This is a genomic window from Rhizobium sp. SU303 (genome assembly GCF_021052345.1).
Lineage (GTDB): Bacteria > Pseudomonadota > Alphaproteobacteria > Rhizobiales > Rhizobiaceae > Rhizobium > Rhizobium laguerreae.
This window is the reverse complement of sequence record NZ_CP088095.1, coordinates 3,750,001-3,807,671: the sequence shown is the minus strand read 5'-3', so window position 1 is coordinate 3,807,671 and position 57,671 is coordinate 3,750,001. Positions and strand designations below refer to the sequence as shown.

Annotated in this window: 49 protein-coding genes and 1 tRNA gene (1 of these 50 running past the window's edge); 17 read left to right on the top strand and 33 right to left on the bottom strand. The window is 61.9% G+C overall.

What is annotated here, in order from left to right:
- The 3 genes from RlegSU303_RS18885 to serA form a co-directional block, all read left to right on the top strand.
- Positions 1-31 carry the final stretch of an outer membrane protein gene (locus tag RlegSU303_RS18885; RefSeq protein ID WP_131621832.1) on the top strand. Its footprint begins 806 nt before the window's first position, so 31 of the gene's 837 nt are visible here — the last part of the coding sequence; its start codon lies off the left edge, out of view; it ends in the stop codon at positions 29-31.
- Between the two features lie 188 nt (positions 32-219).
- Positions 220-1,398: a phosphoserine transaminase gene (locus RlegSU303_RS18880; protein WP_077979585.1), complete on the top strand. Its 1,179-nt coding sequence runs from the start codon at positions 220-222 to the stop codon at positions 1,396-1,398.
- Between the two features lie 80 nt (positions 1,399-1,478).
- On the top strand, positions 1,479-3,074 hold the full coding sequence (gene serA, locus RlegSU303_RS18875; protein ID WP_026158859.1) for a phosphoglycerate dehydrogenase: 1,596 nt from the start codon (positions 1,479-1,481) through the stop codon (positions 3,072-3,074).
- Positions 3,075-3,147: 73 nt separating this feature from the next.
- Here serA and RlegSU303_RS18870 read toward each other — a convergent pair whose 3' ends face one another.
- Positions 3,148-3,414, bottom strand: a complete 267-nt coding sequence (locus RlegSU303_RS18870) for a hypothetical protein (RefSeq protein ID WP_017961973.1) — start codon at positions 3,412-3,414, stop codon at positions 3,148-3,150.
- Between the two features lie 164 nt (positions 3,415-3,578).
- Here RlegSU303_RS18870 and RlegSU303_RS18865 point away from each other — a divergent pair, with 164 nt between their 5' ends.
- The 4 genes from RlegSU303_RS18865 to RlegSU303_RS18850 all read left to right on the top strand — a co-directional run bounded on the left by RlegSU303_RS18865 (position 3,579) and on the right by RlegSU303_RS18850 (position 8,771).
- Complete coding sequence (locus RlegSU303_RS18865) at positions 3,579-5,732, top strand: putative bifunctional diguanylate cyclase/phosphodiesterase (RefSeq protein WP_168275860.1); 2,154 nt, start codon at positions 3,579-3,581, stop codon at positions 5,730-5,732.
- 310 nt (positions 5,733-6,042) lie between these two features.
- On the top strand, positions 6,043-7,143 hold the full coding sequence (locus RlegSU303_RS18860; RefSeq protein ID WP_032991925.1) for a mechanosensitive ion channel family protein: 1,101 nt from the start codon (positions 6,043-6,045) through the stop codon (positions 7,141-7,143).
- Positions 7,144-7,359: 216 nt separating this feature from the next.
- Positions 7,360-8,559 carry a tRNA 2-thiouridine(34) synthase MnmA gene (mnmA, locus tag RlegSU303_RS18855; RefSeq protein WP_168275858.1) on the top strand — a complete coding sequence of 400 codons (1,200 nt, stop codon included), beginning with the start codon at positions 7,360-7,362 and terminating at the stop codon, positions 8,557-8,559.
- A 135-nt stretch (positions 8,560-8,694) separates the two neighbouring features.
- A tRNA-Met gene (locus RlegSU303_RS18850) sits at positions 8,695-8,771 on the top strand.
- 448 nt (positions 8,772-9,219) lie between these two features.
- Here the strand turns inward: RlegSU303_RS18850 and RlegSU303_RS18845 are convergent.
- The 7 genes from RlegSU303_RS18845 to pobA form a co-directional block, all read right to left on the bottom strand.
- Positions 9,220-10,053 (bottom strand): VCBS domain-containing protein, encoded by an 834-nt coding sequence (locus tag RlegSU303_RS18845; protein WP_151519214.1) that lies wholly within the window; start codon positions 10,051-10,053, stop codon positions 9,220-9,222.
- Between the two features lie 407 nt (positions 10,054-10,460).
- Entirely contained in the window at positions 10,461-11,177 is a 717-nt protein-coding gene (locus tag RlegSU303_RS18840; protein WP_062945206.1) for an ABC transporter ATP-binding protein, read from the bottom strand.
- Complete coding sequence (locus tag RlegSU303_RS18835; RefSeq protein ID WP_231283261.1) at positions 11,158-11,922, bottom strand: ABC transporter ATP-binding protein; 765 nt, start codon at positions 11,920-11,922, stop codon at positions 11,158-11,160. Before RlegSU303_RS18835 ends, RlegSU303_RS18840 begins: the two co-directional genes overlap by 20 nt.
- Positions 11,919-12,923 carry a branched-chain amino acid ABC transporter permease gene (locus RlegSU303_RS18830; RefSeq protein WP_151519216.1) on the bottom strand — a complete coding sequence of 335 codons (1,005 nt, stop codon included), beginning with the start codon at positions 12,921-12,923 and terminating at the stop codon, positions 11,919-11,921. Before RlegSU303_RS18830 ends, RlegSU303_RS18835 begins: the two co-directional genes overlap by 4 nt.
- Before the next feature lies 1 nt (position 12,924).
- Positions 12,925-13,788: a branched-chain amino acid ABC transporter permease gene (locus tag RlegSU303_RS18825; RefSeq protein ID WP_094087476.1), complete on the bottom strand. Its 864-nt coding sequence runs from the start codon at positions 13,786-13,788 to the stop codon at positions 12,925-12,927.
- 75 nt (positions 13,789-13,863) lie between these two features.
- Positions 13,864-15,036, bottom strand: a complete 1,173-nt coding sequence (locus RlegSU303_RS18820) for an ABC transporter substrate-binding protein (protein ID WP_094087477.1) — start codon at positions 15,034-15,036, stop codon at positions 13,864-13,866.
- A gap of 61 nt (positions 15,037-15,097) precedes the next feature.
- A complete protein-coding gene (gene pobA / locus RlegSU303_RS18815; RefSeq protein WP_094087478.1) occupies positions 15,098-16,270 on the bottom strand; it encodes a 4-hydroxybenzoate 3-monooxygenase in 1,173 nt (390 codons plus the stop codon).
- Between the two features lie 117 nt (positions 16,271-16,387).
- Here pobA and RlegSU303_RS18810 point away from each other — a divergent pair, with 117 nt between their 5' ends.
- On the top strand, positions 16,388-17,278 hold the full coding sequence (locus RlegSU303_RS18810) for a helix-turn-helix domain-containing protein (RefSeq protein WP_231283259.1): 891 nt from the start codon (positions 16,388-16,390) through the stop codon (positions 17,276-17,278).
- A gap of 32 nt (positions 17,279-17,310) precedes the next feature.
- On the opposite strand, the gene RlegSU303_RS18805 is transcribed toward RlegSU303_RS18810, so the two are convergent.
- The 5 genes from RlegSU303_RS18805 to RlegSU303_RS18785 all read right to left on the bottom strand — a co-directional run bounded on the left by RlegSU303_RS18805 (position 17,311) and on the right by RlegSU303_RS18785 (position 24,175).
- Positions 17,311-17,589: a hypothetical protein gene (locus RlegSU303_RS18805; RefSeq protein ID WP_331275226.1), complete on the bottom strand. Its 279-nt coding sequence runs from the start codon at positions 17,587-17,589 to the stop codon at positions 17,311-17,313.
- Positions 17,590-17,668: 79 nt separating this feature from the next.
- On the bottom strand, positions 17,669-20,053 hold the full coding sequence (locus RlegSU303_RS18800; RefSeq protein ID WP_017961959.1) for a phosphoketolase family protein: 2,385 nt from the start codon (positions 20,051-20,053) through the stop codon (positions 17,669-17,671).
- A 71-nt stretch (positions 20,054-20,124) separates the two neighbouring features.
- Positions 20,125-21,303: an acetate/propionate family kinase gene (locus RlegSU303_RS18795; RefSeq protein ID WP_017961958.1), complete on the bottom strand. Its 1,179-nt coding sequence runs from the start codon at positions 21,301-21,303 to the stop codon at positions 20,125-20,127.
- A gap of 295 nt (positions 21,304-21,598) precedes the next feature.
- A complete protein-coding gene (locus RlegSU303_RS18790; protein WP_017961956.1) occupies positions 21,599-23,170 on the bottom strand; it encodes a putative bifunctional diguanylate cyclase/phosphodiesterase in 1,572 nt (523 codons plus the stop codon).
- A gap of 453 nt (positions 23,171-23,623) precedes the next feature.
- On the bottom strand, positions 23,624-24,175 hold the full coding sequence (locus tag RlegSU303_RS18785; protein WP_017961955.1) for a histidine phosphatase family protein: 552 nt from the start codon (positions 24,173-24,175) through the stop codon (positions 23,624-23,626).
- A gap of 234 nt (positions 24,176-24,409) precedes the next feature.
- On the opposite strand from RlegSU303_RS18785, the gene RlegSU303_RS18780 reads away from it, so the two are divergent.
- The 3 genes from RlegSU303_RS18780 to RlegSU303_RS18770 are packed head-to-tail and all read left to right on the top strand — an operon-like array spanning position 24,410 to position 26,063.
- Positions 24,410-24,619 (top strand): CbtB domain-containing protein, encoded by a 210-nt coding sequence (locus RlegSU303_RS18780; protein WP_017961954.1) that lies wholly within the window; start codon positions 24,410-24,412, stop codon positions 24,617-24,619.
- Between the two features lie 26 nt (positions 24,620-24,645).
- Positions 24,646-25,380: a CbtA family protein gene (locus RlegSU303_RS18775; RefSeq protein ID WP_231283256.1), complete on the top strand. Its 735-nt coding sequence runs from the start codon at positions 24,646-24,648 to the stop codon at positions 25,378-25,380.
- Between the two features lie 50 nt (positions 25,381-25,430).
- The gene (locus tag RlegSU303_RS18770) at positions 25,431-26,063 is read left to right on the top strand and encodes a hypothetical protein (RefSeq protein WP_231283254.1); all 633 of its coding nucleotides are present in this window, start codon (positions 25,431-25,433) and stop codon (positions 26,061-26,063) included.
- Here RlegSU303_RS18770 and RlegSU303_RS18765 read toward each other — a convergent pair.
- Positions 26,048-26,710, bottom strand: coding sequence for a sulfite oxidase-like oxidoreductase (locus tag RlegSU303_RS18765; protein ID WP_168280343.1), 663 nt, complete (start codon positions 26,708-26,710; stop codon positions 26,048-26,050). The two genes, RlegSU303_RS18770 and RlegSU303_RS18765, sit on opposite strands and share 16 nt — an antisense overlap.
- A 201-nt stretch (positions 26,711-26,911) precedes the next feature.
- Between RlegSU303_RS18765 and RlegSU303_RS18760 the strand changes: the two genes are divergently transcribed.
- The 6 genes from RlegSU303_RS18760 to RlegSU303_RS18735 all read left to right on the top strand — a co-directional run bounded on the left by RlegSU303_RS18760 (position 26,912) and on the right by RlegSU303_RS18735 (position 34,768).
- Complete coding sequence (locus tag RlegSU303_RS18760) at positions 26,912-28,699, top strand: sensor histidine kinase (protein WP_269207223.1); 1,788 nt, start codon at positions 26,912-26,914, stop codon at positions 28,697-28,699.
- Positions 28,696-30,030, top strand: a complete 1,335-nt coding sequence (locus RlegSU303_RS18755; RefSeq protein ID WP_017961950.1) for a sigma-54-dependent transcriptional regulator — start codon at positions 28,696-28,698, stop codon at positions 30,028-30,030. Before RlegSU303_RS18760 ends, RlegSU303_RS18755 begins: the two co-directional genes overlap by 4 nt.
- A gap of 227 nt (positions 30,031-30,257) precedes the next feature.
- The gene (locus RlegSU303_RS18750) at positions 30,258-31,241 is read left to right on the top strand and encodes a tripartite tricarboxylate transporter substrate-binding protein (RefSeq protein WP_129419490.1); all 984 of its coding nucleotides are present in this window, start codon (positions 30,258-30,260) and stop codon (positions 31,239-31,241) included.
- A gap of 213 nt (positions 31,242-31,454) precedes the next feature.
- Complete coding sequence (locus RlegSU303_RS18745; RefSeq protein ID WP_131621862.1) at positions 31,455-31,916, top strand: tripartite tricarboxylate transporter TctB family protein; 462 nt, start codon at positions 31,455-31,457, stop codon at positions 31,914-31,916.
- Positions 31,917-31,925: 9 nt separating this feature from the next.
- Positions 31,926-33,431 (top strand): tripartite tricarboxylate transporter permease, encoded by a 1,506-nt coding sequence (locus RlegSU303_RS18740; RefSeq protein ID WP_017961947.1) that lies wholly within the window; start codon positions 31,926-31,928, stop codon positions 33,429-33,431.
- Between the two features lie 167 nt (positions 33,432-33,598).
- A complete protein-coding gene (locus RlegSU303_RS18735) occupies positions 33,599-34,768 on the top strand; it encodes a M20 aminoacylase family protein (RefSeq protein WP_131621866.1) in 1,170 nt (389 codons plus the stop codon).
- Between the two features lie 31 nt (positions 34,769-34,799).
- Here RlegSU303_RS18735 and RlegSU303_RS18730 read toward each other — a convergent pair whose 3' ends face one another.
- From RlegSU303_RS18730 to RlegSU303_RS18640, 19 genes are all read right to left on the bottom strand, one after another.
- Complete coding sequence (locus RlegSU303_RS18730; RefSeq protein WP_017961945.1) at positions 34,800-35,645, bottom strand: metal ABC transporter permease; 846 nt, start codon at positions 35,643-35,645, stop codon at positions 34,800-34,802.
- Positions 35,642-36,502 carry a metal ABC transporter permease gene (locus tag RlegSU303_RS18725; RefSeq protein ID WP_168280345.1) on the bottom strand — a complete coding sequence of 287 codons (861 nt, stop codon included), beginning with the start codon at positions 36,500-36,502 and terminating at the stop codon, positions 35,642-35,644. Before RlegSU303_RS18725 ends, RlegSU303_RS18730 begins: the two co-directional genes overlap by 4 nt.
- Positions 36,499-37,404: a manganese/iron ABC transporter ATP-binding protein gene (locus tag RlegSU303_RS18720; protein ID WP_017961943.1), complete on the bottom strand. Its 906-nt coding sequence runs from the start codon at positions 37,402-37,404 to the stop codon at positions 36,499-36,501. Before RlegSU303_RS18720 ends, RlegSU303_RS18725 begins: the two co-directional genes overlap by 4 nt.
- Positions 37,401-38,333 (bottom strand): metal ABC transporter substrate-binding protein, encoded by a 933-nt coding sequence (locus RlegSU303_RS18715; RefSeq protein ID WP_094087491.1) that lies wholly within the window; start codon positions 38,331-38,333, stop codon positions 37,401-37,403. The genes RlegSU303_RS18720 and RlegSU303_RS18715 overlap by 4 nt, the downstream gene beginning before the upstream one ends.
- A gap of 246 nt (positions 38,334-38,579) precedes the next feature.
- Positions 38,580-40,367, bottom strand: a complete 1,788-nt coding sequence (locus RlegSU303_RS18710) for an adenine deaminase (RefSeq protein WP_131718866.1) — start codon at positions 40,365-40,367, stop codon at positions 38,580-38,582.
- On the bottom strand, positions 40,364-41,284 hold the full coding sequence (locus RlegSU303_RS18705) for a nucleoside hydrolase (RefSeq protein ID WP_131718867.1): 921 nt from the start codon (positions 41,282-41,284) through the stop codon (positions 40,364-40,366). The genes RlegSU303_RS18710 and RlegSU303_RS18705 overlap by 4 nt, the downstream gene beginning before the upstream one ends.
- Positions 41,285-41,288: 4 nt before the next feature.
- Positions 41,289-42,314 (bottom strand): ABC transporter ATP-binding protein, encoded by a 1,026-nt coding sequence (locus tag RlegSU303_RS18700; protein ID WP_017961939.1) that lies wholly within the window; start codon positions 42,312-42,314, stop codon positions 41,289-41,291.
- On the bottom strand, positions 42,307-43,086 hold the full coding sequence (locus tag RlegSU303_RS18695) for an ABC transporter permease (RefSeq protein WP_131630514.1): 780 nt from the start codon (positions 43,084-43,086) through the stop codon (positions 42,307-42,309). The genes RlegSU303_RS18700 and RlegSU303_RS18695 overlap by 8 nt, the downstream gene beginning before the upstream one ends.
- A complete protein-coding gene (locus RlegSU303_RS18690; protein WP_017961937.1) occupies positions 43,083-43,910 on the bottom strand; it encodes an ABC transporter permease in 828 nt (275 codons plus the stop codon). Before RlegSU303_RS18690 ends, RlegSU303_RS18695 begins: the two co-directional genes overlap by 4 nt.
- A 69-nt stretch (positions 43,911-43,979) precedes the next feature.
- Positions 43,980-45,002 (bottom strand): ABC transporter substrate-binding protein, encoded by a 1,023-nt coding sequence (locus RlegSU303_RS18685; protein WP_017961936.1) that lies wholly within the window; start codon positions 45,000-45,002, stop codon positions 43,980-43,982.
- Position 45,003: 1 nt separating this feature from the next.
- On the bottom strand, positions 45,004-46,047 hold the full coding sequence (locus tag RlegSU303_RS18680) for a LacI family DNA-binding transcriptional regulator (RefSeq protein ID WP_017961935.1): 1,044 nt from the start codon (positions 46,045-46,047) through the stop codon (positions 45,004-45,006).
- Positions 46,048-46,221: 174 nt separating this feature from the next.
- Entirely contained in the window at positions 46,222-47,655 is a 1,434-nt protein-coding gene (locus tag RlegSU303_RS18675) for an efflux transporter outer membrane subunit (protein WP_017961934.1), read from the bottom strand.
- A 148-nt stretch (positions 47,656-47,803) separates the two neighbouring features.
- The gene (locus tag RlegSU303_RS18670) at positions 47,804-50,914 is read right to left on the bottom strand and encodes an efflux RND transporter permease subunit (RefSeq protein ID WP_094087495.1); all 3,111 of its coding nucleotides are present in this window, start codon (positions 50,912-50,914) and stop codon (positions 47,804-47,806) included.
- 48 nt (positions 50,915-50,962) lie between these two features.
- Positions 50,963-52,174: an efflux RND transporter periplasmic adaptor subunit gene (locus RlegSU303_RS18665; RefSeq protein WP_168280347.1), complete on the bottom strand. Its 1,212-nt coding sequence runs from the start codon at positions 52,172-52,174 to the stop codon at positions 50,963-50,965.
- Between the two features lie 169 nt (positions 52,175-52,343).
- Entirely contained in the window at positions 52,344-52,946 is a 603-nt protein-coding gene (locus RlegSU303_RS18660; protein WP_012758802.1) for a TetR family transcriptional regulator, read from the bottom strand.
- A gap of 199 nt (positions 52,947-53,145) precedes the next feature.
- Positions 53,146-54,090 (bottom strand): phosphoribosylaminoimidazolesuccinocarboxamide synthase, encoded by a 945-nt coding sequence (locus tag RlegSU303_RS18655; RefSeq protein WP_168280348.1) that lies wholly within the window; start codon positions 54,088-54,090, stop codon positions 53,146-53,148.
- A gap of 84 nt (positions 54,091-54,174) precedes the next feature.
- Positions 54,175-55,917: an SLC13 family permease gene (locus RlegSU303_RS18650; protein ID WP_231283252.1), complete on the bottom strand. Its 1,743-nt coding sequence runs from the start codon at positions 55,915-55,917 to the stop codon at positions 54,175-54,177.
- Between the two features lie 91 nt (positions 55,918-56,008).
- Positions 56,009-56,707 carry a phosphoribosyltransferase gene (locus RlegSU303_RS18645; RefSeq protein ID WP_131630531.1) on the bottom strand — a complete coding sequence of 233 codons (699 nt, stop codon included), beginning with the start codon at positions 56,705-56,707 and terminating at the stop codon, positions 56,009-56,011.
- Positions 56,708-56,721: 14 nt separating this feature from the next.
- Positions 56,722-57,528 (bottom strand): pseudouridine synthase, encoded by an 807-nt coding sequence (locus RlegSU303_RS18640; RefSeq protein WP_017989313.1) that lies wholly within the window; start codon positions 57,526-57,528, stop codon positions 56,722-56,724.
- Between the last annotated feature and the right edge of the window lie 143 nt (positions 57,529-57,671).

Here is a 57,671-nt window from a genome sequence, read left to right as displayed (position 1 = left end):
AATCCCGCTGCAGCAGCCGATCTACAAGTAAGTCCAATCCCCCTGACACTAGAAGCCGCCCCCAACCGGGCGGCTTTTCGTATTGCGGCCCTACCGCTCTGCGTCAAAATATGTTCCCCCCGCGACACTTCGATCTTGACTATGACGCGCCGGATCCATACACACGGCGGCGGGACACCCTTCCCCAACGAAGGGCTTTCTATCTGAGAGGATAGCATCATGGCGAAGACCGCAAAGCCGGACATCCGTCCGCACAATACCCATTTTTCTTCTGGCCCCTGCTCGAAGCGCCCCGGTTGGTCGCTCGAAGCCCTTTCCGACGCGGCCCTTGGCCGTTCGCACCGCGCGAAGGTCGGCAAGGCCAAGCTCAAGCAGGCCATCGACCTTACCCGTGAAATTCTCGAAGTGCCGGCGGATTACCGCATCGGCATCGTTCCGGCGTCCGATACCGGTGCCGTCGAAATGGCGCTTTGGTCGCTGCTCGGCGAACGCGGCGTCGATATGCTCGCCTGGGAAAGCTTCGGCGCCGGCTGGGTCACCGATGTCGTCAAGCAGCTGAAGCTCAAGGATGTGCGCAAGCTCGAAGCCGGTTACGGCGAGCTTCCCGATCTCTCCGCCGTCGATTTCGACCGCGACGTCGTCTTCACCTGGAACGGCACCACCTCCGGCGTGCGCGTGCCGAACGCCGATTTCATCCCAGCCGACCGCAAGGGCCTGACGATCTGCGATGCCACCTCGGCCGCTTTCGCGCAGGCACTCGATTTCGCCAAGCTCGACGTCGTCACCTTCTCCTGGCAGAAGGTTCTGGGCGGCGAGGGCGCCCATGGCGTCATCATTCTTTCGCCGCGTGCCGTCGAGCGTCTGGTCACCTACACGCCGGCCTGGCCGCTGCCGAAGATCTTCCGCATGACCTCGGGCGGCAAGCTGACGGAGGGCATCTTCCAGGGCGAGACGATCAACACCCCGTCGATGCTCTGCGTCGAGGACTATATCGATGCGCTTGTCTGGGCGAAGGGCCTCGGCGGCCTCAAGGGGCTGATCGCGCGTGCCGATGCCAATGCCAAGGTCATCCACGATTTCGTCGCGGCAAACGATTGGATCGCCAATCTCGCCGTCAAGGCGGAAACGGCCTCCAACACTTCCGTCTGCCTGAAGATCGTCGACAAGGACATCGCAGCGCTTGATGACGACGGCCAGGCGAATTTCGCCAAGGGCTTGGTCGGCCTCCTGGAAAAGGAAGGTGTTGCCTATGACGTCGGCCACTACCGCGACGCGCCGTCGGGCCTGCGCATCTGGGCTGGCGCCACGATCGAGGCATCCGACATGCAGAAGCTGATGCCGTGGCTTTCCTGGGCCTTCGAAACACAGAAGGCGCAGCTCGCTCAGGCCGCCGCCTGAGGTGATCGCATCCGGCTCCGCCATAGGGCGGAGCCTATTCCTGATTCATTCATCGCTGAACACTTTTGAAGGAGGCCCTCATGGCACCTCGCGTTCTCGTATCCGACGAATTGTCGGAAACCGCGGTCCAGATTTTTCGCGACCGCGGCGTCGAAGTCGATTTCGAACCGCAGCTCGGAAAGGACAAAGACCGTCTGCTCGAAGTCATCGGCAAGTATGATGGCCTGGCCATCCGCTCCGCCACCAAGGTGACGGAAAAGATCATCGAGAGGGCGACGAACCTCAAGGTCGTCGGCCGTGCCGGTATCGGCGTCGACAATGTCGATATCCCGGCTGCATCGCGCCGCGGCATCATCGTGATGAACACGCCCTTTGGCAACTCGATCACCACGGCCGAACACGCCATCGCGCTGATGTTCGCCGTCGCCCGCCAACTTCCGGCCGCCGATACCTCGACGCAGGCCGGCAAGTGGGAGAAGTCGAAGTTCATGGGCGTCGAGATTACCGGCAAGACGCTCGGCGTCATCGGTGCCGGCAATATCGGCTCGATCGTCTGCGCCCGGGCCATCGGCCTCAAAATGCACGTCGTCGCCTACGACCCGTTCCTTTCCAAGGAGCGTGCCGAAGAGATGGGCGTCACCAAGGTCGAACTGGAAGAGCTCTTCGCCCGCGCCGACTTCATTACGCTGCATGTGCCGATGACCGACAAGACACGCGGCATCCTCAACAAGGAAGCGCTGGCGAAGACCAAGCCCGGCGTGCGCATCATCAACTGCGCCCGCGGCGGCCTGGTTGATGAGGCCGCGCTTGCCGAGGCGATCAAGTCGGGCCATGTCGCCGGTGCCGCCTTCGACGTGTTCGAGGTCGAGCCCGCCAAGGAAAGCCCGCTCTTCGGCCTGCCGAACGTCGTCTGCACGCCGCATCTCGGTGCCTCGACGACCGAGGCGCAGGAAAACGTCGCTTTGCAGGTGGCCGAACAGATGGCGGATTACCTCGTCAACGGTGCCGTCTCCAACGCCATCAACATGCCGTCGATCACGGCTGAAGAAGCGCCGATCCTGAAGCCCTTCATCCGTCTCGCCGATGTTCTCGGCGCCTTCGTCGGCCAGGTCACCGAAGAGCCGATCAAGGAAATCGAAATCCTCTATGACGGCATCACCGCCAACATGAACACACGGGCACTGACGAGTGCTGTGCTCGCCGGCCTCATCCGCCCGCAGGTCGCCGACGTCAACATGGTTTCGGCGCCGATCATGATCAAGGAAAAGGGCATCGTGCTCTCCGAGGTCAAGCGCGACAAGACAGGTGTCTTCGACGGCTATATCAAGCTGACGGTGACGACGGAAAGCATGACTCGCTCGGTCGCCGGCACGGTGTTTTCGGACGGCAAGCCGCGCTTCATCCAGATCAAGGGCATCAACCTCGATGCCGATGTCGGCTCGCACATGATCTATATCACCAATACCGACGTTCCCGGCATGATCGGCTTCATCGGCACGACGCTTGGTGCTGCCGGCGTCAACATCGCCAACTTCCAGCTCGGCCGTGACAAGCAGGGCGGCGACGCCATCGCACTGCTCTATGTCGACGGCAAGGTGGATGACGCCGTGCTTGCTGAGTTGACCGCCCACCAGGCGGTACGCCAGGCAAAACCGCTGACCTTCAATATCGACTGAGTTTTTCCTCCCAAGGAAATGAAAAACCCGGCGCTGGAAACGGCGCCGGGTTTTTTGCTGTTTCAGAAACAAATTAATGGTGCCGGCGTTTCCGGCGGACGAGCCTGCCGAAACGGGCGACATCGTCTTCAGCCTTGGTGCGGTGAAGGAAGGCGAGCCTGCTGCCGTCGAGGCCTTGGAAGAATTCGTCCCAGGAAATTTCTTCCTGTGTTTCCGAGGAAAAATCGACGCGGACGGTTTCGCTATCGCTCGCGTCCTTGATGCGGGCGGGATGGCCACCACGTTCTTCGATCCAGTGTCTGATCCTGCTGTAATCCGTCGTCGTGCCGAACCTGCCCATAAAACCCTCCTCAGCAACTGGCTTGCGACTTCGATGCCCAGGAATGCACGATCGAGAGAATTGTTCCATGGTGCCTCAATTATTATATCGAGGCCCGAGATCGCGATGGCAAATCGCCGCTTTTGCACATTCTGAAGGCGGAAGCCTAAAGTTTAGCCCTGATTATGATTCTGATTTTATTTAACTTTTCCCGGTATAGAGCTGAGATCGGCATCAACCGCACGCGAATTTCCATGGCCCTCTTGCAGAAGACCGAGCAGATCGAAGCATTAAACGACGACTTCCGGTCGTTGTTTGCAACGCATCCGTCACCGATGTGGGTCTATGATCCTGTGTCGCTGCATTTTCTCATCGTCAACGAGGCGGCGGCGGCACTTTACGGCTATGGGGCGGACGAGTACCGGCGCATGACGGTTCTGGATATCCGCCCCGAGCATGAACGGGAGCGGATGATCGACGCCGTCAGCGGCCGTACCGACATGGAAAAGGCAGAGCGCTGGGTTCACCTCAAGGCGAACGGCGAGACCTTCGACGTGCTGACTTATGGTCGCGAAGTGCGTTTCGAGGGGCAGCCTGCGATCCTGGCGATCGTGCAGGATCGCAGCGAGATCAATGCCGCCAGACGCCAGGTCGGCGATACGCGCTCGCTTCTCGACAGCATCGTCGATAACCTACCCGTCGGCGTCTTCGTCAAGGACATGGAAGCGGACGGGCTTTACGTTCTCTTCAACGAGGCCTGCGGCGATATCGTCGGCATGAAGGCGCAGGATGTGGTCGGCCGAACCGACCGGGCGCTGTTTCCCGCCGGCCAGACGGACGCCTTCCGCGAGCAGGATCGCCGCGCTTTCGAAGCCAATGCGACGATCAGCTTCGAGGAGACGATGCTGCGCGCCGATGGCGTGCCGCGCATCCTGCGCACCATCAAGCGCGCCCTGCCGACGCCGGAGGGCCATGCGCCGCGCTATCTGCTCGGCATCTCGCAGGACGTGACGGAAGAGCGCTCCGTCGAGGCGAAGCTTGCCCATCTCGCCATGCATGATTCGCTCACCGACCTGCCGAACCGGGCGGCATTTTCCAAGCATATTCGCCGGCGGGCCGCCGAAGCGAGCGCCGACAGCCCGATCGCGCTGCTCTATATCGACGTCGATCATTTCAAGCATATCAACGACAGCAAGGGACATGCCGCCGGCGACGCGCTGCTTTGCCAAGTGTCGGAGCGGCTGCTGCAGCTGGCGGAGGGGGGCGATCTCGTTGCCCGTCTCGGCGGCGACGAATTCGCCGTCGTGCTGGAACTCGACGAACCGGAGCGGGCCGGGCGTTTTGCGCAGCGGCTGCTCAAGGCGCTGAGCCGCGCCTTCGATCTCGACGGCGCCCGGGAGCATGTCACCTGCAGCATCGGCATCGCCTTGGCGCCCGATCATGCCGGCGACGCGGATGTGCTGATGCGGCATGCGGATCTGGCGCTCTATGCCGCCAAGGAGAGCGGGCGCTCGACCTATCGTTTCTACGAGACGGAGATGCGGCTTGCCGCCGAGCGCCGGCACGTGATGACCGCCGAGCTGTGGGAAGCGCTGGAGAAGCTCCAGTTCGAGCTGCATTACCAGCCGATCGTGCAGCTCGACAATGACGGCATCGGCGGCTTCGAGGCGCTGATCCGCTGGCGCCATCCCAAGCGCGGTCTGGTGGCGCCGATGGAATTCATTCCGCTCGCCGAGGAAACCGGCCTTATCTTGCCGATCGGCGACTGGGTGATCCGGGAAGCCTGCCGCGCGGCCGCCGGCTGGCCCGCCCATCTGAGGATCGCCGTCAATCTCTCCGTCAGCCAGTTTCGGCATGCGAGCCTGCTTTCGACGGTGGTCGCGGCGCTCGACGAGACCGGCCTCAATGCCGACCGGCTTGAAATCGAAATCACCGAATCCGTATTCCTGACCGATGCCGACCAAAGCCTGCCGCGGCTGCGCGCATTGAAGGAACTCGGCCTCCGCATCGCCATCGACGATTTCGGCACCGGTTATTCGTCGCTGAGTTATCTCCGATCCTTCCCCTTCGACAAGATCAAGCTCGACCGCAGCTTCGTTTCCGGCATCGAGACGGATGCCGGCAATCTCGCCATCGTGCGCGCCGTCGTCGGCATCGGCTCCGGCTTTAACGCGACGACGCTGGCCGAAGGGATCGAGACGGAAGAGCAGTTGCAGAAGCTGCGCGCAGAGGGCTTCAGCGAGGTGCAGGGTTATCTGCTCGGCCGGCCGATGCCGCAGCATGAGGCGGAAGCGCTGATTTATGGCAGCGCCCCGAAGGCCGCCTCGTCGCGTATGTGATAAGCAGGCATGCCGCCCGATGCCATCAAGCATTCGTCATTTTGAAAATGGCGGTCGAACCGGCATACTTCCCTTGGGCTGGAGAAGGAGAATGCATATGAAACGCTATTCATTGTCGATGATCGGACTGGCGATCGTGACTGTCATCATTGCCAATCCGGGCATCGCATTCGCCTGTAACAAGCTGATCGGCACCTGAGCCGCACCCCTGCTTTTCATGAGGCGCAGCTTCGGCTGCGCCTTTCTTGTGTGAAGCCATTTTTTCGACTCGTCACTTTCCGATGCTGCATTGCACTCTAACTGCACCTGCATGACGGAATTTCTGAACGACATTCGCGCCGCAGGCATCTGGCTCCCCGACTGGCTTGCAAGCGCCGTCATCTTCGCGGCGGTCATCTCAGTGGGGCTCTTTGCGCATCGCATTCTCTTTCGCTTGCTGACGCGCTTCGTCGAGAGCAAGGATCTCTTCTGGCGCTCCCTCGTCTCCCGGTTAAAACGGGTGGTGAGACTTGCGATGCTGGCAGCCGCCCTTTCCATCGGTGCGACGGTCTCGCCGCTGACGGAATATCAATCGGCGACCGTGCGCCACTTCCTGCTGATCTTCTTCATCATCCTGGTCGCCTGGATGGCAAAGACCGCCAAGCATATCTGGATGACGGTCTATCTGCGCCAGTTCAAGCTCGACGCCGAGGACAATCTTCTGGCGCGCAAGCATGTCACGCAGACACGCATCATGGAGCGTGTCATCAACCTGCTGATCGTCGTCATCGCGATTTCAGCCTGCATGATGACCTTCGATGCGGTCCGGCAATATGGCGTCAGCCTGCTCGCCTCTGCAGGCGTTGCCGGTATCGTCGTCGGCCTTGCGCTTCAGCCGGTGCTGAAGAACCTGTTTGCCGGCATCCAGCTTGCCATCACCCAGCCGATCCGGATCGACGATGCGTTGCTGGTGGAAGGCGAGTGGGGGCGAGTGGAGGAGATCACTTCGACCTATGTCGTCCTGCAATTGTGGGACTGGCGGCGCCTTATCCTGCCGCTGAGCTATTTCATCGAGAACCCGTTTCAAAACTGGACGCGCGAAAGTTCAGCGCTGATCGGCACGGTGATGATCTATCTGGACTACAGCGTGCCTGTCGATGCGGTGCGTGGAAAGATCGAGGAGATCGCGAAGGCTTCGACGCTGTGGGACCGCCGCGTCGTGAACGTCGCTGTCACGGATTTTCGTGAGACGGTCATGGAGATCCGCGTCCTCGTATCGGCATCGAATTCCAACCGCACCTTTGACCTTCGCTGCGAGGTACGGGAGAAACTGATCGATTTCATCCGCCGCGAATATCCCGATGCACTTCCGCGCATGCGGGCAGTGATGAGCGAGCCGCCGGCGCAAGATCGCCGTCAAGCGGCAGAATAGGGTCCATCTCGCAGGCACCTCCGCATCACCTTCCATCGGCGTGGCATACGCCGCCGCCAAGTTCGGCCGAAAGCCGGCACTTGCGCGCGGGCGCAATAGTTTCTATATCCGTCGCCCATGAAAGCTGGCGGCCGATCCCGCCGGAAATGTAGGAAATCCGCCACATTCCGAAGTCAGAACGGCGGATCGAAACAACACAGAATTTGGCAGCACCCGTTGAACACACTGGATTTTGACAAGAAGCCGGAAGAGACCCGAGTCGTCGTTGCCATGTCGGGCGGCGTCGATTCATCCGTCGTCGCCGGCCTTCTCAAACAGCAGGGTTACGACGTGCTCGGCATCACGCTGCAGCTTTACGATCACGGCGCAGCCGTTCACCGCGCCGGCTCCTGCTGCGCCGGCCAGGATATCGACGATGCGCGCCGCGTCTGCGAAACGCTCGGCATCCCGCATTACGTGCTCGACTACGAAAAGCGCTTCCGCGAGACGGTGATCAATCCCTTCGCCGAGAGCTATGTGGCGGGCGAAACGCCGATACCTTGCGTTTCCTGCAACCAGACCGTCAAATTCGCCGATCTGCTGGCGACCGCCAAGGAACTTGGCGCCGATGCGCTGGCGACCGGCCACTATATCCGCTCGGGACGGAATCCTTCGCCGGATAATCCCGGCCGCCGCGCGCTTTTCCGCCCGGCCGACGCCGACCGTGACCAGAGCTATTTCCTTTTTGCCACGACGCAGGAACAGATCGATTACCTCCGCTTTCCCCTGGGCGGCCTGCCGAAGGCCGAGACCCGCAGGCTCGCCGAAGAGATGGGCCTCGTCGTCGCCAAGAAGGCCGACAGCCAGGACATCTGCTTTGTGCCGCAGGGCAAATATTCCGACGTCATCAACAAGCTGAAGCCGAATGCGGCGCTCGCCGGCGAGATCGTCCATCTCGACGGCCGCGTGCTCGGAACCCATGAGGGCATCCTGCACTTCACGATTGGCCAGCGCCGCGGCATCGGCATCGCCACCGGCGAGCCGCTCTACGTCGTCTTTCTCGACGCCCGTTCGCGCCGCGTCATCGTCGGACCGAAGGAGGCGCTGGAGACGCACCGCGTCTACCTGCGTGACGTCAACTGGCTGGGCGACGAAACACTTCAGGGAGCCGCCTCCGGCAAGGGTTTTTCCTGCTATGCAAAGGTCCGCTCGACGCGCGCGCCGGCGCCTGCCGTGCTGCATGTCAATGCAACCGGCACCTACGTCGACCTGACGGTCGGCGAGGCGGGCATCGCGCCCGGCCAGGCCTGCGCGCTTTATTCCGCGCCCGGCGACAACGCCCGCGTCTTCGGTGGCGGCTTCATCGAACGCTCCGAGCGCGAACCTTCGGCCGAAGCCTGCCTGAAGGCCCTTCTGGCCAGCCCCGTCGCTGCCTGAAACCCATAGGTAACGACGGCCGGCAACGCCCACCGTTTTTCTCGATCATGCGCTTGACACAAAGCCGAAGCGCACCTTATAAGCCGCTCATCCCACGAACCGGCATCGCTTCGCGAGCGGGTATCGTTGACCAGTGGCGGAGTAGCTCAGTAGGTCAGAGCAGAGGAATCATAATCCTTGTGTCGGGGGTTCAAATCCCTCCTCCGCTACCATCTGTTTTCATTACATAAAATGCGATTTTTAAGGCTCCGAGAAGAGCCCTTTTTTATGGGCGTGGTAGCACACTGGTAGCAGCGGCAAACGTGGTAGCGAGGGCCTGAAAACAGTCCGCCTTGATCTGCAGGATTTCCGCCAACGGCGAGGACAGGCCTATCTGTAGAGCGTCAGAAGCAACAGAGGCATCTTCGTCGCCCAAAGGTGGGATGCGACAGCGATAATAATAGCCCATACGGCGAGCGAGAACATGACCGCCGCTAACCTGATCCCGACTGGCTGCATCATTTCCTCCATCCCAGCATAACCGTGCCTCCTCGCACGATCCTATGCTAGCAAGATGCAGGCCCGTCAGCTATCGCAAGAAATTGGTACCCAGATAGGCGCCGCAGAGCGCAGTCGGTTCAGTGCACAGATTTCGGTGATGCGGCGCCCTTTCCCTATCAATCAAACGATGAAATGAAAGTTGTCGTATTGCGCGCCGTAATAATCCGGGCCGCTCGTTTCGTTGATGACGGGTTCGGTGTCGAGCACGAGTTGGTCGATTTCGCCGTAGGCGCTGAGATCGATCACTTGCGGGTCATGAATGCTGTCGGCGGTGACGTTGACCGTGACCAAGAATACGGTATCGCCGTCCAGCTTACCTTCGATCGTCAGAACGTTGTCATAGTCCGATGTGCCGTTTGCGACACTGAATTGCTCGATCTGAAAGTTGCCGCCATCGGCGGCTTGGATGGGTGTCCAGAACACGCCTCCTCCCAGATAGTGGTTGCCATCCGATTCCTCCCGCACAGTCGCGTCGTCACCATCGTACCAAGCGCCCCAATCGAAGCCTTTGTAGCCCGTCGGGAAGTCGTGGTTGCCGACATCCTCGAAATTGACGAAGACGTCGCCGCGTTCCGGCAGGTCGACCGCGATGTTGAGCAAGCCGAAGTCGGTGGCGCCTTTGCCATCCGAGATCTTGAAATTGAACTGGTCGACGAGTTGGTCTCCCGAGCCGAGCGCTGCTACCACCGGGTTGGTGTGATCAAGCTCATAGGTGTAGTTACCGTTGGAATAGACGGTCAGAGTGCCGTATTTTCCCTCGACTGTGGTGGTCGTGGCAGGCCCGTTCGGATCGGCCGGTTGCGGAATTCGCTGTCCATTGACGAAGTTGAGACGCACCTGATCTCCGTCGACATCCGTGGAACTGGTATTGTCCAGGATGTTGCCGTCGATCGGGTTGTCGATGTTGAAAATAGGCTGGTATACGTCACCTGCGACCGGCTTGTGGTTTGCCATTTCTATCCCCCCGTTTGATGTTCTGTTCGACTATGCAACCCTATAGGGTATCTGGCAACCGAAATTGAGGAAGCGTCAGAGCAATTCCGCCCGTCAACGTCACATATTCCGGTCGATTTACAGCTCAACTATTCAAGTAAAGGGAGCGGCATAAACGTCGATCCAGTTTGTGAACCGGGATTTACGCCTGGTCTTAGGTTGCTGCCGCTTCATCGATCATGGTGTTTATCGCCTTTTCAGGCGATCCATCAATTCGGCCAGCGGAAAACTTCAGTCATGATAATAATGACTGGTCAATCATGACGTCGTCATGACGATATACTGCATGAATTGCTCGGCGCGCCGAGAGCAATCTCGAAGGCGAATGGGAGGAATCAGCAGAGCCTGAGCTTCTGCCGACCACCCTATCAATGCAGGCCGCCGACCCCGAGCAGGCTCTCGACAGCCTCGTGATCCCTGGTGAGATTTTCCGGCGTTCCGGTCCAGGCCAGTCTGCCGCGTTCGAGAATGACGACCTGGTCGGCGAAATCGAGCGCGCTCTGGATGCGCTGCTCGACCAGCAGGATGGTCATGTCTCCCGTCTTGGCGAGGTCGGTAAAGGCCGCCATCAGTTCCTCGCAGATAACGGGCGCCAGGCCCTCCAGCGGTTCGTCGAGCAGCAGAACGGAGGGGCGGCCGAGAATGGTGCGGGCCGTGGAGAGCATCTGCTGCTCGCCGCCGGAAAGCTGGCTGCCGAGATTGCGGCGGCGCTCCTTCAGGCGCGGGAACATCGCATAGGCTTCCTCCAGCGCCGTTTTCGGTCGCGCCTTCAAGCCGACGAAGAGGTTTTCTTCAACCGTCAGCGTCGGGAAGACGCAGCGTGCCTGCGGCACATATCCGAGGCCTTTATGCGCTCGTGCAGCACTCGGTGCCGTCGTGACATCCGAACCGCCAAGACGGATGCTGCCCTCGTATCGCCTGGTCTGCCCGGCAAGCGTTGCCAGCAGCGTGGTCTTGCCCATGCCGTTGCGGCCGAGCACGGCAAGCCGGGCACCTGCCGGCACGGAGAAGGAAATGCCTTCGAGCACTCTCGTCGGCCCATATCCGGCCGACAGGTTCTCGACCTCAAGCGATATGGCTGGCATTGGCATAGCTCCCGAGATAGGCCTCGCGCACACGCGCATCCTTGGTGACATCTTCCGGCAGGCCATCGAAGATGATCGCGCCTGATGCAAGCACGATGACGCGTTTCGCAAAACGGAAGACGAGGTCCATGTCGTGTTCGATCATCAGCACGGCGAGATCGGCGGGCAGATCGGCCAGCGCCTGCTCGATGCGGCCGGTATCGCTCTGCGGCACGCCGGCTGCCGGCTCGTCGAGCAGCAGGACTTTCGGCTTCAATGCCAGCGCCACGGCGATCTCGAGAAGCCGCTGCTGGCCATAGGCGATTTCGCTGACCTTGCGATGCATCAGGAAAGCCAGCCCGAGTTTGCCTAGGAGATCATCGACCTCCGCCATGACATCGGGCATACGCAGGAAATTGCCGAACATGTGCCCGGTCTTTCCGTCGCGCTGAAGGACGGCAAGTCCCACATGTTCGGCCGACGTCATGTCCTGGAAGAGCCGTGTCACCTGAAAGGAGCGGACAAGGCCGCGTCTGACCCTGCCGATCGCATCGACCTTCGTCACCACCTCGCCGCCGAGGCGAACCTCACCGGAATCGGGCGATAGATTGCCGGTCACAAGGTTGACGAAGGTGGTCTTGCCGGCGCCGTTCGGGCCGATCAGCGCGATGCGATCGCCAGGCGACATCGTGAGCGAGACATTATTGGTGACGGCAAGGCCGCCGAAGGCTTTCTTGAGATTGGCGACTTCGAAGACCGGGCTCATGAGCGCTGCTCCCTGCGGCGGCTAACGAAGGCTGCGGCCGTGCCATAGAGACCTTTCGGCGCAAAGAGCACGACGGCGATCAGCAGTGCACCGACCATGGTCAGCCAATGGAAGGGATTGGCGGCGGAGACATAGTCCTCGAAGAGCATGAAGATGACAGTGCCGGAAAGTGCCCCGAAGAGAGAACCGGTGCCGCCGAGGACGAGCATAACAAGCGCTTCCGCCGACTGCGTGAAAGACAGGCTGTCGAGGCCGACGACCTGTGTCGAGATCGCATTCAAGGCGCCGCCGACACCGGCAACGGCGCCCGATATTGCGTACATCCTGATGAGAGCTGCCTTCGGCGAGGCGCCCATGGCGCGGATGCGCAGCGGGTCCTGCTTGATGGCGCGGCAGAGCATGCCGAAGGGCGAGCGGACCAGAAACCGCAGCAGCACGAAGACGATCAGCAGCAGCGCCATTCCGAAGAAGAAGGCGGTGTGACCGTAGAGATCGAATTCGAAGAGGCCGAAGACCGGGTCCGGAGCAATGCCGGAAAGTCCGTCGCTGCCGCCTGTCCAGGACGAGGCCTTGTTGGCGAATTCATGGAAGAGGTTGATCAGCGCAATCGACAGCACCAGCTGCGGCAGTCCATGCGCACGCAGGATGATGGCGCCGCAGAGCAACCCGGCAACCGTGCCGCCGACGATGCCGGCCAGCATCATCAGCAACGGGTCATTGATGCCGTAATGCGCCGACAGGATCCCGGCGGCATAGGCGCCGGAGCCGAAAAGTGCTGCATGGCCGAGCGTTGCGACGCCGCAATAACCAGTCACGAGATCGAGCGACAGGACGAGCAGCGCGATCGTGATCATCCGGGTCAAAAGGGCGAGATTATCGGGGAAGGCGAAATAGCCGATCGCGGCAATGGCTATGATGACCGCTAGTCCGATGAGGTCGCGGCCGATAAACCCGCGACGATGCTGTAGACCTTCGTTTTCGTTGTTCATGACAAGCGCCATCTTATTTCGCCCTTCCGGCAAGGCCGCGCGGGAAGACGCAGATGATTGCGATCACGGCGAGATAGAAGAAGAATTCGCCGAATTCCGGCATCAGATACCGTCCTGTCGTATCGATCGCGCCCAGCAGCAGGCAGGCGATCAGTGCACCTGGAATGGAGCCCGCGCCGCCGACGGAGACGACGACCAGGAAGGTCACCATGTAGCGCAGCGCGTAATAGGGTTCGACGGGCAGGAGTTCGGCCCCGACCACGCCACCGAAGGCGGCAAGCCCGACGGCAACGGCAAAGCTCACCGCATAGATGATCTCGGTGCGCACACCGAGTGCCGCCGCCATCGCCGCATCATCGACGGAGGCACGCAGCTTGACGCCGAAGCTCGTCCTGTCGATCGTAAACCACAGGGCGAGCGCCACGGCGAGGCCGCAGAGGATGACGAAAAGCCGGTGAACGGGAATGGTGCGGAAGCCGAGATCGGCTGACCCCTGTAGAGCACCGGCAAGCGGTATGGTCTTCAGCGTCGGCCCCATGACATAATTGGCGATGCCGATGACGCAGAAGGTGATGCCGATGGTCATCAGCACCTGGGTCAGTTCCGGCGCACCATAGATCCGGCGGTAGAGAAAACGCTCGATCGGAATGGCGACGATGATGGTGATGACAACGGCGGCGATGACCGCCGCGGCATAACCGAGGCTAAGATCGCGTGCGACATAGGAGGCGATATAGCCGCCGATCATCGCGAAGGCGCCATGGGCGAGGTTGACGACACGCATCAGCCCCATGGTCACCGAAAGCCCGATCGAGATCACGAAGAGCACCATGCCATAGGCAAGGGCGTCGACGGCTATGCTGAAGACTGTCTGCATGGAAATACCTTGCTTCCAAGCGACGGGCTCGGCCTGATCGCAGGCCAAGCCCGCCACCTGTCGTGACGCTCGATGTTACTTGACGGCCGCCAGGCCCGGATCGCCCTGCTTCTCGAAGGTCTGGACTTCCTTGTTGATGTAGGTCCCGTCATCAGCTTTCGTCACTTCGCGCAGATAAATGTTCTGCGTGATGTGACGGCTTTCCGGATCGATCGAAACTGGGCCGCGCGGGCTTGTCCAGGCAAGGCCCTTGACCGCATCGACGGCCTTCTCAGCATCCTGTTTGCCACCCGTCGCCTCGATCATCTTGTAGATGACATACATGCCGTCATAGGCGCTGACTGAGGGGAAGGAGAGTTCGGCCTTGTTGCCGATTGCTTTGGTCGCCGCCTCGACGAAAGCCTTGTTCTCGGGAGAATCGTGCGACACTGCGTAGTGGAAGGTCGTCTGGATGCCGAGTGCGGCATCGCCGAGCGCCGGCAGATCGGATTCCTGCGTGAGGTCACCCGGCGCGAAGAACTTGATGCCGGCAGCCTTCAGGCCATTGTCGTTGTAAGCCTTGACGAAGCCGAGCGTCGTCGGACCTGACGGCAGGAAGGCGAACACGCCGTCAGCGCCGGAATCCTTGATGCGCTGCATGATCGGGCTGAAGTCGTTGGTCGCAAGCGGCATGCGGATCGCCTCGACCACCTGGCCGCCGGCCTTTTCGAAGCCGGCCTTGAAGGCGTTCTCGGCATCGATGCCGGGGCCGTAATCGCTGACGACGGAAATCACCTTCTTGACGCCGGCGTCGAAGGCGACCTTGGCGATCGGCGTCGAGGTCTGCCAGGTGGTAAACGAGGTGCGGACGACGAGCGGGCTCTTGGTCACGATCGCCGAGGTGGCGGCGTTCATGATGACCATCGGCACATTGCCCTGCTTCAGGATCGGCGTCACCGCCATGGCATCGGGCGTAAAGTAGAAGCCGGCAAGATACTGGACCTTTTCCTTGACGATCAGTTCCTGCGCCAGCGCCTTGGATTGGGCGGGATCGGCCTGCGGCACGTCGCGATAGACGATTTCCACCGTATCGCTGCCGACCGTGTTGCCGTTGACCGCCATATAGGCGTCGATACCGGCCTTGAAATTCTTGCCTTGCAGCGCGAACGGACCGGAGAACGGGCCGATGACGCCGACCTTGATGGTGTCGGCATAGGCCGTGCTGCTGAGCAGCACCGCCGCAACGGCGGCGAATACAAGCTTTTTCATGTTAGTTTCCTCCACTTTAAAATGCGGCCTTCATGGCTCGCCTCAGTCTCAGATCTTCATATCAGAACGGCAATCCGACGTAGTTTTCTGCAAGCGCCGTCGAGGCGGCGCGTGAATGCGTCAGATAGTCGAGTTCCGCCTCCTGGATTTTCTGATCGAAATCGCCGGTGTCCGGAAATCGATGCATCATCGTCGTCATCCACCAGGAAAACCGCACGGCTTTCCACACGCGGGCGAGCGCCTTCTGCGAATAGGCGTCGATGCCGCCATCCGATCCCTCGCGGTAATGTTCGATCAGCCCGGAGAAAAGATAATGAACGTCGCTGGCGGCAAGGTTCAGTCCCTTGGCGCCAGTCGGCGGGACGATATGGGCGGCGTCGCCGACCAGGAAAAGCCGGCCGAAACGCATCGGCTCAGTGACGAAGGAGCGCAGCGGCGCGATCGATTTCTCGAAGGACGGCGCGGTCGCCAAAGCCTCGGCGTGATGCCCCGGCAGACGCCGTCTCAACTCGTCCCAGAAGCGATCGTCGCTCCAGTCCTCGATCTTCTCGTCGAGCGCGCATTGGATGTAGTAACGGCTGCGGGTCGCCGAGCGCATCGAACAGAGCGCAAAGCCCCTTGGATGGTTGGCGTAGATCAGTTCATGGCTGACGGGCGCCACATCGGCAAGCACCCCCAGCCAGCCGAAGGGATAGACCTTCTCGAAACTCCTGATCGCCCGTTCCGGGACGGCCTTGCGGCTGGCGCCGTGAAACCCGTCGCAGCCGGCGATGAAGTCGCAATCGATGTGCTTGGCAACACCGTCGTTCACATAGGTGACGAAGGGAGAATGGCCGTCGAAATCATGCGGCGCGACATCGACGGCATCGTAGATCGACAGGGAGCCGCTCGCTTCACGTCGCTCCATGAGATCGCGCGTCACTTCGGTCTGTCCATAAACCGTCACGCGTCTGCCGCCGGTCAATTCGTGGAGGTCGATGCGATGGTCGCGTCCGTCGAAGGCCAATGAGAAACCGTCGTGCGGCAGGCCTTCGGCGTGCAGCCGTGTCCCGGCTTTTGCCTGATCCAGCAGCCCGACGGTGCCTTCCTCCAGAACGCCGGCACGAACCCGGCCGAGGATGTAATCCTTGTTCACACGATCGAGAATGACATTGTCGATGCCGGCTTCGGTCAGGAGCTGGCCGAGCAGCAGGCCGGATGGTCCCGAACCAATGATGGCGACCTGCGTTCGCAACTGCTTCCTCCCTGCATTTTTGCGTTTTGCCAGATTCTGCCGTGTCGTCCCTGCCGCAGCAATGGACATTCCGGCCAAAAAATTGCACTAATCGAACATTGGTGCGGGAGCAGCCCTATGAGCAGACATATCCCTACCTACGAACTCTACGGTGAGAATACCGGGCGAAAGCCCGATTTTTGGTTGCATTGCGAAACAATTCGCTCCCGCAGCAGCTTGCATCAATGGGAGATTCGCCCGCACCGTCACGAGAGTTTCTTTCAGATATTGTACATCGAAGGCGGTTCGGGCGATGCGATCTTCGGCGAAAGTAGCCATGCCATCTGTCCGCCGGCAATCATCACTGTGCCGCCTGGTCTCAATCACGGTTTTCGCTTTTCACGCGATATCGACGGCTTGGTGATCACCCTGTTGAGATCCCATCTCAGCCATCCGCCCGGCGACCGAAGCCACCTCGGCGAATGGTTTGCGACGCCGCATCTGACGCCACTCGATCCCGATAATGCCGAGGCCGCCTATGTCATGCAGACGTTGAGACGGCTGGGCGACGAATTCGAAAACCGCCGCAGCGGCCGCAACGAGGCCTTGGCCGCCTATATCGCCTTGGCGCTGCGGCTGACGGCGAGGATTTGCCATGAGGGGAATGCGCACGAGCTTCCGGCAAACGAGAACGAGCGGCGGATGGAAATGCTGAGCGAGCTCATCCAGCAACATTTCCGATCACACAAGCCCGCGTCCTTCTACGCCAGGGAGCTTGGGCTTTCGCCGACACATCTTACCCGTATCGTCCGGTCGATGACCGGCAATACTCCTCATGAATTGATCGCCGGCAAACTCGTCGAAGAGGCGAAACGCCAGCTGGTTTTTACGCTGGGCAGCGTTCAGGAGATCGGATTTCGGCTCGGCTTTGCCGACCCCGCCTATTTCTCGCGATTCTTCGTGAAATACACCGGAGAAACGCCGCGGGTCTGGCGCATGAAGGAGGAGGTTCGGCTTGAACGTGTATAGGTCACCCGCAAGGGTTGCGGAGTGCAACTGCCCTACCAGGCTTCGACGCCCTCTTCCGTGTCGCGGGCGCGTTCGCCGGCGCGGGTCTCGTATGCGTCTCGTTGCTCAGCTGACTTGACGGCATCGTCTGAGCCATCGCGCTGGGCTTCGGGCGTCATGTAGAAGGCGAGCGCCTTTTCCAGCCGGGCGGCGGTAAGCGTGGCAGCGAAACTTTTCATGTCGTTTCCTCGGTCGACGGCCTTGAAGCTTGCTCGAGACACATAGCCTACGATGCGGTCTTCCAGGAACAGTGCACCGAGGGTTGTCACCAACTTTAGACTTTGCTTGACGATTGTTTCCGCCGGATGATCTCCGCCGACCAGTTCCACGCAATTCCGGCTGGTTTTCGCTTCACGCCGTCGGCCATGTCCAGTTTCGCACCTCTGGCATGTCCTCGCCATATTCACGGACATAGTCGTGATGCTCGGCAAGCTTGCGGCGGAAGGCGGCGAGCGCTTCGCCTGCTTTCTCCTTCAGGCCGGGTACACGCTCGATCGCTTCGATGGCGAGGTGGAAACGGTCGAGTTCGTTGAGGACGGTCATGTCGAAGGGCGTCGTCGTCGTGCCTTCCTCAATGAAGCCGCGGACGTGGATGTTGCGGTGGTTGGTGCGTTTATAGGTCAGGCGGTGAATGAGATAGGGATAGCCGTGATAGGCGAAAATGACAGGCTTGTCGGCGGTGAAGATCGCGTCGAAGGCCTCGTCGGTCAGGCCGTGCGGATGCTGATCCCTGGATTGCAGTGCCAGGAGATCGACGACGTTGACGGTGCGGATTTTCAGTTCCGGAATGGCCTTTCGCAGCAGGTCGACGGCGGCAAGCGTCTCCATGGTCGGCACGTCGCCGGCGCAGGCCATGACGAGGTCGGGCAGAATGGTATCTTCCTCGTTGCTCGCCCAGTGCCAGATGCCGATGCCGGCTTCGCAATGTCTCACCGCCTCGTCCATCGACAGCCATTGCGGCTCCGGCTGCTTGCCGGCGACGATGACGTTGATGCGGTCATAGGTGCTCAGGCAATGGTCGCCGACCCAGAGCAGGGTGTTGGCATCCGGCGGCAGATAGATGCGGACGATATCGGCCTTCTTGTTGGCGACGAGGTCGACGAAGCCGGGATCCTGATGGCTGAAGCCGTTGTGGTCCTGGCGCCATACATGCGAGGTCAGCAGGTAATTCAGCGACGAGATCGGCTTTCGCCATGCGAGTTCGCGCGTCACCTTCAGCCATTTGGCGTGCTGGTTGAACATGGAATCGATGATGTGGATGAAGGCCTCGTAGCAGGAGAACAGGCCGTGCCGGCCAGTCAGCAGATAGCCTTCCAGCCAGCCCTGGCAGAGATGTTCGCTCAGCACCTCCATGACGCGGCCGTCGCGGGAGAGGTGGACATCGTAAGGCTCGATACCCTCCATCCAGACACGGTCGGTGACGTCGAAGACGCTGCCGAGGCGGTTCGATTCGGTCTCGTCGGGGCCGAAGATACGGAAATTGGCAGCCTTCTCGTTGCGCTTCATCGTGTCGCGCAGGTAATGGCCGAGGATCTCCGTCGATTGCACCATGGCGCTGCCGCGCTTGCCGATATCGACCGCATAGTCGCGGATATCGGGAACATCGAGTTCCTTGCGCAGCAAGCCGCCATTGGCGTGCGGATTGGCGCCCATGCGGCGCTCGCCGACGGGGGCTAGCGCCCGCAACTCGGGTTTCAGCCGGCCGTCGTTGCCAAAGAGGTCCTCCGGATCATAGCCACGCATCCAGTCCTCGAGGATCTTGCGATGCCCTTCATTCTCGCGGCAGTTGGAGACCGGCACCTGGTGGGAGCGCCAGAAGCCTTCGACCTTCTTGCCGTCGACTTCCTTCGGTCCTGTCCAGCCCTTCGGGCTGCGCAGCACGATCATCGGCCAGCGCGGGCAGATATCGGGCGCCTTGCCATTGCGAGCTTCCTCCTGGATATCGCGAATGCGATCGAAGACCCTGTCGAAGGTTGCGGCCATCTGCTGGTGCATGTCGCGCGGCTCGTGACCCTCGACGAAGAAGGGCTCGTAGCCATAGCCTTCAAAGAGGCTCTGCAAATCCTCGTGACTGGCGCGGCCAAGAATGGTCGGATTGGCGATCTTGTAGCCGTTCAGATGCAGGATCGGCAGCACGGCGCCATCGCGGGCAGGGTTCAGAAACTTGTTGGAATGCCAGCTCGCGGCAAGCGGCCCGGTTTCGGCCTCGCCGTCGCCGACGACACAGGCGACGATCAGGTCGGGATTGTCGAAGGCAGCGCCATAGGCATGGACGAGGGCGTAACCGAGTTCGCCGCCCTCATGGATCGAGCCTGGCGTTTCGGGTGCCGCATGGCTCGGAATGCCGCCGGGGAAGGAGAATTGCCGAAAGAGCTTGCGCATGCCTTCGGCATCCTCGGAGATATCGGGATAAATCTCGCTGTAGATGCCTTCGAGATAGGTGTTGGCGACCATGCCAGGCCCGCCATGGCCGGGGCCGCACATATAGATGATGTCGAGGTCGCGGGCGCGGATCAGGCGGTTCAGATGCGCATAGACGAAGTTGAGGCCGGGTGTCGTGCCCCAATGGCCGAGCAGGCGGGGCTTGATGTGCTCTGGTTTCAGCGGCTCGCGCAGCAGCGGATTGGCCAGCAGATAGATCTGGCCGATGGAGAGATAATTGGCGGCGCGCCAATAGCGGTCGATCAGCGTGAGTTCGGCATCGTTAAGGGCGGCGGTCGAGACATGCTTTTCCATGGGTTTCTCCCGTTCGAAAACGTCTTCAACGTCAATTCTACCGGCCGATGCCGGCAAGCTGTTGATCTGGATCAGCCACTGCCAAGAACGGACAGCGCCTCCTCGGCGATGATCTGCTCCTCATCGGTGGCGATGACATGGGCGGCGATGCGGCTTTCCGACGTGCTAATCGTGAAATCATTGGCAGCATTGGCCTTTTCGTCGATTGCAAGGCCAAGCCAGGACAGCCGCTTAGCCACGCCTGCGCGGATCTCCGGCTGATGTTCGCCGATGCCGGCGGTGAAGACGATGGCGTCAAGGCCACCAAGCGTCGCCGCCATGCGGCCGATTTCGCCGGCAATGCGTAGTGTGAAGAGGTCGATCGCCTGGCGCGCCTGCGGCCGTCCGTCCTTCAGCAAGTCGCGCGTATCGGCGCTGATGTCGGAGACGCCGAGCAGGCCGCAGCGATGATAGAGCAGGTCCTCGATCTCCTTGAAGGATTGTTTCCTCTGACCGGCCAGATGCAGGATGACGCCGGGATCGAGCCAGCCCGGGCGCGTCGCCATCGGGATGCCGTCGAGCGTCGAAAAGCCCATGCTGCAATCGCGGCTGACGCCGTCATCCAGCGCACAGAGGCTGGCGCCGCTGCCGAGATGGGCGACAACCACCTTTGCCGCACGCGGCGCCTTGCGGCGAAGTTCTCCGGCGATGAATTTATAGGAGAGGCCGTGGAAACCGTAGCGCTTGATGCCCTCGTCATGCAGCGCCCGGGGAATGGCGAAGCGGCGAACGAGATCGTCCTGCGTGGCGTGAAAAGCCGTGTCGAAGGAGGCCGTCTGGGCAAGATGCGGTTTCAGATGCCGGAGGGCGCGGATGAAACGCAGCGCCTGCGGCTGGTGCAGGGGTGCCAGCGGGGTCAGCGCATCGACGGCATCGATTGCGGCGGCGTCGAGGCCGATCGCCCTGGTGAAGCGGTCGCCGCCATGGACGACACGGTGGCCGGCAGCACGCGTCGCTGTCATGTCGAAGTGATCGGCGAGACGCGCAAAAGTCTCATCGATGATGTCGTGCAGGTCTTCCGTCACCTCGGCCTTCAACGGCATCTCGACTATCTGCAGCCCTTTCGTCAGGCCGAGCGACAGCGGTTCGGCGCGGAAATCGATCACGCCCTTGCCGATGCGTCGTGCCTCGGCGCCATCTATCGCGAAGATGCCGATCTTAACGGTCGAGGAACCGGTGTTGAAGGTCAGCAGCAGGTCGGTCGATGACATGTCCTCTAAGACTCCGCGCGGGTGTGAGATGACCGAACTTAGTGTCGGAGTCCCAGGCGGGAAGGATTTATTCGCTCGGGGCGCGATTTTGTCACTGCGCACCCAGTCATCTTGTGCGGCTGGGATTGTGACGCGTCATCCTTCGTGACGGCGACGGAACCAAGCGCATCACCGTCAATATCGTCCGACGACCGTGCGCAACATGCTGATGGCCTGGGTGCTGACGCTGCCGGCCTCGATTGCGATCGCCTTCTTGCTGTTCGTGATCATGCGCCAGGTCTTTTAAGGCGTACTGTCAGGCCGTGGAGGCCAGACTGGCATTGCGATCGCCGATGAAGATGCCCGCCTCGGCGGCGGGCATCGCCTTGCCGAAGAGATAGCCCTGGCCGATGTCGCAGCCAAGCTGCAGCAGGAAGGCGAGCTGGCCGTGCTCCTCGATGCCTTCGGCCGTCGTTTTGATGTTGAGGCTCCTGCCGAGGCCGAGCATGGCGCGGACGATCTCTTCCTGCCGCTCGTCGTCGCGATAGGTGGCGATGAAGCTTTTGTCGATCTTGATCTTGTCGAAACGATAGCGGGCGAGCTGGGCGAGGCTCGAATAGCCCGTGCCGAAATCGTCGAGGGCGATCTGGATGCCGGCGGCGTGCAGCTCGTCGAGAATGAGGGCGGCGACGGCGGGATCCTGGATCAGCGCGTTTTCGGTGATCTCCACTTCCAGGCGCTGCGGCGGCAGCCGGCTTGCCGAAAGGACCTTGAGGATGCGGGAGGTCAGCAATCTGTCTTCCATCTGCACCGGCGAGACGTTGAAGGACAACATCACATGCTCCGGCCAAGCGAGGGCGTCAGAGCAGGCCTGGGCAAGAAGATCCTCGAACAATGCGGTGATCATGCCGTTTTCCTCGGCGATGCCGATGAAGACCGGCGGCGGGATGTTGGCGCCGTCGTCGCCGATCCAGCGTGCTAAGGCCTCGAAGCCGCAGAGCTGGCCGGTCTTCAGGTCGATCAGCGGCTGATAGAAGGGCTTGATCGCCTTGTTGGAGATTGCGGCGCGCAGCCTGGTTTCCAGCGCGGCGCGTTCCGTTACCTTGTCCTGCATTGAAGGTTCGAAGACGAAATAGTGGTTGGGTCCGCGTGATTTCGCCTCGTACATGGCGAGGTCGGCCCGGTGGGCGGCATCTTCCAGCGGCTCGGCTCCCTCGGCCCAGCGGTCGTAGCCGACGCTGGCGCCGACTTCGACGGCAAAGCCATCGATATGGATGGGCCGGGTGACGGCCTGGATCAGCAGCTTGGCAAAACGCTCCTCGCGCTGCGCCGTCAGGGAAAAGGCGACGATGATGAATTCGTCGCCGCCGAAGCGATAGACGCAATCGGCATTGCCGAGCGCGCAGATGCGCCTGGCAACCTCGATCAACAGGATGTCGCCGCCCTTGTGGCCGACAAGATCGTTGACCTTCTTGAAGCCGTCGAGGTCGACGGAGAAGATGGTGACGTTGCGGTCGCACTCCTCGATCTCGGCCTCGTCGTCCTTGATCGGCCGTGAGAGGATCTTGCGCTCGAAGGCGTAGCGGTTCGGCAGCTTGGTGAGATGGTCGTGGGTTGCCGTCCAATCGGCCTTTGCCTGGGCGGCGGCGCGCAGTTCCATTTCCTTGCGCAGGTCGGCGATACGCAGCACCGAATAGATGAAGCTCATGGCGCCGGCGATGCCGAGCCCCAGAACGAGCTTGTCGGCGCCGTACTCGCCGAAACCCGTCATGAAGGAGACCAGGCTGTCGTCGAGCTGCAACAGCGTGCCGAGGAGCCAGAGGGCTACCCCAAATCCGACGATCGACACACATTGCCTTCCGGCCCTGCTTTGGAAAAACACCGGCATTATGCCTTCTCCAGCTCCCACCTTCGCGGAGATATCACGAAAGTCTGAAATGTTTGTTGAAACCAGAAGGCGAATTATCGGAGGCGGCAGCCTGTTGCTGTGCCGCAGAGAGTCCCGACGGGGCTTGTGGGGAAGAGCGTCGTTGTCAGCGCGATACCCTCGTGGTCGGGAGACTGGCTGATGCGGGAAAAGAACGAAGGCGAGCGTGCTAGTGCATCGCTCGCCCTTTCTCGTGCTTCAGGCGGTGACGATCAGCAGCGGAACGCTGACGATGAGACCGACCAGAACCGTGACTGTGGCGACACGCATGAAACGCAGGCGTCGCGTGCGCTCGCCACTCCAATCATATGTCATTCTTCCATCTCCTTGGGACAAGGAAGTAGTCCCCGCAAAGCCGGGTTCAACAGAGATGACGCGATTTGCTTGTGCAAAGCTGGATAAGATCAGCAGTCGCTAATGCTGGAAGCGCAAAGACCAGCGCTGTCCGTTGCTGGTCATGCGGATGACGGAAAGCGGCTCGACGTCGCTCAGCCAAAAGGAGGAGAGCGGCGCCTGCAGCACATGCACGATCGCTGCCCGGATGACGGCCGGATGGCTGATAGCAATGACGTGGCCGCCGAGGACGGTCTGGCCATCCATCCAGCCGGCGATGCGCGTGCGCAGATCAAGAAGGCTCTCGCCGCCATGCGGGGCTGCTTCCGCATCGCTCATCCAGCCCATGAAGTTCTCCGGCTCTTCGGTCCCGATCGCCGCGATCGACCTGCCGGCCCAGCGGCCATGGTCGCAGTCGCAAAGCGCCTGATCTATTTGGGCTTCGAGGCCGAGCGCGTCAGCAGTCTGACGGGCGCGCAAGGCGGGGCTCGTGGCAATACGGTCGGCGCGGGGGGCGATCATCCTGCCGGCTTCCTCCACTGCCTTGTCCTCCAGCGGTTCGTCGAGCGGGAACAGGGCCTTGCGGCTTGCTGCCGTCGCGCCATGGCAGATCCAGGTGAGGCGCGTGTTCACGGTCGTTCTCGTCTCCCCGGAATGCGGCGACAGCGTCCTTCGCCGGCTTGTGAAGTTTCGTTGACAGTCTCTTCGGCGTGCAGATATAACCGTGCTGTTGCGGGTTTGGAAGCCGGTGTAAGTCCGGCGCGGTCGCGCCACTGTGACCAGCGTGTCGAAAGCTCTTCGCGCTGGAAGTCAGACCCTACTGCACAAGCACTCTTTCGACTGAACGCGTCATTCCCGGAGGAATACATGTCTGACACCACTTTCGCGCCCGTTGCTGTACCGGCGCCGATCCCTGTAGGAGAGATCCTGCCCTGGGCGATCTTCGGCGGCCTGCTAATGCTCATCGCTCTCTATTTTGTCGGCACCGAGGAAGGCGCGATGGCGCTGTTCAACGGCATGTATGTGCACGAATTCGTGCATGACGGCCGCCATCTCCTCGGCTTTCCCTGCCACTAAAGCGCGTCGCGATCGGAGTTCCTGACATGGTTGGAAACCTTCTGCTTCGCGGCATGCTCGCGGGCCTGATGGCCGGCATCCTCGTTTTCGCTTTCGCCCATACCTTCGGCGAGCCGCTGGTCGATGCGGCGATCGCCTTCGAGGAGGCAAGTGCCCAGGCGGCCGGCGAAGCTGCCGAACCTGAAATCGTCAGCCGCGCCACGCAGGCCGGTCCCGGCCTTTTCACCGGCGTCATGGCCTACAGCGTCGCCGTCGGCGGGCTCTTCGCACTTGCCTTCGCTTTCGTACACGGCCGTTTCAGCAGCCTTTCGGCGCGCGGCACCTCAGCCGTCATCGCCATTGCCGCCTTCGTGGCGGTCGTCGTCGTTCCCAGTATCAAGTATCCGGCCAATCCGCCGGCGGTCGGCAATCCCGACACGATCGGCGTCAGGACCGAAATGTTCTTCCTGATGATCGTCGTTTCGCTTGCCGCACTCATTGCCGCGGTGGCGCTGTCACGTCGTCTCTCCGAGCGCTTCGGTCCCTGGAACGGCGCGATCATCGCCGGCATCGCCTACCTCGTCTTCATCGGCGTCGTGCTCTATTTGCTGCCGCCGATCAACGAGGTGCCGGAGAACTTCTCGGCGATGGTGCTCTGGGGCTTCCGCACGACCTCGCTCGGCATGCATGCGATCCTCTGGGCAACGCTCGGCCTCGCCTTCGGGGCGCTGGCGGAAAAGCGGCTTGCCGTTAAGGGCCGGCCGGCAACGGCATTTCACTGAACGCATCGAAGGGCGCCGCTTTGCCGGCGCCCTGAACTTTTCGGGCGATTATGAAAAACGACAAAGCCAGACCACTGCTGCTGACGGCGTTTTCTGCCGCCGCGTTTTTTTGTGTGGTCGCTGGAAGCGCTTTTGCTCATAGCCGCGTGGACGGCGGCAGCCATGCCGGGCTGAATATCCCGCAAATCTCCCATGGCGAGATGGCTGTCATATCTGACTATCGCGGTCGGATCATCGATCTTGCATCCCGCGCCGTCGAGACGAACGAGCCGTTCCGGCGCGTGCTGAACTATGCCGAGATCCAGTATTCCTACTGTCTGTGGGGCCGGATGCCGGGCAGCGTGACGGATGAGGCAAGCCCGTTCAACGAATGCGCCCATGCCTATCTCGCCGCGACCAAGGCGGTCTTGCTTTCGATGCGCGAGATGCCGCGGGAGGCCGCTACGGCGGGGGAAATCATTTCCGCGGTCGACGCCGACATGGTGCGGCGCGGTCTTGCGCTCATCACCTGCCGGTTCAGCGGCGAGGCCTTCAACACTGCCGATATCGTCAAGCCGCGCTGGGGCGGGATACCATTCCATGCCGCCAGCATGGCGTCGCTGACGGGGCTTGCCTCTTTGTTCGGCCTTGGCGTGTTTGCGCTTCGCCGTTTCTCGCGGCCGAAAGCTCAATCGTCGGAATAGCGCTGCTCGCGCCACGGATCGCCATAGATGTGGTAGCCGTTCTTTTCCCAGAAGCCGGCCTGGTCGGCAGGCATCAGCTCGATGCGGCGCAGCCATTTGGCGCTTTTCCAGAAATAGAGATGCGGCACGACGAGGCGCATCGGTCCGCCGTGCTCCGGTGTCAGCGGCAGGCCTTCCCAGGAGGTGGCGAGGATCGCATCCTCGGCGGCGAAATCGGAAAGCGGCAGGTTCGTGGTATAGCCGTCATAGCTCGTCAGCATGACGTAAGCTGCTTCCGGCTTCGGCATTGCGAGGTCAAGCAGATCGCGCGTCGAAACGCCCTTCCATTTGTTGTCGTAGCGCGACCAGGTGGTGACGCAGTGGATATCGCTCACCCTCGTGCTCTGTTCGATCGCCTGGAAGTCGGCCCAGGTGAGGGTGCGCGTCGTTTCGACGAGGCCGCGCACCTCGAGCCGCCAGGTCTCGGTCGAGATGACAGGCTGCTGGCCGAGGTCGAGTACAGGCCAGTTCTTGACAAGGTGCTGGCCGGGCGGCAGGCGCTCGGCTTCGGGACGGCTGATACGGCCGGTCAGGAACTTGCCCTCTGCCGCCCAGCGGCGCTTGGATGTGGTGAGTTTGCTGTCGGCGGGCGTCTGGTCGTCGCTCATGGGCGGGGGCCTCCTTGCGGTGCAGCAATAGGACATCTGCCCCTGCCAGGTGTCAAGTTTCGGCGGCCCCTTGGAAATCCCTATCCACCCCTCTAAACTCGGTGCGTCGGGTATGCCTCGCTGGGGAGTGGAGGCAGAAAAGGGGAGGAGCCGGTTCTGTCTTCGAGATATCGTGCGATAGCGGCGTTGCTGGTAGTGCCGATGATCATCTTCGCCTTCTTCACCTATGGGAGCGCGATTGCGACGCGCGCCTATATGGAGGAAGCCTCGGCGCAGGCGGGAACGGCGCTGCGCCTTGCCGTTTCGGCACTCAGCGGCCATCTCAACCGCTACGAGGCGCTGCCGGCGCTGATCGCCGATCATGACGACATCAAGGAACTGGTGAGCGCGCCTGAAGATGCGGCGCTGCGCGATGCGGCCAATCTCTATCTCAAGGAGATCAATGGGCTGCTGAAATCCTCCGATATCTATGTGGTCAAGCCGGATGGAGAGACGATCGCGGCCAGCAATTACGATGGGCCTGCAAGCTTCGTCGGACAGAATTTCAGCTACAGGCCCTATTTCCAGGATGCGATCGAAGGCCGGCAGGCTCGGTTTTACGCGCTCGGCACCACCTCGCTGAAGCGCGGCTATTATTTTGCCGCACCGATCCGAACCGGCGCAGATATTCGTGGCGTCATCGTCTTCAAGGTCGATATCGACATGATCGAATCCTCCTGGGGCGGCGGCGAATACAAGATTTTCGTCTCCGATCCGGAGGGCATCATCTTCATGTCCGGCAGCCCGGAATGGCTCTATGGTGCGATCCTGCCGCTGACAGCCGACCGCGTCGCCCGCACCGAGGCGTCGCGACGTTACGCCAATGCCAGGTTGGCGGCGCTGCCGGTGACGCGTCACCACTTCGAACAGCATGAGCTGATGACGCTGGCCGGCGAGCGCGGTTCGAGCGAATATCTGGTGCTCTCGCATTACATGCCGGCCGAGGACTGGACGGTGAATGTGCTGATGGAGACGAGTTCCATCCATGCCCAAGCACGTACGGCGCTTGCGGCAGTCTTTCTCTTCCTCTGCATCGCCGGGCTTGCGGTCGCGGTTCTGCGCCAGAGGCGGGCGCGGCTTGCCGAGCGCATGCAGATGCAAGCCGAAGCCCGCAACGAGCTGGAGCGGCGCGTGGAGGAGCGTACAGCCGATCTTGCCCGCGTCAACAGCCGCATCGAAGAAGAAATCGCCGAACGGCGGCTGACCGAGCAGCAGCTCCGACAGACACAGGCCGATCTGATCCAGGCGGGCAAGCTTGCCGGGCTGGGACAGATGTCGGCTGCCCTTTCGCACGAATTCAACCAGCCGCTCGCCGCCGCCAAGACCTATACGGACAGCGCCTCCGTTCTCATCGACCGTGGGCGGACGGAGGAGGCGCGGGACAATATCCGGCGTATCGGCGGGCTGATCGACCGTATGGCTGCGATCAGCCGGCACCTGCGCAACTTCGCCCGCAAGCCGAACGAGAAGCTTGGTCCCGTTTCCCTCGACGAGGCGATGCGCGATACGCTCGAGATCATCGCCTGGCGGCTGAAGGCGGCAGATGCCGAACTGCTGCTCGCTCTCGGGCCGCGTCCGCCGGTGGTGCGCGCCGGTTCGGTGCGTCTGCAGCAGGTGCTGGTGAACGTGATCTCGAATGCGGCCGATGCGGTGGAAGGGCTGGATGATCGGCGCATCGAGGTTTCGGCCTTCGAGGAGGCCGGCAAGGTGGTGCTGACTGTCCGGGACCATGGGCCTGGCGTGCCGGCGGCGATCGCCGAGCGTATCTTCGATCCCTTCTTCACGACGAAGGGCGTCGGCAAGGGGCTCGGCCTGGGGCTTTCGATCTCCTACAACATCATCAAGGATTTCGGCGGCAGCCTTACAGCTGCCAATCATCCCGAAGGGGGCGCGGTGTTCCGCATCGAGCTGCGATCGGCGGCAGGGCTGATGCCGGAGGCAGCGGAATGAACGATGCGAAGATCCTGCTGGTTGACGACGAGGAGGAACTGCGCCGCTCGACGGCGCAGGCGCTGGAGCTCTCCGGCTTCAGTGTCGAGACCTATTCGAACGGCGACCACGTGCTGGAACTGATCGGCTACAGCTTTCCCGGCGTCGTCGTCAGTGACATCCGCATGCCCGGCATGGACGGCATGACGCTGATGCAGAAGATTCGCGAGCTCGACCCGGAGGTACCAGTCATTCTCGTCACCGGCCACGGCGACGTTCAGCTTGCGGTGAAGGCGATGCGCGAAGGTGCCTATGATTTCATCGAGAAGCCGTTCACGCCGGAGATGCTTGCCGGCGTCATCCGCCGGGCGATGGAGCGGCGCGGCCTCGTGCTCGAAAACCGACTGCTGAAAGCGGTTGCCGGCAAGCGCGACGATATCGAGGCGCGGCTGCCGGGGCGCACGCAGGTGATGGTGGATCTGCGCTACCGCATCCGGGCGATCGGGGCGAGCGATGCCGATACGCTGATCGTCGGCGAGACCGGGGCCGGCAAGGAGGTGGTGGCGCGGGCGCTCCACGACATCAGCGCCCGGGCGAGCCGGCCGTTCATCGCGATCAATTGTGCCGCATTGCCGGCGAACCTGATCGAGAGCGAGCTTTTCGGCCATGAGGTGGGGGCCTTTCCGGGCGCGGTGAGGCCGCGTTACGGAAAATTCGAACATGGGCGCGGCGGCACGATCCTGCTCGACGAGATCGGCTCCATGCCCTTCGACCTGCAGGCGAAGTTCCTGCGGGTGCTGCAGGAGCGGGTGATCTCCAGGCTCGGTTCGAACGAGGTGGTGGCGCTCGACGTGCGCTTCATCGCGACAAGCAAGGTCGATCTGGAGGCGGAGGTGGCCGCGGGCCGCTTTCGCGCCGACCTCTTCTATCGGCTGAACGTCGCGACGTTGCACGTGCCGTCTTTGTCGCAGCGGCGGGCGGATGTTCCGCTGCTTTTCCTGCAGCTGGTGCGGGAAGCGGCGGCCCGCTACGGCCGCGACGAGATGGCCGTGCCGCCAGATGTGATTTCCGACATTGCTCAGCGCGACTGGCCCGGCAATGTGCGTGAGCTGAGGAATGCCGCCGACCGTCTGGTCCTCGGTCTCGACAATGGCGGGCGGCAAGCCGAGGAGGCGACCGGGCTTGCGGAGCGTGTCGCCGAATTCGAACGCGGGGTCATTGCCAGCGCGCTGGTGGCGCATGGCGGCAGCCTCAGGCCGGTCTATGAGTCGCTCGGCATTTCCCGGAAGACCCTCTACGAAAAGATGCAGAAATACGGTCTCGACAAGCGCATGCTGACCACCGAAAGCTAGCCCGGAGCTGGGTGGCGCTGCAATCTCGCGGGCGATGGGTGGATTTCCACCCACCGCCAGAGCCGTTTGTTTCCAAATCGACCCATGCTGCATCGCACTGTCGTAAAATCGTCTTTCGAAAGCGCATGCAATGATTGCGGGTCGATTTTTCCAGGCGGCAAATAGGCTATCCGAACCGGCGCGGAGGATGTGTCGGCGGGCTTGCTTATTTCATCAGGGAGGAAACGATGAAAATTCTGAAGGCCATGCTCGGCCTGACCGCGGCTGCCGCGGTCTCTCTTCTCGCCGGCGCCGCTTCGGCGCAGACCTATCCCGAGCGCACCATCACTATGGTTGTGCCGTTTGCGGCCGGCGGCCCGACGGATACCGTCGCGCGCCTCGTCGCCGAATCCATGTCGAAGGATCTCGGCCAGCAGATCGTCGTCGAAAATGTCGGCGGTGCCGGCGGCACGCTCGGCGCTGGCCGCGTGGCGAATGCCGATCCCGACGGTTACACCATCCTGTTGCACCATATCGGCATGGCGACCAGCGCGACGCTCTACCGCAAGCTCGCCTACGACACGCTCGGCGCCTTCGACTATGTCGGCCTCGTCACCGATGTGCCGATGACGATCGTCGCGCGCAAGGACATGGAGCCGGCCGACCTCAAGGGGCTGATCGATTATATCAAGGCGAACAAGGACAAGGTGACGGTCGCCAATGCCGGCATCGGTGCGGCTTCGCATCTCTGCGGCATGATGTTCATGAGCGCGATCCAGACGCCGCTGACGACCGTTCCCTACAAGGGGACCGGCCCTGCCATGACCGATCTGCTCGGCGGTCAGGTCGACGTCATGTGCGACCAGACGACCAACACGACGAAGCAGATCCAAGGCGGCACGATCAAGGCCTATGCCGTGACCTCGCCCAAGCGCCTCGAGGTGATGAAGGACATTCCGACGGCCGTCGAAGCCGGGCTGCCGGGTTTTGAAGTCGGCATCTGGCACGGCATCTATACCCCGAAGGGGACGCCTGCCGAAATCAACGAACGTCTGTCGAAGTCGCTGCAGGTGGCGTTGAAGGATCCGAATGTCGGCGCCCGCTTCGCCGAGCTCGGCACGGCGCCATCCTCCGACGCCGATGCGACGCCGGCTGCGTTGAAGGCCAAGCTCGAAAGCGAGATTGCCCGCTGGAAAACGGTGATCGAGGCCGCTGGCGAATATGCCGACTGAGGATTATCCTCCTCCAGGCATGCCGAGAGAGCCCCTCACCCTAACCCTCTCTCCGTGAACGGGGAGAGGGGACTTGCGTCACTAAAGCGGCGGCAAGGGGTGAAGGGCTTGCAGCATTTTCCCTTCTCCCCGCATGCGAGGAGAAGGTGCCGGCAGGCGGATAAGGGCAATCGCAGCAGCAGTGCGTCACGAACCATCTCCCCAGGAGACACCATGAAATCCATCAGTTTCGATACCACCAATGCGATTTGCGGCGCGCTTTTCGTCGCGACCGGCGCTTTCTTCGCCATCCAGTCGCTGGGGCTCGACCTCGGCACGACGGTGCGCATGGGGCCCGGTTATTTTCCGCTGGTGCTTGCCGGTGTGCTCGTGCTTCTCGGCGCGATCATCTTCATTCAGGCGCTGCGGGTCGAGGGCGAGCCGATCGACCCGTTTGCCTGGCGCGGCATGCTCTTCATCCTGCCGGCACCGGTATTCTTCGGGCTGACGGTGCGCGGGCTCGGATTTGCACCGTCACTGTTCCTCACCGCCTTGATCGCCTGCTTCGCATCGCAAAAGATGAACGTGTTCTTCGCGATCATCCTGTCGTTGCTGCTGACGATCTTTTCGGTTGCGGTCTTCAGCTACGGGCTCGGTCTGCCGTTCGAGCGCTTCGGCCCCTGGGTCCGGTTCTAGGAGACGATGATGGATCTTTTCAGCAATCTCGCGCTCGGCTTTGCAACAGCCGGCACTCCGGAAAACCTGCTCTTCTGCCTGCTCGGCGTGCTGCTCGGCACGCTGATCGGCGTGCTGCCCGGGATCGGCGCCACGGCGACGATCGCCATGCTCTTGCCGATCACCTTCCAGCTCGAACCGGTTTCGTCGCTGATCATGCTCGCCGGCATCTATTACGGCGCGCAGTACGGCGGCTCGACGACGGCGATCCTGATCAACATGCCGGGCGAATCCTCCTCGGCCGTGACCGCGATCGACGGCTACCAGATGGCCCGCAAGGGCCGGGCCGGCGCAGCGCTTGCGATCGCGGCGCTGGGTTCGTTCTTTGCCGGCACGGTCTCGACCTTCCTCGTCGCGATCTTCGCACCGCCGCTGACTGCAATCGCGCTGCAATTCGGCTCGGCGGAATATTTCTCGCTGATGATCGTCGGCCTCGTCTCCTCGATCGCGCTCGCGCATGGCTCGGTCGTCAAGGCGCTGGCCATGGTGGCGCTCGGGCTGCTGCTCGGCCTCGTCGGCACCGACATCTACACCGGCACGCCACGCTTCACGCTCGGCATCCGTGAATATGCCGACGGGCTGAACTTCGTGGCGCTTGCCGTCGGCGTCTTCGGCGTGGCGGAAATCCTGCGCAACCTCGAGGGCGAGTCGACACGCACGGTACTGATGGCCAAGGTCACCGGCCTTTTGCCGTCCCGCCAGGAATTCAAGGAAATGATTGCGCCGGTCATTCGCGGTACGGCAATCGGTTCGGCGCTGGGCATCCTGCCGGGTGGTGGCGCCATTCTCGCGGCCTTCGCCTCCTACACGGTGGAAAAGCGGATGTCGAAAACGCCGGAGGAATTCGGCAAGGGTGCGATTGCCGGCGTTGCGGGACCGGAATCGGCGAACAATGCCGGCGCGCAAACCTCGTTCATTCCGCTCTTGACGCTCGGCATTCCGGCCAATCCCGTCATGGCGCTGATGGTCGGGGCGATGATCATCCAGGGCATCGTACCCGGTCCGAACGTCGCCACCGAGCAGCCGGCGCTGTTCTGGGGCATCATCGCCTCGATGTGGATCGGCAACCTGATGCTGGTCATCCTTAACCTGCCGCTGATCGGGCTCTGGGTGAAGCTCTTGACCGTGCCTTACTACGTGCTCTTCCCCATCATCATGGCCTTCTGCTCGATCGGGGTCTACAGCGTCAACGCCAACGTCTATGATCTCTACGCCGTCGCCTTCTTCGGGCTCATCGGCTATGTGCTGGCGAAACTTCGCTGTGAGCCGGCGCCGCTTCTGCTCGGCTTCGTGCTCGGGCCATTGCTCGAGGAGAACCTCCGGCGCGCCATGATCCTGTCGCGCGGCGATCCGACCACCTTCGTCACGCGGCCAATCAGCGCCATTCTTCTGGCCATTGCGGTCGCCGTGCTGATCGTCGTTTTCCTGCCGAGTGTCAAGAAGAAGCGCGAGGAGGTGTTCGTCGAGGAGGCCTAAGGACGACATCATGCTCTAACTCATTAATTGAGAACAGGATTCAGATTTAGGCCGGCCTAAATCATCCTGTTCTGGGGGTTGAACTTGTGGGCCGTTTGGTGAACAAGGAATGATCTGACGCGGGCGCCGGTTGGGCGCCCGTTTCGCATGACAGGATATCCAGGCTCATGAGCATTCCCGCCCGGATCAAAGACGATCTGCCGTTTCTGACCTCCCTGCGCCGCGACCTGCACGCCCATCCCGAACTCGGTTTCGAGGAGGAGCGCACCGCCGGCATCGTCGCGAGGCTTCTAGAAGAAGCCGGCATCGCGGTGCATCGCGGTCTCGGCGGCACCGGCGTGGTCGGCGCGCTGCAGCTCGGCAACGGCACGCGCAGGATCGGGCTGCGCGCCGACATGGACGCGCTCGCCATGCCTGAAATGGCGGAGCGGCCCTATAAATCGACCGTGCCCGGAAAGATGCATGCCTGCGGCCATGACGGCCATACGGCGATGCTGCTTGGCGCCGCGCGGCATCTAGCGGCAACGCAGGATTTTTCCGGCACGGTGCATTTCATCTTCCAGCCGGCCGAAGAAGGGCGAGGCGGAGCAAGGCGCATGGTCGAGGAGGGGCTGTTCACGCTTTTTCCCTGCGATGCCGTCTATGGGCTGCATAACATGCCCGGGCTTGCGGTCGATGAGATCGCCGTGGTCGAGGGACCGCAGCTTGCCTCCTCCGATAGCTGGCGCATGACCTTCCGTGGGACCGGCACGCACGGCGCCAAGCCGCATCTCGGCCGCGATCCGATCACGGCGGCCGGGACCTTCCTGTCATCACTGCAGACGATCGTCGGGCGGGTGGTCGATCCGCTGCAACCGGCCGTCGTCAGCGCCTGTTTCCTGCAGGCGGGCGACTCGAAGGCGCTGAACGTCATTCCTGATATCGTCGAGATCGGTGGGACTGCGCGGGCCTATTCACCCGATGTGCGCGACCAGTTGGAGACCGAGATCGGACGATTGGCGCATGGCACTGCCGCCATGTACGGCATTGCTGTGGACTATGTATTCGAGCGGCGGATTCCGCCTGTCATCAACGATGCGGATGCGACCGCACGGGCGCTCACGGCCGCCGGCTCGGTCTTCGGCGGGAAGGTGCAGACAAGTTTTCCGCCGTCGACGGCAGGCGACGATTTCGCCTTCTTCGCCGAGAACGCGCCGGGCTGCTATGTCTGGCTCGGCAACGGTCCGGCGCTGGATGGGGCGCTGCATCACAACACGGCCTATGATTTCAACGATGAAGCGCTGGGATATGGGGCGGCCTATTGGGTGGCATTGGTCGAGCGAGAATTGAAGGTTTGATTATCTGCTGCAGCGACTTCGTCAATGTCCATCAGTCGATCGGCGATTCCTCAACCCGGGCCGTCCCGCGCGTGGCATGAATGAAGGCGAGCACGAAGCCGATCGCCAGCACAAGCACGATGGTCGGCGCCGGCGCGCTGTCGATGAAGAAGGACAGGTAGACGCCGACGAAAGAGCCGATCACGGCAATGACGACGGAGAGGAGCAGCATCGTGCTGAACTTGCGGGTGAGCAGAAAGGCGATGGCTCCCGGCGCAATCAGCATGGCGATCGAAAGGATGATGCCGACCGCCTGCAAGGCGCCGACGATCGTCAGCGAGATGAGGGCGAGAAGGCCGTAATGCAGCAGGTTGATCCTGAGGCCCACCGCCCTCGCCTGGGCGGGGTCGAAGGCGTGCAGCAGGAAGTCCTTCCACTTCACACCAAGAATGACAGCCGTGATCGCGGCGATGACGGCCGATTGCCCGATGTCGCGCCAGGAGACACCGAGCATATCGCCGAACAGGATGTGGTCGAGATGCACGTCGGACTGGATCTTGACATAAAGAACCAGGCCGAGCCCGAACATTCCGGAGAAAACGATGCCCATCACCGTATCCTGTTTGATACGGCTGTTATCTTTCAGAAAACCGGTGGCGATAGCACAAAACATGCCGGCCACGAAGGCGCCGACCGCGAAGGGTATGCCGATGATATAGGCGATAACCACGCCGGGGAAGACGGCGTGGCTGATGGCGTCTCCCATCAGAGACCAGCCTTTCAGAACCAGGAAGCAGGACAACAGCGCCATCGGGATTGCGACCAGCACCGAGATCACCAGCGCATTCACCATGAAGCCGAACTGGAAAGGCGAAAGAAGCGTGTCGACCATGTTCATGGCGCTGCCTCCAGTGCCCGTGCGGCGCGTCTGCGCGCTGCCAGCATGCCGTGTTTGGGTGCGAAGAAGAACGCGATCAGGAAGATTGCCGTCTGTAGCACCACGATGATGCCGCCTGTCGCGCCATCGAGGAAGTAACTCGCATAAGCGCCCACGAAACTGGTCATCGATCCGATGATGACGGCGATCACAAGCAGCCGCGGGAAGCGCTCAGTCAGCAGATAGGCGGTCGCGCCAGGCGTCACCACCATGCAGATGACGAGGAATGCACCGACTGTCTGCAGCGCCGCGACGGTGGAGGCGGACAGCAGCGTGAAGAAAATGACCTTGAGAGCGGTCGGATTGAGACCGATCGATCGGGCATGGCTCTCGTCGAAGAAAGTGACCATCAGGTCCTTCCATTTGACGAGCAGGACAGCGAGTGACACGAAGCCGATGATGGCGAGTTGCAGCGTATCCTCGGGCGTGATGGCGAGAATGTTGCCGAGCACGATCGTCTGGATGTTGACCGCCATCGGCTGGAGCGAAACCATGAACAGGCCCAGCCCGAAGAAAGAGGAGAAGATCAGGCCGATGATGGCATCTTCCTTCAGCTTGGTGCGCTGGTTGAGGAAAAGCATCGCTGCGGCAGCGAGCCCTCCGGAAAAGAAGGCTCCGATCGAAAAGGGAAGTCCGAGCATATAGGCGCCGGCAACGCCGGGAACGATCGCGTGCGAGAGTGCGTCGCCGATCAGCGACCAGCCTTTCAGCATCAGATAACAGGAGAGGAAAGCGCAGACGCCGCCGACAAGGGCGGACACCCACATGGCATTGACCATGTATTCATAGGTGAAGGGCTGCAGGAGGTCGGCTATCATTCCCGCCCCCCATTGCCACTATCGGGGCCCCGGGCAGTCGCTTTGCCACCCTGCAGAATCAAGGGGCGCTCATCATCGGTTATGACGCCGATCGACGTTGCCCTGCCGTTCTGCGCTCCGCTCAACACGAAATGACGCAGCACGCCACCAAAGGTCTTTTCCAGATTTTCCTGCGTAAAAGTCTCGACGGTCGGGCCGTAGGCGAGCACCGTGCCCTTGATCAGGATGGTCCGGTCGCAGAATTCCGGCACGGAGCCGAGATTGTGGGTGGAGACCAGCATGACGCGGCCTTCATCCCGCAGTTCGTGCAGGAGCTTGATGATCTGGTCCTCGGTCTTTACGTCGACGCCGGTAAAGGGTTCATCGAGCAGAATGACCCGGCCGTCCTGCGCCAGTGCTCGCGCCAAAAAGACCCGCTTCCTCTGACCGCCGGAAAGCTCGCCGATCTGGCGCTTGCGGAACTCGCTCATGGCGACGCGGGCGAGCGCGGCCGCCACTGCCTCGTGGTCCGCGGCCTTCGGGATGCGCATCATGCCCATGTGGCCGTAGCGGCCCATCATTACGACATCCTCGACCAGCACCGGGAAATTCCAGTCGACTTCTTCCGATTGCGGCACATAAGCGACAAGGTTCTTGCGCAGCGCCTCTTCGACCGGCATGCCAAGCACGCGAATGTGGCCCCTGGCGAGACGCACGAAACCCATGATCGACTTGAAGAGTGTCGACTTGCCGGAACCGTTGACACCGACCAGCGCGGCGATCGTGCCCGTGGGGATCTGGAAACTCGCGTCCCTCAGTGCCGTATGTCCGTTGCGGTAAGTGACGGTCGCATCCTTTACCGTGATCCCCGATCCCGCATCCGAGGATGCGGGACGGACATGATTACCAAGCAGCACGGTCATTGCGACAACCCATCGGCAAGACCCTTCGCGACGGTATCGGAGGTCACGCGCAGAAGATCGATATAGGTTGGCACGGGGCCGTCGGCTTCGCTCAGCGAGTCGACATAGAGGACACCGCCATAATGCGCGCCGGTTTCGCGCGCCACCTGCCGGGCCGGTTTATCGGAAACGGTGCTTTCGCTGAAGACGGTTGGAATCTGGTTTTCCTTCACCGCATCGATCACCTTGCGGACCTGCTGGGGCGTGCCCTGCTGGTCGGCGTTGATTGGCCAGAGATAGAGTTCCTTCAGCCCGAAATCGCGTGCGAGGTAGGAAAAGGCGCCCTCGCTTGAAACCAGCCAGCGCTTGTCCTCGGGAATTTTTTCGAGGGTGGCGCGGATCGGAGTGATCGTCGCTTCGATCTTCTGCTTGTAGGCCTCGGCGTTAGCCTTGTAGGTCTCCGCATTCGCCGGATCATACTTTGCGAAAGCATCACGGATATTGTCGACGTAAATCAGGGCGTTCTTCGGCGACATCCAGGCGTGGGGATTGGGCTTGCCTTCGTAGGGGCCCTCCGAGATGCCCAGCGGTTCGATGCCATCGGAGACGACGGCACCGGGGACGTCGTGCAGGTTCTGGAAGAACTTTTCGAACCAGCGCTCCAGATTGAGCCCGTTCCAGAGAATGAGCTGTGCGCCTTGTGCTCGCTGGATGTCACCCGGTGTCGGCGCATAGTTGTGGATCTCCGCGCCCGGCTTGGTGATCGATTCCACGACCGCAGCATCACCGGCCACGTTTTTTGCCATGTCGGCAATCACCGTGAAGGTCGTCACCACCTTGAACTTCGAATTGCTTGCCTGTTGGGCGACGGCGGGAAAAGCAGCCAGCACGGCCGCGAACGCCACCCCAATAACTCCGGCCAAAACCGACCGTCTTTCCCTATAGAGCATATATTTCTCCTCTTGCTGCTATTGCGACCGAATTGCAATAGCCGCGGAGAGTCGAACAAGTTGCGATTCAGAACGATTTGCAAAAATGCTTGACGACTCTTACTCCGACTATTGTGCAATTAAGAATGAATTGCAACAAATGATCCGAATTAGAGGCCGAAAAATGAGGACAGGAGGACCCGACGGGTTGGCTGCGCTCGACCTCATCGAACAAACGCATACTGGGAGCTTGCGCGTGCCTGGCCTTTACAAAACCTTCAGTACCGGGTTTTCCAGCACCTTGCCCGTTACCACATCGGCAATTCCCCGATCGGTCTGATGCGGGCCGAGATTGCAGGCGAGTGTTGCGCCGAAGCAGGCCTTGAAGACCAGATAGGGCGGCTTCCACGTGACGATCTTTTCCATCTCCTTGCGGATGCCGGCGAAGGCCAGGGCCGTATCCTTCAGCGATGCATCGGTCACCAGGCCGGAGAGCGGCAGCGGAAGCATCGCCTCGATCTTACCGTCTTTGGCCACCGCCATGCCGCCGCCGGCTGATATGACGGCGTTGGCGGCGAGCGCCATGTCGCCCGCATTGCCGCCGAAGACGGTAAGGTTGTGGCTGTCATGCGAAACGGTGGTACAGAAGGCGCCGCGCCATTCACCCCAACCAGTGAGGAAGCCGATGCGCGGTATACCGTCAGCCTTGCCGTGGCGGTGGACGACTGAAATCATGGCGCTGCCGGCCGGCGGCACGATGAAACCATCCCTGACCTCGGTTTCGGCCTCGCCCCATTGCGTGAAGCGCGGGCGGTCGATGGTGGCGACGCGGACGCGCTCCCCCTTCGCCGGAATGCGAAAGTCATTCTCGGTCAGCGGCGGCAGCTTCACCGAATTGACAAGCGGCGCCGTATCGATCTGTTGGACGGTAACCTGCATGCTGCCGTCGCGGGCAACGATGCGGCCGCCTGATATGACGAGCCGCGCCCGGAATTCCGCGAGGTCTTCGAAGAGCACGATGTCCGCGCGGCGGCCGGCGGCGACGAGGCCGAGATCGGAGCGCTTCAAACGTTGTGCGGCATTGAAGGTCGCGGCACGGATGGCCCATTCCGGCTTCATGCCGTAGCGCACCAGGCGCCTGATGACGTCGTCGAGGCCGCCGCCTTCATGGAGTTCGTCCGGAAAGACGTCGTCGGTGCAGAGCGTGACGGTCGGGGGCAGGTGGCCGAGACCGTTCAGCACCTCGACGAACTCCTGCAGCAGATGGTCGTGAGAGCCGCGCAGCTCGATCGTCAGGCCGGCGGAAAGCTTGGCGAGGAGATCGGCGCCGGAGGTAAGTTCGTGGTCGGAGGTGATGCCCGATGCCATGAAGGCGTTGAGATCGGCGTCTTCGAGGCCGCGGGCATGGCCGCAGACGAGCTTGCCGGCGGTAAGGCCGGCATTGACGATATCAGTCATGCGCGGATCGCCGTCGATGACGCCGCGCATGTTCATCACTTCGGCGACGCCGCCGACGGCGGAGGAGTGCAGCATCTCGGTGATCATGGAGGCATCGAAATCGGCGCCGGCAAGTTCCAGGCCCGGCGCGGAGGGCACACAGGAGGGCGCGAGAAGGATCATACGCAGCGGCAGGCTGCGCGCCGCCTCGATCGCCCAGCGCACGCCGTCGAGCCCATGGACATTGCCGAATTCATGCGGATCCCACACGATCGTGGTGACGCCGCGTGGCAAGACCGCGCTCGCATATTCGGCGGGTGTCACCATCGAACTTTCGATATGCATGTGCGTGTCAATCAGGCCGGGCGTCAGGATACTGCCCGCCGCATCGATGATCTCGACGGCATCCGTGCGGCTTGCCGGGGCATGAACGCTTGATATCAGCGCGCCGACGAGGCCGATATCGGCTTGCCGGATCAGGCCCGTCACCGCATCGAGCAGCCGGCCGCCGGTGATCAGCATGTCGAAGGGGGCATCGCCGCGTGCAGCAGCGACGGCGCGGGCGCGCAAGGCAGGATCGTTGAGATCGGCGGGTTCTTGGCGAGCAGTGGCGTTCATTTGCGGGCCTCGTTGACCAGGGCAGCGAGAATGATGACACGCGCCATGTCGGCATCGATGTCGGCGGCGAATTGCGCATTGAAGGTCGCATGCGTGGCGCGGGTCTCGACGACGGTACGGCCGCGGGTCAAGGCGCCCTGCAGCTCGACGTCGATACGGGCAGGGCGGAAGCTGACGATATCTGGAGCGACGAAGGCGACGGCGGCGGAAGGATCGTAAATTGCCATGGCCGGGCGGCCGCGGCTGGTGCCGATGCGGATATAACCCGAAAACATATCGGCGATCAGCTCGGCATTGGCGCCGCCGGCGTTGCGCACCGGCTCGGCGTCTTCGGGTCTGGCCAGCACCTTGCGGCAGAGGTCGAGATCGACCATGCGCAGCGGCAGGCCATGGGCGATGACGATCGAGAGAGCCTCGGGATCGGCGAGGGCGTTGAACTCGGCGGAGGCTGTATGGTTGCCACTGGTGACGCCGCCGCCCATCCAGACGAGCTCGGTGATGCGGGCGGCAAGATCGGGCCGGGCAAGCGCCACGGCGGCGATGTTGGTGAGCGGGCCAAGCGCCAGGATGCGGTGCTGGCCTTTGCACTCCAGCCAGCGGCAGAGTGCTGCGAAGGCATCGCTTTCGGCAAGGTCAGCCGCCTGCGGCAGGCTCCTGCCGATGGTGGGGATGCCGGTTTCGCCGAGGATCGCCTGAGCGGTTTCGAGCTTGCCGAGCACGGGCATGGCGCGGCCGGTGTGGATGGGGAACGTCCAGCCGAAGGCACTGGCGGCGCCCGCGGCGTTCATCCTCACCTGCGGCAGCGGCGTATTGCCGAAGACCAGTGATACTCCGTCGATCTCGAATTCCGACTGTCCCACCACCAGAATGGCGGCGATGTCGTCGAAGCCCATGTCCGTGTCGATCCAGACGCCCATGATTTCACCCGAACCGTTTGAGGCTTGCCGCGCTGGCAACCGGCAGATCGAAGGCGAGCGGGCTGCCGATCTCGTGCGGCGGCAGGCCCGCATCGATCTCGGCCTTGATCGGGCCGAGCGGAGTGTCGAGCAGGTATTCGCGGGTGTTGCCGGCGAAAGACGTGCCGCGCACGGTGCCCTGGAAAGCACCGGAGCCAAGGGTCACCATGCGCGGACGCCAGGCGAGGCCGGCTGCGGCTACCGGAGCCGGGCCGGAAAGTCCGACCGGCCCATTCGGCGTCGCAAGCTTTCCATCCTTCAGCGCGAAGACATTCTCGAAGCCGACGAAATCGGCGACGAAGGCTGAGGCCGGATTGTTGTAGATCTCCTCCGGCGTGCCGATCTGTTCGATGCCGCCGTTCAGCATCACGACGATGCGGTCGGCGAGCGCCAGGGCTTCCACCTGGTCGTGGGTGACGAAGATCATGGTGACGCCGGTCTCCTTCTGCACGCGTTGCAATTCGGCGCGCATTTCAAGGCGAAGGCGGGCATCGAGATTGGAGAGCGGCTCGTCGAGCAACAGCACCTTCGGCTCCATCACCATCGAGCGGGCGAGCGCCACCCGCTGCTGCTGGCCGCCGGAGAGTTCGGCGGGCTTGCGGCCGGTAAAAGCCGAGAGCCCGACGGATTTCAGGCCGGCCCCGACGCGGGCATCGAGATCCTCCGCTGAAATGCCCTTGAGACGCAGGCCGAAGGCGACGTTCTCATAGACTGTCAGATGCGGGAAGAGGGCATAGGACTGGAAGACGAGGCCAACGGCACGTTTGTTGGCGGAGACGCGGGTGATATCGGCGCCGTCGACGCGGATGCGGCCGGAGGCCGGCGTCAGCAGGCCGGCGATGGCCCGCATCGTCGTCGTCTTGCCGCAGCCGGAGGGGCCGAGAAGCGCCACTAGCTCACCTTTGCCGATCGCAAGGTCGAGGTCCCGCACCGCGACCGTGTCGCCATAGGCAAGGGTCAGCTTGTCGAGTTGAAGATAGGCATCAGACATAGCGCGAGAATCCCAGGAAGCGTTCGGCGAGAAAGACGATGCCGATCGAGAGAAAGGCGAGAAGGGCGGAGAGCGCCGCGGTGGAAGGATCGTAGGTGGTTTCCATGTAACCCAGCATGTCGATCGGCAGCGTGCGGACGCCGGGACCGGACAGGAAGAGCGAGACCGGCACCTGATTGAAGCTGGTGACGAAGCCGAGGATGAAGGCGGCAAGGATGCCGCCGCGGATATTCGGCATCACCACGCGGAAGAAGGCGCCGAGCCGCGAGGAACCGAGCAGGACGGCGGCCTCCTCGATGTCCGAGCGCAGATTGTCGAGGCTCGCCGAGACGACGCGCACGGCATAGGGCAGCACCAGGGCCGTATGGGCGAAGAAGAGCGCGAGCGTGATGTTGAAGCCGAAGGGCACGACGAGATAACGCAGCAGCGCCAGGCCGACGATGATGCCGGGCACGATGATCGGCAGCGAGACGATGGTGCGGACGGTCTCGGCCGCGGGCAGCTTGTAGCGGGAGAGGGCGTAGGCGGCAGGGATGCCGAGGAGGAGGGCTGCGAGCGTTCCGAAGACAGCGAGGAACATCGACATGGCGAAGCTGTCGCGGAAACTCTCGATGGTGAACACCTTCATCACCCAACGCAGCGACAAGCCCTGCGGCGGGAAGGCCAGCGTATCGCCTGATGATAGCGAAGCGGCGATGATGATCAGGAACGGGCCGATCAGGAAGACCAGCAGCAGGAAAAGCACGAGAGGCGAAAACAGGCGCAGCGTCATCGGCGGTTCCTCGCCGTCGCAAGGCGTTTCAGCAGAATGTTGGCGGCAAAGCTCATGACGATCAGGATGAAGGCGATGACGCTTGCCGAAACGAAATCATTGGCGACGGAAACCTGCTGATACATCAGCGTTTCCAGCATCAGCACTTTGGAGCCGCCAAGCACGGCGGGGGTGATATAGGCGGTCAGCGATCCGGTGAAGACAAGCGTGCCGCCGACGACGAGGCCTTCCCTGGTCAGCGGCAGGATGACTTTCCAGAAGACCTGGAACCAGTTGGCGCCAAGCACGCGTGCAGCCGGGATCGCATCCTTCGGCATGTTTTCGAGTGCGCTGATCAGCGATAGGATCATCAGCGGCAGAAAGAGCTGCAGGAGGCCGATGAAGACGGCGGTCTCGGTAAACAGCAGCCGCAGCGGCTCGGCGCTGAGACCCAGGCCTGTTATCGCCTGGTTGACGATGCCGGTGCGGCCGAGAATGACGATCCAGGCATATGTGCGGGCCACCGGCGAGATCATCAGCGGCAGGGTCACCAGGCCGATCATCCGGCCCTTGCCATTCGCCGGCAGGTTGACGATGGCAAAGGCTGCGGCATAACCGATGACCGCGGAAACGGCGGTGACTTCGAGGCCGAGCCGGAACGTGCGCAGGAAAACGGTGCGGTTCAACGTCCCGGAGAAGAAATCGGCATAGGCCGATAGGCTCCAGCTGCTGCCGGCGCGGAAGCCCTCCGACAAGAGGATCGCAACGGGCAACAGAAAGACCACGGTCGCAAAGATGGCTGCCGGCAAGGCAAGCGCCAGGGCTTCTGCGCGGTTCTGGAACATGAGGCGCCTTTCGAGTGGACAAGAAGGGGACCCCCGGCAGAGGTGCCGGGGCGAGTTTTCACGCGGGCCTTACTGGCCGACCTTCTCGTTCCACGTCTTCAGCCAGCCGGCGCGATTGTCGAGGGCGACGGCCGATGGGATCAGCTTGAGGCTCTTGGCCGTTTCCTCGCCATAGGTGAGGTTGTTGGCGGCGGCCTCGGAAAGCTTGACCTCGCTGTTTGCTGGGCTGTCGATCAGCTTTTCGGCGAGTTTGGTCTGGATGTCGGTCGAGAGCCAGAAGTCCATGAACTGCAAAGCGAGATCCTGGTTCTTCGAGCCCTTGGTCAGGACCAGCACGTTCATACCGCCGGTCTGGCCCTCCTTCGGCGTTGCCCAGGCGACCGGGACGTCGAGCTTGGTGAAACCGGCCCAGGAGAAACGGCCGATCGGCGCTGCCCAGATCTCTTCCTGTTGCATCAGTTGCACCAGCTGCGAGGACTTTTCGTAGAAGGTGACGATGTCGTCCTTCTTCTCGCCGAGCGCTTCGATCGGTCCCTTTAGATCCGGCGTGTCCTTGCCGAGCGCCAGGCCGAGCATATGGAGCGCCGGCGGGCCTTGGTTGGTGGTCACGTTCGGAAAGGCGACGTGGCCGACATATTCCGGCTTCAAGAGATCGGCCCAGGAGTCGATCTTCATCTTGTCGGAGCGATAGGCAATCGAAGTGGCGTAGAAGGTGTAACCGACGCTCGTGCCGTCGCCGTTCGGATCCTTGGCGACGTCATAGAGCTTGGCGAAATCGGTGAGTTTTGCGGTATCGATCTTGTCGATCAGGCCGGCGCGGGAGGCGGCCAGCGCATCGGCCATGGAAACGGCGGCGAGATCGACGACGGGGTTGGCCTTGTTCGCCTCCATCTTGGCCAGACGCTCGACGCTGTTGCCGGTCTCGACTACCAGCTTGCAGCCGCATTTGGCTTCGAACGGATCGTAGACGAGCGTCTTGAAATCATCCTGCGCAAAGGCATAGACGGAAATCGTCAGGGTTCGTTCTGCTGCGGCCGCGGCGAGCGGCGAAAGGGCGGCGAACGCTGCCGAGGCAATAAGAGCTTTTTTCATCTTACATGTTCTCCATCTCTGAGGTTTTTGGTGCCGGGATCGCAGGCCCGGATGATTGGCGGACGATCAACTGCATGGCGACGCGTTCGATCTCCGCGGTAACGAGCATGCCCTCGCGGATGCTGCTTGTTCTTATGGTATCCACGAGCGCCGACACGGCAATCCCGGCAATCCTATCCATGTCCATCCGGACCGTCGTCAGCGACGGTGTGACAACAGGCGACCAGATGAGGTCGTCGAAACCGGTGACGCTGACGTCAGTAGGAATGTTGATACCTGCCTGCTGCAACTCCGTCAGCGCCCGCAGCGCCTGCAGGTCGGAGAGGGCTGCGAAGGCGGTGAAACCCTGCCTGACTTTTTCGGCGAGGCCGAGCGGGCAGCCGCCGCCGTTCTCCTGTTCCAGCCTATCGATCCACAGCGTTTCCGAATGCATGCCCGGGCGCATGCCGGAGCGGATGCCGCCGACGCGGTCGTTCTGGACGTTGGATTCCTGATTGTTGCCGATGATAAGGATACGGCGATGGCCGAGGCCTGCGAGGTGGCCGGCGATTTCGCGGCCGCCCTGCCAATGGTCGGCGGCGACGGTGTTGCCGGGCGTCGAGGGAGTGTCGATGACGGCGACCGGACAGGCGGCGGACGAAATGCGGGTGGCGCGGCGGGGAATGATAACCATGCCGTCGACGCCGCGCTCGACCAGGCGGTTGATCGCCTCGATCTGGGCGGCGACATCACCGCGGGAATCGGCGATCAGCACGCCGTAACCTGCGGCGGAGGCAGCAAATTCGATCGCCTGCGCGATCTTCGGGAACAGCGGATTGGCGATATCGGGCAGCACCAGGCCGAGGACGCCGCTGCGGCCGGTCCGTAGCGCCCGCCCGGCCTGGCTCGGGACATAACCGAGCTCGGCTGCATGCTCACGGATCCTTTCGACCAGTTGGCCGGAAACCCGGCCCTTGCCGGAAAGCGCATTGGAAACCGTGGCGACGGAGACGCCGAGCGACGTCGCTATCCTGCTGAGGTTTGGTCCCGGGCGCGATGTTGCCATGATTGACGATCACTCTGATTAATCGTTTAATCAGAGTGATAGCTCAGCTTATCTCGCCTGTCGAATCCGAATTTATCTTATGCGCAATTATTCGGTTGCCGCACGCGGCAGACAAGAAAAAGCCCCGCGAGACGATCGCGAGGCTTTGTACTTTCAGATCGATTGAAGCAGCTGTCAGCTTTTGACGGCCACAGTCTTCACCGTCGGTGCGGTGGTCTTGCCGCCGGGGGCGAAACCGCCGCCGATTGCGATGTTCAGCGAGACATAGTCCTTGGCCATCTGCTGGACGGCTGCGGCAAGGCTTGCCTGAGCGAGCGAAACCTGGCGCTGGGCGTCGAGAACGTCGAGCAGCGAAGAGGCGCCGTCCTTGTAGGATGCTGTGGAAAGCTCAAGCGTTTCCTGCGTGGTCTTCACTTGGGCCTGAAGTGCTGCGACCGTGCGCGCGTCACGCCGGACGGCAGAAAGTGCATTCTCGACCTGTTCGACGGCGGACAGCACCGTCGACTTCCAGTTGAGATAGGCATTGGCGGCATTGGACTGTGCAGTTTTGACGTTGGCGCGCAGGGCGCCGCCGTCGAAAATCGGCAGATTGAGGGTCGGGCCGAAGGACCAGCCGGTCAGGCCGCCATGGACGCCGCGCTGGTTGATGTAGGACGGCGAGATCGAGCCGCTGAGCGAGATGCTCGGATAAAGCTGCGCCTGGGCAACACCGATATTGGCCGTTGCGGCGGCGAGATCACGCTCCGCTACGCGAATGTCGGGACGGTTGCGGATCAGATCTGCCGGAATGCCGGAGGTGATGCCGCCACGGAATACCGGCTGGCCACGGCCCTTCAGCAATTCATCGACGAGAGCCGAGGCCGGCAGGCCGAGCAGCGTGGCGATGTGATGGGCCGATATGCGGATGTTGGTTTCGAGGCCGGGAATTTCGGCCAGCGTCGACTGTACGAGACCTTCGGCCTGGACGACGTCGAGACGCGAGGCGGCGCCGGCTTCAAGCTGGAACTTGGTCAGTTCGTAGGTTTCCTGACGAGACTTCAGGTTGGCCCTCGAAAGCGCCAGGCGCTGCTGATAATAGCGAACGTCGATATAGCTCGAGACGAGATCTTGCACGAGGGTCAGCTTGGCGACATCAGCGGATGCGTATGCTGAATCGAGCGACGCAAGCGCGCTCTCGGTGCTGCGCTTGTAGAGGCCGAAGAGGTCGAGCAGCCAGCTCAACTGGACGTCGCCGGCACTGGTGTTGCGCGTGTCGAACTGTGTGCGCAGCTCGCCCTTCTGGCCGCTGATCGTGTGCGAAGCGCCGACGTTCAGGTTCGGCAGGCCGCCGGCGCCGGCGGCGATGACGTTGGCGGAAGCCGAATTGATGCGTTCGATCGCCTGCTGGACGGTCAGGTTCTGATCGAGTCCGGCCTGGACATAGCCATTCAGCTTGGGATCGCTGAAGGCGGTCCACCAGGCTGCGGTTGCAACGTCGCCTACACTCTTCGTTCCGCCTTCTCCGAATTTGGCGGGCAGCGGCATTTCAGGAGGAGCATGATCCGGGCCTACGACGCAGCCCGACAACAATAACAATAATGCCGGTGTGGCAAAACGAAGAGATACCATTCATTTCATCCTGTACTCGAGCAAGTCAATTCTTGTCCGACGCTTCATGCTTCACTATCGCCGCCGCGCCTCGTCATACCAAAAAAACACACCGAAGCAGTCGGGCGCAATGTAGCAACGGGAACTGCATTATCACAGTGCATTTATATCACAGTCCTGCCGCATTTTTGGCGCGTGTGGCAAAGATGCGTCGAATGACGACGAAAAACGACGGCACGAAGAAAATTCCGAGCATCGTCGCCGCCAGCATGCCGCCGAGAACGCCGATACCGATGGCATTCTGTGCCGCCGAGCCCGCGCCTGTCGCGATCGCCAGCGGCACGACGCCGAGAATGAAGGCAAGCGAGGTCATGATGATCGGCCGCAGCCGCAATCTCGCAGCTTCCAACGTCGCCTCGTAGAGCCCCATGCCGCTTTCCATGCGGTCCTTTGCGAATTCGACAATCAGAATGGCGTTCTTCGCCGCCAGCCCGATGGTGGTCAGCAAGCCGACCTTGAAATAGACGTCGTTTGCCTGGCCGAAGAGGGTTGCCGCCGTCAGCGCCCCGAGGATGCCGACAGGCACCGCCATGATCACCGAGAAGGGGATCGACCAGCTTTCGTAAAGCGCTGCTAGGCAAAGGAAGACAACGAGAACCGAGATCGCGTAAAGCATTGGCGCCTGCGAACCGGAAAGGCGCTCCTGGTAGGAGATGCCCTGCCAGGCGACGGTATAACCGCCGCCGAGCTCACTGGTCAGCGCTTCCATTTCGTTCATCGCATCGCCGGAGGAAACTCCGGGTGCGGACGCTCCGTCGAGCGGAATGGCGCTGACGGCGTTGAAGCGGGCAAGCGAAGGCGCGCCCTTCACCCACTCTGTGCGGGTAAAGGCGGAGAAGGGCACCATTTCGCCGTCATTGTTGCGGGCGTACCAGTGGTTTAGATCGCTCGGCTGCATGCGGAAGGGCGCATCGCCCTCGACGTAGACCGGTTTGATCTCGCCGTTCAACGTGAAGTCGTTGACGTCACGGCCGGTGAAGATGATCGACAGCATCGAATTGACCGAGGTGATGTCGACGCCCATGGCGCCGATCTTTTCCTGATCGAGCACGATGCGCATCTGCGGCTCGACTTCCTTGTTGCTGCTGCGCAGCGCCACGATCTTGCCCGAGCTATTGCCCATCTGGATCAACCGCTTGGAGGCGGCCGTCAGGGCGTCGTTGCCATGGCCGCCGGTGTCGACGAGATACATCGAGAAGCCGCTCGACACGCCGAGACCTTGGATCGCCGGCGGCAGCAGCGCGAAGACCTGCGCCTCGCGGATCGCAAAGAAATTGCCAAGCGCCCGGTTGACGACCGACTGGGCGCTCAGCTTCGGATCGGTGCGCAGCGAGAAATCCTTGAGCTTGGTGAAGACGATGGCGCTGTTCTGGCCGGAACCGCTGAAGCCGAAACCGAGCGCGCCGAACACGGAATCGACGGCGTCCTTCTCGTTTTCACGATAGTATTTCTCGACCTTTTCGACGACTGCCTGGGTCTGCTGCGTGGTCGAGCCCGGCGGCGTGGTGACGATGGTCAGCAGCACGCCCTGGTCTTCCTGCGGCAGGAAGGAACTCGGCAGGCGGGTGAAGAGATAGGCGCAGCCGGCGCCGACCAGGAGGAAGACCAGCATGACGCGGATCGGCCGCTTCAGCAGATAGCCGATGGCGCTGATATAGCCGTTGGTCGAGCGCGTGAAGTTGCGGTTGAACCAGTCGCCGACGCGGTGCTTCCTGTGTTCGCCGACCGGCTTCAGCATCGTGGCGCAAAGTGCGGGCGTCAGCACGAGGGCGACGAGTGCCGACAGCAGCATGGCCGAGACGATGGTGATCGAGAACTGGCGATAGATGATGCCGGTCGAACCGCCGAAGAAGGCCATCGGAATGAAGACGGCGGTGAGGACGAGCGCGATGCCGACGATGGCGCCGGTGATCTCGCCCATCGATTTTTCCGTCGCTTCGAGCGGCGAAAGCTTTTCTTCGGACATGATGCGTTCGACGTTTTCGACGACGACGATGGCGTCGTCGACGAGAAGACCGATCGCCAGCACCATGGCGAACATCGTCAAGGTATTGATCGAGTAGCCGGTGACCGCCAGGACCCCGAAGGTGCCGAGCAGCACCACGGGAACGGCAATGGTCGGGATCAGCGTCGCCCGGAGATTCTGCAGGAAGACGAGCAGCACCACGAAGACGAGCACGATCGCCTCGATCAGCGTGTGCACGACCTTCTCGATCGACAGTTCCACGAAGGGCGTGGTGTCGTAGGGATAGGTGATCTCGACACCTGCCGGCAGGCCGCGGCCGATAACCTCGAGCGCGGAGCGCACGCGGGCGGCGGTATCGATGGCGTTGGCGCCGATTGCAAGATTGACGGCGAAACCGGTCGACGGCTGGCCGTTGTACCGCGAACTGCCGCCGTAGCTTTCCTGACCGATCTCGATGCGCGAGACGTCGCTCAAGCGCACCGTCGCGCCGTCCTTTTCGACCTTCAGGATGATGTGCTCGAAATCGGCGACGGTGGTCAGCTGGCTTTGGGCGGTGATGGTGACGTTGATCTGCTGGCCGGGGATCGTTGGCTGAGCACCGAGCGAACCGACGGAGACCTGGGTGTTCTGCGCCTGGATGGCTGACGTCACGTCGCTCGGCGTCAACTGGTATTTCAACAGCTTGAAGGGATCGAGCCAGACGCGCATGGCGTATCCCGAACCGAAGACATTGATGCTGCCGACGCCTTCCAGGCGCTGGATCTGATCTTCGATCGAGGTCGACATGATATTGCCGAGGTCGACAGAGTTGCGTTTGCCGTCGGTCGAAACGAGCGAGCCGACGAGAAGGATGCTCGAGGTCGAGCGGGTGACGCTGATGCCGGCATCGATGACGTCGCTTGGAAGCTGCGACTGAACCAGCTGCAGCTTGTTCTGCACCTGCACCTGGGCGATATCGGGGTCGGCGCTCGTCCCGAAGGTGAGCTGGATGCTGGCCGAACCCGTCGATGAGGTCGAGGTCATGTAGGTGAGGTCGTCGAGGCCGGTCATGCCGTCCTCGATGATCGTCGTCACCGATTTCTCGACAGTCTCGGCGCTGGCGCCGCGATAGGTGGCGTTGATGCGAACCGTCGTCGGGGCGATGTCGGGATATTGCGAGATCGACAGCGTGAAAATCGCCAGCAGGCCGGCGAGCATGATGGTGATCGCAATGACCCAGGCGAAAATCGGACGTCGGATGAAAAACTTGGCCATCGGTTGTTCCTGTGCGGCTGAGACGGTGACGATGCGGGCCTGCGGCGATTACTTCGCTGCGGGCTTCTGCGCGTCACCGGCCGCGGGCTGCTCGGCAGCCACGACCACGCCGGTGTCGTTGATCTTCATCGGGACCGGCTTCACCGGCATGCCTGAGGTGATCGATTGCAGGCCGCTGACGATCAGCTGATCGCCGTCCTTGATGCCTTCGGTCACGAGCCAGGAATTGTTGGAGGGCGAGCTGTTCTCGAAGGCGCGGGTTTCGACCTTGCCGTCGGCGGAAATGAACTGTGCCGTCAGCCGGCCGTTGGCGTCACGGCTTGTCGCCAGCTGCGGCAGCGCATAGCCGGCCTCGGCGCCGAGCTCGACGGTTGCGCGGACATACATGCCGGGCAGCACGATACGGTCGGGATTGGGAAAGAGCACACGAATGATGAAGGTGCCGGTCGTCTCACTGACCACCTGCTTCGACATGTCGAGCTTGCCCTGCTGATTGTATTCCTTGCCGTTTTCCAGGATCAGATGGAAGACCACGTTGGCTTCGCCCTTGATGTCGCCGGCGGCCATAGCATCGCGCAGCTTCAAGAGGTTGGTGCTCGATTCCGTCAGCGAGATGTAGATCGGATCGAGTTGGCGGATCGTCGTCAGCGCCGTCGTCTGGTTGGCCGAGACGACGTTGCCGACATTAACGGCCGTCTGGTCGATGATGCCATCGAAGGGGGCGACGATCCTGGTGTGGTCGAGGTCGATCTGTGCAGCGGAAAGCGAGGCCTTCGCCGACTCGACTTCGGCCTTGGCCTGGAGCAGCGTCGTCTTGGCTGTTTCGAATTCGATCTGGGTGGCGCCGCTGCCGACGAGGCGCTGGTAGCGGTCGAGATTGCTTTCAGCGCTCGGCACGCTCGCCTGCGCCTTGGAGATCGCCGCCTTGGCCTGCTCGACGGCGGCGATGTAGGGTGCATCCTCGATCTGGTAGAGAAGGTCGCCCTTCTTGATTTCGCCGCCGTCCTTAAAGGCGACCTCGCGGATCAGGCCGCTAACCTGCGGCCGGATATCGGCGGTCTGAAATGTCTCGGCACGGCCGGGCAGGATCGTGGTGATCGGGAACGTGCCCTTCGTCAACGCCATCACGCCGACGAGGGCAGCCTGCTGCGCCGCGCCTGCACCCGCATTGCCGGCGGGCTTGGAGCCACTGTCGCTGCAAGCGGCGAGAAGGGCTGCGAATGCCAGGGCCGAGGAGATGAGGAGGGCACGCCGTATCATGCTGAATTCCTGTGCGGTGGCAATCGTCGTTCAATCTACGAGCTCGGGCCTGCGGGCTCGGCTTGATCGAGCGCAGGCTTACATAAGCGTCAGGATTGGGTTGGCTTCAAATGCCGTCATCCGAATTTAAGAAAAGCTTTACGAAGTGACGTAATTCAGCAATCATCACTTAGCAAGCGCTATTTTGCAGTGCGGCATGGACGAAACACACGATTTTTTCGGCGCGGTGCACGAGCGTCTCCTTGTCGTCGCGAGCGATCAGGACAGGGTGCAGCACGCAGGCCAGGACGTCTGCCACCGTATGCGCCGCGCTTTCGGGATCGCGGCAATGATAACTTCCCTCCGCCATGCCCTCACGGATGATCTCGCCGAGCTTTGCCTCGATGCGGGCGCGATAGCGATTGCCGGCCTCGAGTTTGGCTTCGATCGTCGAAAGCACCATTTCGAAGATGTAAGGGTTCTTCTGGATGTCCTGCAGGTGGCTTTCCAGCAGGCGCAGGATGAAGCGGAGCAGTTGTTCCTTTGGCGGCAGCTTCTCATCGAAGGCGGCGAAGCGCTCGGCGGCATCGTCGAGATGACGTCCTGCGATCGCATCGACCAGTGCGACCTTGGAACGGAAATGCTTGAAGACATTGGCGGGCGACATGTGGAGCGCGCCGGCGATATCGGCGATCGACACCGCGACGAAGCCGCGCTCGCGAAACAGCATCTCCGCCATGGAGAGAATGTCTTCCCGCGTTTCCTCGGCCTTGCGTCTTGGCCTTCTTACCATCTGTTCCCCGCCGGGCTGAGCCCGATACCCCTTTTTTTCGATGCTAGCGCATAACCCCGAAAATCGGAATCGATTTTCGGAAAGGATTATGCGCCAATTCAAAGTGATAGAGCGTCCTGTTGGACGCGCGGCGCTCTAGCGCGATTGGGCGAAACGCCGCAAACTCATGAACGGCTTGGCGGCCTTCGCGTTCGTCTTTTCAAGGAAAATAGCGGGCGAGGTTGTTTCGGACACGGGCAAGCGGCGTCTCGCCGCTATCATCGGGAACGAAGCGCTCGCCGGTGATCGCCTCGTAGGCTTTGATGTAGACGGCCGAGGTCTGCTCGATCAGTTCGGCGGGGATTTCCGGGATCTCGTCCTTATAGGGGTCGCAGCGCTCCGCCACCCAGGCGCGGACAAAATCCTTGTCGAAACTTTCCGGGCGTTTTCCGGCGGCAAAGCTTGCCGGATAGCTTTCGGCAAGCCAGTAGCGGCTACTGTCCGGCGTGTGGATCTCGTCGGCGAGGATAATGTTGCCGTCACCATCGGTGCCGAACTCGTATTTGGTATCAACCAGGATCAGCCCGTTTTTCGCCGCCATCTCCTGGCCACGGGCAAAGAGGGCGAGCGCATATGTCGACAGCGTCTGCCATTGTTCATTGGTGAGAAGGCCACGCGTGACGATTTCGGCCGGCGTGAGCGGCTCATCGTGGCCGCCGTCGAATTCCTTGCTGGTCGGCGTGATGACGGGTTCCGGCAGGATCTGGTTGTCGCGCATGCCGTTGGGCAGACGCATTCCGTACATCTCGCGTTCGCCCTTCTTATAAAGCGTCAGGATCGAGGTGCCGGTGGTGCCGGCGAGATAACCGCGCACGACGATCTCGACCGGCAGGATGTCGAGCCGCTTGCCGATGACGACATTCGGATCGGGATAGTCGAGAACGTGGTTCGGGCAGATGTCCTTCGTCGCCTCGAACCAGTAGCGCGCCGTCTGCGTCAGTACCTCGCCCTTATAGGGGATGCAGGTGAGGATGCGGTCGAAAGCGCTTAGCCGGTCGGTGCTGATAATAATGCGGCGTCCGTCCGGAAGATCGTAATTCTCGCGCACCTTGCCGCGATAATAGTTCGGCAATTCCGGGAAATGGGCTTCGGAGAGAATTCGCACGGTGCTCGACTGTCCTTCATTATTGGGTGAAGACTTCCTGCTCTAGTTTCATTGCTGGGGAAGTCAAGGCGATCGGATATCGCATCAGAGCCAGAACAGACCGGTAAGAAGCAGGGCGAGGCCGTAACTTGCGACGGCAAGCGGCCAGCCGGCGCGCAGGAAATCACTGAAGCGGTAGCCGCCGATGCCCATTGCCAGCGTGTTGTTGTGATGGCCGAAAGGCGTCAGGAAATCGAGCGACGCGCCGGCGGCGACCGCGATCAGATAGGCGTCAGGCGCATGCCGGCCGGCCCTTGCGAATTCCAGTGCGATCGGGGTCAGGACGATTGCGACCGTTGCGTTGTTGACGAAAGGCGTCAATGCCATGGCGAGAAAGAGGATGAGGGCGATGCCGAAGAGCGGATGGGTGATCGGCACGACGAGGCTCAGCCAGCCGGCAATGGTTTCGGCCGCTCCGGTGCTTGCCACCGCCTGGCCGATCGGGATCATCGAGGCCAACATGATGATGATCGGCCAGTTGAGATCGGCCATCGCCTGACGGATGTTCAGATGATTGAGCAGAGCGAGCACGAGCACGACGCCGGCAAAAGCGATGTCGGGACGCAGGCCGGCCGCCGAGGCGGCGACGCCGCAGGCAAAGAGCGCGAAGGGCCGCCAGGATAGGAGCACCGGTTCGCTCGGTGCTGTCGAGGCGAGCGGCAGGCACTCGCTTTCCTCCAACGCTTCGCCGATTGCAATGCGCGGCCCCTCCAGCGTCAATATATCGCCGATCGACAATTGCAGGTCGAGGAAGCGGCCCTCGATGCGTGGCGCGCGCATGGAAAGGGCGGTGACAGCAACGCCGCGAGAATGGAAGACTTCAAGCGAGCGCACGCGCGAACCGACCAGCGTGCTTTCCGGCATGACCACGGCTTCGATACGGGTGAAATCCGCCTGCAGACCAAGCGCGTGGGCGTCGGCCATCAGCGCCCGTGTGGCGGCAAGATCGGCAAAGGTCGCATCGGCGCCCTCGGCAAGCAGTACGTCGCCGGGTGCGATCACCAACTGGTCGAGCGGACCGAACGCAAAGTTGTCGTCACGGATCAGCGCGTACGGCTTGATGGCGAACCGTGCCGGGCAATCGGTAAGCCTTACGCCAATCAGCGGTGAGACGTCAGGGATGCGACGCTCGACGACGATGCGCCGCGCCGCCGGGGAGATCGTTGCGGGTGTTTCGTCCGGTTCCGGAAACAGGTGCTGCACGCGAAAGGCGATGAGCAGAATGCCGGCGATGGCGACCGGCAGGCCGACATAGGCGAAATCGAAGAAGTGAAAGCCGGTTCCGGTCGCCTTGGCGAGCGCATCGCTGACGAGCAGGTTGGCCGGCGTGCCGATCAGCGAAACGAGGCCGCCGAGCAGGGCCGCGAACGAGACCGGCATTACGAGCTGGCGGCGGGGGATCGTCAGGACCGTGCCGAGACGTAGCGCTACCGGCAGGGTGATCGCAAAGGCGCCGATATTATTCATGAAGATGGACATGAAGCCGGCGAGCGAGGACGTGCCGGCGATGACCTTGAAGCCCGAAGGTCTTGCAGCCGCGAAACGGGCGGCGAGACTGTCGAAGAGCTTGGTGCGCGCCAGCACCTGGACGATCAGCAGGATCTCGACGACGGTGATGACGACGGGACTGGCGAAGCCCGCGAAGATCTGCTCGGCGGGATAAAGGCCGAGCGCATGGCCGCCAAGCAGGCCGGCGATCGAGACCACCTCGATGCGGATGCGATCGAGCGAGAAGAAAATGAGCATCGCCAGCAGAAGGATCAGCAGGGATGCTTGCTCGAACGACATGGGCGGGTCCGTTGTTTCATCGATCAGGCGGGACTGTAATCGTTCCTCATGCGCTGTACAGAGGCGCCTTCAGCCAAAGATTGAACAATGCTCATATCGCGCGCCAGGCTGGTGGTGCCTGCCACCGGCCTCTGGCGTTCCGCTGCAGAATGGGGGTTGTGAAGACGCCGACGGTGCGCGCGATCCATTGCGGCCCGGCGGCTGCGAGGCTTTCGTGCCAGCGCTCCGATTGCAGCATGGCCGCACCGATGACGACGGGATTGATGCCGCAGCCTGTCAGCAGATGAAGACCGGCGACGATCGAGGCGCCGCTGGAAATGACGTCATCGATGAGTGCGACGCGTCGTCCCTGCAGCAGCGGCAGCATGCGCGGATCGATATAGAGACGTTTCTGCTGTGTCGGCGTGGTGATCGAAGACAGGGCGACGGAAAGCTCGTCGCGATACCAGAATTTGCGCGAGGTGCCGAGCGGAACGTATCGGCTATGGCCGAGCTTCTGCGCCACGGCAGCGGCCAGCGTCAGGCCGAGCGTCGGCAGGCCGGCGACGACGTCGATGCGCATGGGCCTGATCTTTTCGGCGAGGCTTTCGGCGAGCACATCGAGCACGGCGAAGCTCGCCTGGTTGACAATCAGCGAGGCGAGAGCCTGGCCGCCATCCGTCAACTCACGGATCGGCAGGCGAAGCTGGCGGCCGTCTTCGAGCGTGGCGACAAAGAAGGAGGTGAATTCCCCATCGCCGGCAAAGGTGCCGGGCGGGTGAAGCTCCTGCCAGAAATCGTGCGGCGCCATCTCCGTCACAGCAGTCAATTGCGTCTCGTCCTTTCCATGCCGGTTTTCCGGCGCAGCGCCTGCAATTCTGGTTCGCTCAGCGCACGCACGGCGCCTTTCGGCAGTTCGCCGAGTTCGAGCCCGCCGATTGCCACGCGCACGAGGCGCAAGCATTCGGTTCCGAGCGCCTCCAGCATGCGGCGGATCTGGCGGTTGCGGCCCTCGTCGAGCTCGACCTCGATCCATGAATTCCTGTCGCCCTGGCGCAGGCGCCGCGCGGCGGTTGCCGTCAGCAGCTCGCCGTCGTGGCGGATGCCCGATGTCATGGCGGCAATGTCCTCGTCGTCCATGATGCGGTCGATCTGGACATGATAGGTCTTCGTCACATGCGTGACCGGATCGAGCAGGATCTGGGCGAATTCGGTGTCGTTGGTGAAAAGCAGCAGGCCCTCGCTCGCCTTGTCGAGCCGGCCGACCGGAGAGAGATGCGGGATGTCGAAATCCCTGAGACAATCATAGACCGTCGGCCTGCCTTCGGGATCGTGGCGTGTGGTGACGAGACCGCGAGGTTTGTTGAGCATCAGATAGATTTTCGCTTCGGCAGCGATGACAAGGCCGTCGATGCTGATGCTTGCCGTGGCAAGATCGACCCATGCGGCGGTATCGCTGACGGTTCGGCCGTCAACCGCAACACGATTTTCGGCGATCAGGCGTTCGGCCTGCGTGCGGGAGCAATAACCGAGCTTGGAAAGGGCGCGGGGAAGGGTGACTCGTTTGGCCGCGGCGTTATCGGCGGGCTTTGTCCGTTCACGCGTCTTGTGCGGTGGGCGCCGCTCCCTCATCTGCCATCCTTATCCTGCTTTTGATGCCGTTTTCTTGGCATGAACGACAGAAGGATGCCAGCAGCGTGAATAAAAAACGAGGGGAATAACAGGCGCTGCAAAAAGGGCTCAGCGCTTTGGATAAAGCGCCGTCGCGGCTTTGT

Coding starts and splice junctions, on each gene's coding strand:
- RlegSU303_RS18880 (WP_077979585.1), top strand. CDS start 220: ATGGCGAAGACCGCAAAGCCGGACATCCGTCCGCACAATACCCATTTT.
- serA (WP_026158859.1), top strand. CDS start 1,479: ATGGCACCTCGCGTTCTCGTATCCGACGAATTGTCGGAAACCGCGGTC.
- RlegSU303_RS18870 (WP_017961973.1), bottom strand. CDS start 3,414: ATGGGCAGGTTCGGCACGACGACGGATTACAGCAGGATCAGACACTGG.
- RlegSU303_RS18865 (WP_168275860.1), top strand. CDS start 3,579: ATGATTCTGATTTTATTTAACTTTTCCCGGTATAGAGCTGAGATCGGC.
- RlegSU303_RS18860 (WP_032991925.1), top strand. CDS start 6,043: ATGACGGAATTTCTGAACGACATTCGCGCCGCAGGCATCTGGCTCCCC.
- RlegSU303_RS18845 (WP_151519214.1), bottom strand. CDS start 10,053: ATGGCAAACCACAAGCCGGTCGCAGGTGACGTATACCAGCCTATTTTC.
- RlegSU303_RS18840 (WP_062945206.1), bottom strand. CDS start 11,177: ATGCCAGCCATATCGCTTGAGGTCGAGAACCTGTCGGCCGGATATGGG.
- RlegSU303_RS18835 (WP_231283261.1), bottom strand. CDS start 11,922: ATGAGCCCGGTCTTCGAAGTCGCCAATCTCAAGAAAGCCTTCGGCGGC.
- RlegSU303_RS18830 (WP_151519216.1), bottom strand. CDS start 12,923: ATGGCGCTTGTCATGAACAACGAAAACGAAGGTCTACAGCATCGTCGC.
- RlegSU303_RS18825 (WP_094087476.1), bottom strand. CDS start 13,788: ATGCAGACAGTCTTCAGCATAGCCGTCGACGCCCTTGCCTATGGCATG.
- RlegSU303_RS18820 (WP_094087477.1), bottom strand. CDS start 15,036: ATGAAAAAGCTTGTATTCGCCGCCGTTGCGGCGGTGCTGCTCAGCAGC.
- RlegSU303_RS18810 (WP_231283259.1), top strand. CDS start 16,388: ATGAGCAGACATATCCCTACCTACGAACTCTACGGTGAGAATACCGGG.
- RlegSU303_RS18800 (WP_017961959.1), bottom strand. CDS start 20,053: ATGGAAAAGCATGTCTCGACCGCCGCCCTTAACGATGCCGAACTCACG.
- RlegSU303_RS18795 (WP_017961958.1), bottom strand. CDS start 21,303: ATGTCATCGACCGACCTGCTGCTGACCTTCAACACCGGTTCCTCGACC.
- RlegSU303_RS18790 (WP_017961956.1), bottom strand. CDS start 23,170: ATGCCGGTGTTTTTCCAAAGCAGGGCCGGAAGGCAATGTGTGTCGATC.
- RlegSU303_RS18780 (WP_017961954.1), top strand. CDS start 24,410: ATGTCTGACACCACTTTCGCGCCCGTTGCTGTACCGGCGCCGATCCCT.
- RlegSU303_RS18775 (WP_231283256.1), top strand. CDS start 24,646: ATGGTTGGAAACCTTCTGCTTCGCGGCATGCTCGCGGGCCTGATGGCC.
- RlegSU303_RS18770 (WP_231283254.1), top strand. CDS start 25,431: ATGAAAAACGACAAAGCCAGACCACTGCTGCTGACGGCGTTTTCTGCC.
- RlegSU303_RS18765 (WP_168280343.1), bottom strand. CDS start 26,710: ATGAGCGACGACCAGACGCCCGCCGACAGCAAACTCACCACATCCAAG.
- RlegSU303_RS18760 (WP_269207223.1), top strand. CDS start 26,912: ATGATCATCTTCGCCTTCTTCACCTATGGGAGCGCGATTGCGACGCGC.
- RlegSU303_RS18755 (WP_017961950.1), top strand. CDS start 28,696: ATGAACGATGCGAAGATCCTGCTGGTTGACGACGAGGAGGAACTGCGC.
- RlegSU303_RS18750 (WP_129419490.1), top strand. CDS start 30,258: ATGAAAATTCTGAAGGCCATGCTCGGCCTGACCGCGGCTGCCGCGGTC.
- RlegSU303_RS18745 (WP_131621862.1), top strand. CDS start 31,455: ATGAAATCCATCAGTTTCGATACCACCAATGCGATTTGCGGCGCGCTT.
- RlegSU303_RS18740 (WP_017961947.1), top strand. CDS start 31,926: ATGGATCTTTTCAGCAATCTCGCGCTCGGCTTTGCAACAGCCGGCACT.
- RlegSU303_RS18735 (WP_131621866.1), top strand. CDS start 33,599: ATGAGCATTCCCGCCCGGATCAAAGACGATCTGCCGTTTCTGACCTCC.
- RlegSU303_RS18730 (WP_017961945.1), bottom strand. CDS start 35,645: ATGAACATGGTCGACACGCTTCTTTCGCCTTTCCAGTTCGGCTTCATG.
- RlegSU303_RS18725 (WP_168280345.1), bottom strand. CDS start 36,502: ATGATAGCCGACCTCCTGCAGCCCTTCACCTATGAATACATGGTCAAT.
- RlegSU303_RS18720 (WP_017961943.1), bottom strand. CDS start 37,404: ATGACCGTGCTGCTTGGTAATCATGTCCGTCCCGCATCCTCGGATGCG.
- RlegSU303_RS18715 (WP_094087491.1), bottom strand. CDS start 38,333: ATGCTCTATAGGGAAAGACGGTCGGTTTTGGCCGGAGTTATTGGGGTG.
- RlegSU303_RS18710 (WP_131718866.1), bottom strand. CDS start 40,367: ATGAACGCCACTGCTCGCCAAGAACCCGCCGATCTCAACGATCCTGCC.
- RlegSU303_RS18705 (WP_131718867.1), bottom strand. CDS start 41,284: ATGGGCGTCTGGATCGACACGGACATGGGCTTCGACGACATCGCCGCC.
- RlegSU303_RS18700 (WP_017961939.1), bottom strand. CDS start 42,314: ATGTCTGATGCCTATCTTCAACTCGACAAGCTGACCCTTGCCTATGGC.
- RlegSU303_RS18695 (WP_131630514.1), bottom strand. CDS start 43,086: ATGACGCTGCGCCTGTTTTCGCCTCTCGTGCTTTTCCTGCTGCTGGTC.
- RlegSU303_RS18690 (WP_017961937.1), bottom strand. CDS start 43,910: ATGTTCCAGAACCGCGCAGAAGCCCTGGCGCTTGCCTTGCCGGCAGCC.
- RlegSU303_RS18685 (WP_017961936.1), bottom strand. CDS start 45,002: ATGAAAAAAGCTCTTATTGCCTCGGCAGCGTTCGCCGCCCTTTCGCCG.
- RlegSU303_RS18680 (WP_017961935.1), bottom strand. CDS start 46,047: ATGGCAACATCGCGCCCGGGACCAAACCTCAGCAGGATAGCGACGTCG.
- RlegSU303_RS18675 (WP_017961934.1), bottom strand. CDS start 47,655: ATGGTATCTCTTCGTTTTGCCACACCGGCATTATTGTTATTGTTGTCG.
- RlegSU303_RS18670 (WP_094087495.1), bottom strand. CDS start 50,914: ATGGCCAAGTTTTTCATCCGACGTCCGATTTTCGCCTGGGTCATTGCG.
- RlegSU303_RS18665 (WP_168280347.1), bottom strand. CDS start 52,174: ATGATACGGCGTGCCCTCCTCATCTCCTCGGCCCTGGCATTCGCAGCC.
- RlegSU303_RS18660 (WP_012758802.1), bottom strand. CDS start 52,946: ATGGTAAGAAGGCCAAGACGCAAGGCCGAGGAAACGCGGGAAGACATT.
- RlegSU303_RS18650 (WP_231283252.1), bottom strand. CDS start 55,917: ATGTCGTTCGAGCAAGCATCCCTGCTGATCCTTCTGCTGGCGATGCTC.
- RlegSU303_RS18645 (WP_131630531.1), bottom strand. CDS start 56,707: ATGGCGCCGCACGATTTCTGGCAGGAGCTTCACCCGCCCGGCACCTTT.
- RlegSU303_RS18640 (WP_017989313.1), bottom strand. CDS start 57,528: ATGAGGGAGCGGCGCCCACCGCACAAGACGCGTGAACGGACAAAGCCC.